This window comes from Pedobacter panaciterrae (assembly GCF_013204795.1).
In the GTDB taxonomy this organism is placed as follows: Bacteria; Bacteroidota; Bacteroidia; order Sphingobacteriales; family Sphingobacteriaceae; genus Pedobacter; species Pedobacter panaciterrae.
The window spans coordinates 1-57,671 of the sequence record NZ_JABMKW010000004.1 but is presented as its reverse complement, the minus strand read 5'-3'; the positions used below and the strand labels follow the sequence as shown (position 1 = coordinate 57,671).

54 protein-coding genes (1 of these 54 running past the window's edge) are annotated in these 57,671 nt (G+C 37.3%); 27 read left to right on the top strand and 27 right to left on the bottom strand.

What is annotated here, in order from left to right; translation table 11 throughout:
- The 3 genes from pyrH to HQN86_RS01175 all read left to right on the top strand — a co-directional run.
- Positions 1 to 415: the 3' portion of a UMP kinase gene (gene pyrH, locus HQN86_RS01185; RefSeq protein ID WP_172659226.1), read on the top strand. It extends 293 nt beyond the left edge of the window; the window shows 415 of its 708 coding nt (coding positions 294-708); its start codon lies beyond the left edge, outside the window; the stop codon is at positions 413 to 415.
- 40 nt (positions 416 to 455) lie between these two features.
- On the top strand, positions 456 to 1,019 hold the full coding sequence (gene frr / locus HQN86_RS01180; protein WP_048907907.1) for a ribosome recycling factor: 564 nt from the start codon (positions 456 to 458) through the stop codon (positions 1,017 to 1,019).
- An 83-nt stretch (positions 1,020 to 1,102) separates the two neighbouring features.
- Positions 1,103 to 2,854, top strand: coding sequence for an ABC transporter ATP-binding protein (locus HQN86_RS01175; RefSeq protein ID WP_172659225.1), 1,752 nt, complete (start codon positions 1,103 to 1,105; stop codon positions 2,852 to 2,854).
- A gap of 2 nt (positions 2,855 to 2,856) precedes the next feature.
- Here the strand turns inward: HQN86_RS01175 and HQN86_RS01170 are convergent, their stop codons facing one another.
- The 6 genes from HQN86_RS01170 to HQN86_RS01145 form a co-directional block, all read right to left on the bottom strand.
- The gene (locus HQN86_RS01170; RefSeq protein WP_246269374.1) at positions 2,857 to 4,134 is read right to left on the bottom strand and encodes an MFS transporter; all 1,278 of its coding nucleotides are present in this window, start codon (positions 4,132 to 4,134) and stop codon (positions 2,857 to 2,859) included.
- 66 nt (positions 4,135 to 4,200) lie between these two features.
- Complete coding sequence (locus tag HQN86_RS01165; RefSeq protein WP_172659224.1) at positions 4,201 to 4,833, bottom strand: thiamine phosphate synthase; 633 nt, start codon at positions 4,831 to 4,833, stop codon at positions 4,201 to 4,203.
- A 4-nt stretch (positions 4,834 to 4,837) separates the two neighbouring features.
- Positions 4,838 to 7,300, bottom strand: a complete 2,463-nt coding sequence (locus tag HQN86_RS01160) for a TonB-dependent receptor (RefSeq protein ID WP_172659280.1) — start codon at positions 7,298 to 7,300, stop codon at positions 4,838 to 4,840.
- A 218-nt stretch (positions 7,301 to 7,518) separates the two neighbouring features.
- Positions 7,519 to 8,046 carry an AAA family ATPase gene (locus HQN86_RS01155; protein ID WP_172659223.1) on the bottom strand — a complete coding sequence of 176 codons (528 nt, stop codon included), beginning with the start codon at positions 8,044 to 8,046 and terminating at the stop codon, positions 7,519 to 7,521.
- On the bottom strand, positions 8,030 to 8,644 hold the full coding sequence (pnuC, locus tag HQN86_RS01150; protein ID WP_172659222.1) for a nicotinamide riboside transporter PnuC: 615 nt from the start codon (positions 8,642 to 8,644) through the stop codon (positions 8,030 to 8,032). Before pnuC ends, HQN86_RS01155 begins: the two co-directional genes overlap by 17 nt.
- 73 nt (positions 8,645 to 8,717) lie before the next feature.
- Entirely contained in the window at positions 8,718 to 9,239 is a 522-nt protein-coding gene (locus tag HQN86_RS01145) for a hypothetical protein (protein ID WP_172659221.1), read from the bottom strand.
- A gap of 276 nt (positions 9,240 to 9,515) precedes the next feature.
- Between HQN86_RS01145 and HQN86_RS01140 the strand changes: the two genes are divergently transcribed.
- Both HQN86_RS01140 and carB read left to right on the top strand, forming a co-directional pair.
- Entirely contained in the window at positions 9,516 to 9,833 is a 318-nt protein-coding gene (locus tag HQN86_RS01140; protein ID WP_172659220.1) for a peptidase associated/transthyretin-like domain-containing protein, read from the top strand.
- A gap of 218 nt (positions 9,834 to 10,051) precedes the next feature.
- On the top strand, positions 10,052 to 12,868 hold the full coding sequence (carB, locus tag HQN86_RS01135; RefSeq protein ID WP_048907899.1) for a carbamoyl-phosphate synthase large subunit: 2,817 nt from the start codon (positions 10,052 to 10,054) through the stop codon (positions 12,866 to 12,868).
- A 40-nt stretch (positions 12,869 to 12,908) separates the two neighbouring features.
- On the opposite strand, the gene HQN86_RS01130 is transcribed toward carB, so the two are convergent.
- The 6 genes from HQN86_RS01130 to HQN86_RS01105 form a co-directional block, all read right to left on the bottom strand.
- The gene (locus tag HQN86_RS01130; RefSeq protein ID WP_172659219.1) at positions 12,909 to 13,874 is read right to left on the bottom strand and encodes a DUF3137 domain-containing protein; all 966 of its coding nucleotides are present in this window, start codon (positions 13,872 to 13,874) and stop codon (positions 12,909 to 12,911) included.
- Positions 13,874 to 14,431 carry a LemA family protein gene (locus tag HQN86_RS01125; protein ID WP_172659218.1) on the bottom strand — a complete coding sequence of 186 codons (558 nt, stop codon included), beginning with the start codon at positions 14,429 to 14,431 and terminating at the stop codon, positions 13,874 to 13,876. Before HQN86_RS01125 ends, HQN86_RS01130 begins: the two co-directional genes overlap by 1 nt.
- Before the next feature lie 443 nt (positions 14,432 to 14,874).
- Positions 14,875 to 16,251, bottom strand: coding sequence for a DNA repair protein RadA (gene radA / locus HQN86_RS01120; RefSeq protein ID WP_172659217.1), 1,377 nt, complete (start codon positions 16,249 to 16,251; stop codon positions 14,875 to 14,877).
- Positions 16,252 to 16,350: 99 nt separating this feature from the next.
- Positions 16,351 to 17,901, bottom strand: a complete 1,551-nt coding sequence (locus HQN86_RS01115) for an Rne/Rng family ribonuclease (RefSeq protein ID WP_172659216.1) — start codon at positions 17,899 to 17,901, stop codon at positions 16,351 to 16,353.
- Between the two features lie 251 nt (positions 17,902 to 18,152).
- On the bottom strand, positions 18,153 to 19,013 hold the full coding sequence (locus HQN86_RS01110; RefSeq protein WP_172659215.1) for a tetratricopeptide repeat protein: 861 nt from the start codon (positions 19,011 to 19,013) through the stop codon (positions 18,153 to 18,155).
- Between the two features lie 7 nt (positions 19,014 to 19,020).
- Positions 19,021 to 19,323 (bottom strand): HU family DNA-binding protein, encoded by a 303-nt coding sequence (locus HQN86_RS01105; RefSeq protein WP_008240139.1) that lies wholly within the window; start codon positions 19,321 to 19,323, stop codon positions 19,021 to 19,023.
- Between the two features lie 171 nt (positions 19,324 to 19,494).
- Between HQN86_RS01105 and mutY the strand changes: the two genes are divergently transcribed.
- Both mutY and HQN86_RS01095 read left to right on the top strand, forming a co-directional pair.
- On the top strand, positions 19,495 to 20,544 hold the full coding sequence (gene mutY / locus HQN86_RS01100; protein WP_172659214.1) for an A/G-specific adenine glycosylase: 1,050 nt from the start codon (positions 19,495 to 19,497) through the stop codon (positions 20,542 to 20,544).
- Positions 20,545 to 20,558: 14 nt separating this feature from the next.
- Positions 20,559 to 20,987, top strand: a complete 429-nt coding sequence (locus HQN86_RS01095; RefSeq protein WP_048907892.1) for a single-stranded DNA-binding protein — start codon at positions 20,559 to 20,561, stop codon at positions 20,985 to 20,987.
- A 23-nt stretch (positions 20,988 to 21,010) separates the two neighbouring features.
- Here the strand turns inward: HQN86_RS01095 and glmS are convergent, their stop codons facing one another.
- The 3 genes from glmS to HQN86_RS01080 form a co-directional block, all read right to left on the bottom strand.
- Positions 21,011 to 22,849 carry a glutamine--fructose-6-phosphate transaminase (isomerizing) gene (gene glmS / locus HQN86_RS01090; RefSeq protein ID WP_172659213.1) on the bottom strand — a complete coding sequence of 613 codons (1,839 nt, stop codon included), beginning with the start codon at positions 22,847 to 22,849 and terminating at the stop codon, positions 21,011 to 21,013.
- Between the two features lie 81 nt (positions 22,850 to 22,930).
- Positions 22,931 to 24,376 (bottom strand): DUF4270 domain-containing protein, encoded by a 1,446-nt coding sequence (locus HQN86_RS01085; protein WP_172659212.1) that lies wholly within the window; start codon positions 24,374 to 24,376, stop codon positions 22,931 to 22,933.
- Positions 24,377 to 24,394: 18 nt separating this feature from the next.
- Complete coding sequence (locus HQN86_RS01080; protein ID WP_048907930.1) at positions 24,395 to 25,219, bottom strand: glycogen/starch synthase; 825 nt, start codon at positions 25,217 to 25,219, stop codon at positions 24,395 to 24,397.
- A 153-nt stretch (positions 25,220 to 25,372) separates the two neighbouring features.
- Here HQN86_RS01080 and panC point away from each other — a divergent pair, with 153 nt between their 5' ends.
- From panC to HQN86_RS01060, 4 genes are all read left to right on the top strand, one after another.
- A complete protein-coding gene (gene panC, locus HQN86_RS01075) occupies positions 25,373 to 26,212 on the top strand; it encodes a pantoate--beta-alanine ligase (RefSeq protein ID WP_172659211.1) in 840 nt (279 codons plus the stop codon).
- Between the two features lie 45 nt (positions 26,213 to 26,257).
- Positions 26,258 to 26,608 carry an aspartate 1-decarboxylase gene (gene panD / locus HQN86_RS01070; protein ID WP_172659210.1) on the top strand — a complete coding sequence of 117 codons (351 nt, stop codon included), beginning with the start codon at positions 26,258 to 26,260 and terminating at the stop codon, positions 26,606 to 26,608.
- A gap of 98 nt (positions 26,609 to 26,706) precedes the next feature.
- Positions 26,707 to 27,846, top strand: a complete 1,140-nt coding sequence (locus HQN86_RS01065) for an acyl-CoA dehydrogenase (protein WP_172659209.1) — start codon at positions 26,707 to 26,709, stop codon at positions 27,844 to 27,846.
- Positions 27,847 to 28,138: 292 nt separating this feature from the next.
- A complete protein-coding gene (locus HQN86_RS01060; RefSeq protein WP_172659208.1) occupies positions 28,139 to 28,603 on the top strand; it encodes a nucleoside triphosphate pyrophosphohydrolase family protein in 465 nt (154 codons plus the stop codon).
- Positions 28,604 to 28,691: 88 nt separating this feature from the next.
- On the opposite strand, the gene HQN86_RS01055 is transcribed toward HQN86_RS01060, so the two are convergent.
- Positions 28,692 to 29,039 carry a phage holin family protein gene (locus tag HQN86_RS01055; protein ID WP_172659207.1) on the bottom strand — a complete coding sequence of 116 codons (348 nt, stop codon included), beginning with the start codon at positions 29,037 to 29,039 and terminating at the stop codon, positions 28,692 to 28,694.
- Between the two features lie 18 nt (positions 29,040 to 29,057).
- Between HQN86_RS01055 and HQN86_RS01050 the strand changes: the two genes are divergently transcribed.
- The 4 genes from HQN86_RS01050 (at position 29,058) to infB (ending at position 34,526) form a co-directional block, all read left to right on the top strand.
- Entirely contained in the window at positions 29,058 to 29,492 is a 435-nt protein-coding gene (locus HQN86_RS01050) for a hypothetical protein (RefSeq protein WP_172659206.1), read from the top strand.
- A gap of 197 nt (positions 29,493 to 29,689) precedes the next feature.
- Positions 29,690 to 30,154, top strand: a complete 465-nt coding sequence (gene rimP, locus HQN86_RS01045; RefSeq protein WP_048907882.1) for a ribosome assembly cofactor RimP — start codon at positions 29,690 to 29,692, stop codon at positions 30,152 to 30,154.
- Between the two features lie 2 nt (positions 30,155 to 30,156).
- Complete coding sequence (nusA, locus tag HQN86_RS01040; protein ID WP_048907881.1) at positions 30,157 to 31,392, top strand: transcription termination factor NusA; 1,236 nt, start codon at positions 30,157 to 30,159, stop codon at positions 31,390 to 31,392.
- 83 nt (positions 31,393 to 31,475) lie between these two features.
- Positions 31,476 to 34,526 (top strand): translation initiation factor IF-2, encoded by a 3,051-nt coding sequence (infB, locus tag HQN86_RS01035; RefSeq protein ID WP_172659205.1) that lies wholly within the window; start codon positions 31,476 to 31,478, stop codon positions 34,524 to 34,526.
- 79 nt (positions 34,527 to 34,605) lie between these two features.
- Here the strand turns inward: infB and HQN86_RS01030 are convergent, their stop codons facing one another.
- The 7 genes from HQN86_RS01030 to HQN86_RS01000 form a co-directional block, all read right to left on the bottom strand.
- Positions 34,606 to 35,247: a hypothetical protein gene (locus HQN86_RS01030; protein WP_172659204.1), complete on the bottom strand. Its 642-nt coding sequence runs from the start codon at positions 35,245 to 35,247 to the stop codon at positions 34,606 to 34,608.
- 43 nt (positions 35,248 to 35,290) lie between these two features.
- Positions 35,291 to 36,247, bottom strand: coding sequence for a glycosyltransferase family protein (locus tag HQN86_RS01025; protein WP_172659203.1), 957 nt, complete (start codon positions 36,245 to 36,247; stop codon positions 35,291 to 35,293).
- A 34-nt stretch (positions 36,248 to 36,281) separates the two neighbouring features.
- Complete coding sequence (locus tag HQN86_RS01020; protein WP_172659202.1) at positions 36,282 to 37,133, bottom strand: alpha-1,2-fucosyltransferase; 852 nt, start codon at positions 37,131 to 37,133, stop codon at positions 36,282 to 36,284.
- Between the two features lie 53 nt (positions 37,134 to 37,186).
- Positions 37,187 to 38,206, bottom strand: coding sequence for a glycosyltransferase family 2 protein (locus tag HQN86_RS01015; protein ID WP_172659201.1), 1,020 nt, complete (start codon positions 38,204 to 38,206; stop codon positions 37,187 to 37,189).
- Between the two features lie 69 nt (positions 38,207 to 38,275).
- Entirely contained in the window at positions 38,276 to 39,448 is a 1,173-nt protein-coding gene (locus tag HQN86_RS01010; protein ID WP_172659200.1) for a glycosyltransferase family 4 protein, read from the bottom strand.
- A gap of 51 nt (positions 39,449 to 39,499) precedes the next feature.
- Positions 39,500 to 40,465 carry a glycosyltransferase gene (locus HQN86_RS01005; protein WP_172659199.1) on the bottom strand — a complete coding sequence of 322 codons (966 nt, stop codon included), beginning with the start codon at positions 40,463 to 40,465 and terminating at the stop codon, positions 39,500 to 39,502.
- Between the two features lie 24 nt (positions 40,466 to 40,489).
- A complete protein-coding gene (locus HQN86_RS01000) occupies positions 40,490 to 42,316 on the bottom strand; it encodes an ABC transporter ATP-binding protein (protein ID WP_172659198.1) in 1,827 nt (608 codons plus the stop codon).
- A gap of 288 nt (positions 42,317 to 42,604) precedes the next feature.
- Between HQN86_RS01000 and HQN86_RS00995 the strand changes: the two genes are divergently transcribed.
- Positions 42,605 to 43,708 carry a glycosyltransferase family 2 protein gene (locus HQN86_RS00995; protein ID WP_172659197.1) on the top strand — a complete coding sequence of 368 codons (1,104 nt, stop codon included), beginning with the start codon at positions 42,605 to 42,607 and terminating at the stop codon, positions 43,706 to 43,708.
- Here the strand turns inward: HQN86_RS00995 and HQN86_RS00990 are convergent.
- The 3 genes from HQN86_RS00990 to HQN86_RS00980 form a co-directional block, all read right to left on the bottom strand.
- Complete coding sequence (locus HQN86_RS00990) at positions 43,692 to 44,489, bottom strand: glycosyltransferase family 2 protein (protein ID WP_172659196.1); 798 nt, start codon at positions 44,487 to 44,489, stop codon at positions 43,692 to 43,694. The genes HQN86_RS00995 and HQN86_RS00990 overlap by 17 nt on opposite strands.
- A gap of 2 nt (positions 44,490 to 44,491) precedes the next feature.
- Positions 44,492 to 45,301 (bottom strand): glycosyltransferase family 2 protein, encoded by an 810-nt coding sequence (locus HQN86_RS00985; protein ID WP_172659195.1) that lies wholly within the window; start codon positions 45,299 to 45,301, stop codon positions 44,492 to 44,494.
- 99 nt (positions 45,302 to 45,400) lie between these two features.
- On the bottom strand, positions 45,401 to 46,060 hold the full coding sequence (locus HQN86_RS00980) for a glycosyltransferase family 32 protein (protein ID WP_172659194.1): 660 nt from the start codon (positions 46,058 to 46,060) through the stop codon (positions 45,401 to 45,403).
- 80 nt (positions 46,061 to 46,140) lie between these two features.
- On the opposite strand from HQN86_RS00980, the gene meaB reads away from it, so the two are divergent.
- The 6 genes from meaB (at position 46,141) to recG (ending at position 52,472) form a co-directional block, all read left to right on the top strand.
- Complete coding sequence (gene meaB / locus HQN86_RS00975; RefSeq protein ID WP_172659193.1) at positions 46,141 to 47,025, top strand: methylmalonyl Co-A mutase-associated GTPase MeaB; 885 nt, start codon at positions 46,141 to 46,143, stop codon at positions 47,023 to 47,025.
- A 376-nt stretch (positions 47,026 to 47,401) separates the two neighbouring features.
- Positions 47,402 to 48,730: an OmpA family protein gene (locus HQN86_RS00970; RefSeq protein ID WP_172659192.1), complete on the top strand. Its 1,329-nt coding sequence runs from the start codon at positions 47,402 to 47,404 to the stop codon at positions 48,728 to 48,730.
- A 199-nt stretch (positions 48,731 to 48,929) separates the two neighbouring features.
- Positions 48,930 to 49,070, top strand: coding sequence for a DUF6728 family protein (locus HQN86_RS27025; RefSeq protein ID WP_317171623.1), 141 nt, complete (start codon positions 48,930 to 48,932; stop codon positions 49,068 to 49,070).
- A complete protein-coding gene (locus tag HQN86_RS00965) occupies positions 49,067 to 49,447 on the top strand; it encodes a RidA family protein (RefSeq protein ID WP_172659191.1) in 381 nt (126 codons plus the stop codon). Before HQN86_RS27025 ends, HQN86_RS00965 begins: the two co-directional genes overlap by 4 nt.
- A gap of 3 nt (positions 49,448 to 49,450) precedes the next feature.
- Positions 49,451 to 50,362 (top strand): EamA family transporter, encoded by a 912-nt coding sequence (locus tag HQN86_RS00960; RefSeq protein WP_172659190.1) that lies wholly within the window; start codon positions 49,451 to 49,453, stop codon positions 50,360 to 50,362.
- 4 nt (positions 50,363 to 50,366) lie between these two features.
- Entirely contained in the window at positions 50,367 to 52,472 is a 2,106-nt protein-coding gene (gene recG / locus HQN86_RS00955) for an ATP-dependent DNA helicase RecG (RefSeq protein ID WP_172659189.1), read from the top strand.
- Here the strand turns inward: recG and HQN86_RS00950 are convergent.
- Positions 52,469 to 53,698: a serine hydrolase domain-containing protein gene (locus tag HQN86_RS00950; RefSeq protein WP_172659188.1), complete on the bottom strand. Its 1,230-nt coding sequence runs from the start codon at positions 53,696 to 53,698 to the stop codon at positions 52,469 to 52,471. The two genes, recG and HQN86_RS00950, sit on opposite strands and share 4 nt — an antisense overlap.
- A 189-nt stretch (positions 53,699 to 53,887) precedes the next feature.
- Between HQN86_RS00950 and fumC the strand changes: the two genes are divergently transcribed.
- The 5 genes from fumC to HQN86_RS00925 are packed head-to-tail and all read left to right on the top strand — an operon-like array spanning position 53,888 to position 57,647.
- A complete protein-coding gene (gene fumC / locus HQN86_RS00945; RefSeq protein WP_172659187.1) occupies positions 53,888 to 55,285 on the top strand; it encodes a class II fumarate hydratase in 1,398 nt (465 codons plus the stop codon).
- A 3-nt stretch (positions 55,286 to 55,288) separates the two neighbouring features.
- The gene (locus HQN86_RS00940) at positions 55,289 to 55,801 is read left to right on the top strand and encodes a fumarate hydratase (RefSeq protein WP_172659186.1); all 513 of its coding nucleotides are present in this window, start codon (positions 55,289 to 55,291) and stop codon (positions 55,799 to 55,801) included.
- Positions 55,802 to 55,832: 31 nt separating this feature from the next.
- Complete coding sequence (locus HQN86_RS00935) at positions 55,833 to 56,633, top strand: S1/P1 nuclease (RefSeq protein ID WP_172659185.1); 801 nt, start codon at positions 55,833 to 55,835, stop codon at positions 56,631 to 56,633.
- Positions 56,633 to 57,079, top strand: coding sequence for a low molecular weight protein-tyrosine-phosphatase (locus HQN86_RS00930; protein ID WP_172659184.1), 447 nt, complete (start codon positions 56,633 to 56,635; stop codon positions 57,077 to 57,079). Before HQN86_RS00935 ends, HQN86_RS00930 begins: the two co-directional genes overlap by 1 nt.
- Positions 57,080 to 57,092: 13 nt before the next feature.
- On the top strand, positions 57,093 to 57,647 hold the full coding sequence (locus tag HQN86_RS00925; protein ID WP_172659183.1) for a DUF1543 domain-containing protein: 555 nt from the start codon (positions 57,093 to 57,095) through the stop codon (positions 57,645 to 57,647).
- The last annotated feature ends 24 nt before the right edge of the window (positions 57,648 to 57,671 follow it).

Sequence of the window (57,671 nt, the reverse complement as noted above, 5' to 3'; positions counted from 1 at the left end):
GCTTACTGCAATAAAAATGGAGCAGATTTGTGAGCCTTTTATTCGCAGAAGAGCTGTACGCCACCTTGAAAAAGGACGTGTGGTGATTTTTGGAGCAGGTACTGGTAATCCTTATTTTACTACTGATTCTGCAGCTGCTTTACGCGCAATTGAGATAAAAGCAGATGTTGTTTTAAAAGGAACCCGTGTTGATGGTATTTATACCGCTGATCCAGAGAAAGATCCTGCAGCTACTAAATATTCAGAAATTACTTTTAAAGAAGTTTATGCTAATGGGTTAAACGTAATGGATATGACAGCCTTTACGCTTTGCGAAGAAAATAAACTCCCAATTATTGTTTTTGATATGAACAAAGCAGGTAATTTCATGAAAATCGCAAATGGCGATGGCATTGGTACACTTGTTAAAAACTAATAGCAATATTTTATATAAGTTTGGTTAAATTTTACACATCATGAATGACCTCATAAAGAAACAATTACAAGATGCTCAGGCTACCATGGAAAAAGCCATTTTGCACTGCGAGTCGGAACTGACGAAAATTCGTGCAGGAAAGGCTTCTGCTGGTATGCTGGATGGTATTATGGTTGATTATTACGGAAATCCTACTCCTTTAAGCCAGGTTGCAAGTATCAATACACCTGATGCTCGTACGTTGCTTATACAGCCTTGGGAAAAGGCTTTGCTAGTTCCTATTGAACGTGCAATTATGGAAGCAAACATAGGTATTAACCCTCAAAACGATGGTATTATTATCCGTTTGGTAGTTCCTCCTTTAACTGAAGAGCGTAGAAAGGATTTAGTTAAAAAGGTTAAAGAGGAAGCCGAAAGAGGTCGTATTACCGTTCGTAACATCCGTAAAGATGCCAACGAAAAGGTTAAGAAATTGAAAGGTGAAAGTGTTTCTGATGATGAGATCAAAACAGGTGAGGCTGAAGTTCAAAAAATTACCGATGCTTACATTGTAAAAATAGATAAACATGCCGAAGCAAAAGAAAAGGATATCATGACTGTTTAGGTCAGGATTATAATTTATACGTAAATTAAAGGGAATGGAAGTAATGCTTCATTCCCTTTGTTTATTTTTAACAAATTTTATTTATGAAAATCTTATTCAGCTATTTAAAAAACTATAAAGGTCTGATATTTCTGGCCTTGTTTCTGGCTGCAGTTAATCAGATATTTTCTTTTCTTGATCCCTATGTTTTTCGCCTGATCATTGATAAGTATGTAACGAACTATAAGCATTATACTACTGATGAGTTTATAAAGGGTGCCGGGGTACTTATTTTATTGGCTATGGGAGCAGCAATGGTTTCCCGCATCGCCAAGAATTTTCAGGACTATTATGTAAATGTGATTACGCAAAGACTGGGAGCTAAAATATATTCCGATGGTCTTGCTCATTCTTTGGAACTGCCATATCAGGTTTTTGAAGATCAGCGCAGCGGAGAAACATTAGGTATTTTACAAAAAGTTAGGATTGATACTGAGAAACTGGTTCAGGCGGTAATAAATGTTTTGTTTACAAGTATTATCGGGATCATTTTTGTGACCGTTTATGCCATCTCTGTATATTGGGTTATTGCTGTGGTGTATTTTTCTTCTATTCCTTTACTTGGGTTTTTAAGTTCGTTTTTAAGTAAACGGATTAAAAAAGTTCAAAAGAATATTGTAGCAGAAACAACATCACTTGCAGGTTCTACCACAGAATCGCTGCGTAATATTGAGCTGGTAAAAAGTCTGGGACTTGCCAAACAGGAAATAAACAGGTTAAATACTACAACCACGAAGATTTTAGGACTAGAGCTTAAAAAGGTAAAATACATCCGAAGTTTAAGCTTTATCCAGGGAACGTTTGTGAACCTGTTGCGTAACGGGCTGCTCTTTTTGATGATGTACCTGATCTTTGCAGGAAGAATTACGGTGGGTGAGTTCTTCTCACTATTCATTTACTCGTTCTTTATTTTTGGTCCCTTGCAGGAATTGGGTAATATCATTAATGTTTACAGGGAAACGGAGGTATCGCTAAATAATTTTGAGCGGATCATGTCTATTCCAAAAGATAAGAAACCTGATAATCCGGCATCAATTGCTAAAATCAAAAAATTAGAATTTGATGAGGTTAGCTTTAAGCACCAATCGGCCTCTACTAACGCCTTAAATAGCATTAATTTCGAAACGAACCTTGGAGAAACGATTGCCTTTGTAGGGCCATCAGGCTCTGGTAAAACTACGCTTGTTAAACTTCTTGTAGGGTTATATGAGCCTAAGGAAGGAGCCATTAAGTATAACGGAGTTACGGCTACCAACATAGATCTTGATGAATTACGAGAAAAAATAGGCTTTGTAACGCAGGATACGCAATTGTTTTCTGGAACAATAAGAGAGAATTTGCAGTTTGTAAGGCCTGAGGCAACCGATGAGGAGTGTATGAAGGTATTACATCAGGCAGCTTGTCAGAACTTATTGGCCAGAGCGGATAAAGGCCTGGATACCATGATTGGTGAAGGTGGAGTGAAGGTTTCGGGAGGTGAAAAGCAACGTTTGTCTATTGCCAGAGCACTATTGCGCAAGCCGGATATCCTGGTTTTTGATGAGGCAACCTCATCGTTGGATTCTTTAACGGAAGAAGAAATTACAGCAACAATAAGAGAGGTTTCTGATATAGATAACCACATGACGATATTAATTGCCCACCGCTTATCGACAATTAAACACGCCGATAGGATCTATGTATTGGAAAAAGGGAATGTAATTGAGCAGGGAACTCACGATGAGCTTGTGCTTCAGAATGGTTTGTACTATGCGATGTGGAGACAACAGGTGGGTGAAAGGTTCTCTATCGTTTAAGGTTAAACATTCTGCTCGTTTATTTCCTGTAATGTTAGTTTGGTTAAGTTTTTTGTTTTGAGGTAGGTAATACCTGCAACGAGAATGGTCATGCTACCTCCAAATACTACGGCGGGCACTGTTCTCATCAGTTTTGCAGTTAAACCTGATTCAAAAGCACCTATTTCATTTGAAGAGCCAATAAACATACTGTTTACAGCAGATACACGGCCGCGCATGTCATCTGGAGTTAGCAACTGCATAATGGTAGACCTGATGATTACACTTACGCTATCAAATGCGCCTTCTGCAAAGAGAAGTGCAAGCGTTAAGTAGAAGTTTTTAGATAGACCGTAGCAGATGATACTGGTTCCAAAGCCGGTTACCGCAATCAAAAGGTTTCTCCATGGCTTGTTCATAGGAGAGTAAACGGTCATGATAAGCATTGTGAGTACAGCACCTGTAGATGCAGCTGCTCGCATGAGGCCTAATCCCTCTGGACCTACTTTGAGGATATCATTAGCAAACACTGGCAGCAATGCTACAGCTCCTCCAAAAAACACAGAAAACAGGTCGAGGCTCATTGCGCCAAGCATCATTTTGTTTTTAAATACAAATTGTACGCCTTCTGTTAGGCTTTTTACAATACTTTCTTTTGGAATAAAGGTTGGTGGGTGAGACTTTAAAAAGAAGATACAAACTAATGAGATGGATATGAAGGTGATAATTACATAGTAAGTAACCGTGATGCCATAGAAGCCATAAATTAGTCCTCCCGTCATGGGTCCAAGGATAGAAGCAAGTTGCCAGCTGGTACTATTCCAGGTACTCGACTTTGGATACAATCTTTTTGGGATAATCTGCGCCATTAAAGAGAATGTAGCCGGACTAAAAAAACCTCTTGCTATACCTATGCCGAATACCATCAAATACATAATTGGCACAATATAGCTTGTGGGGATGTAAGCATGCATTTGCTTTGTAGTAACGATAAGCATTACTAAAGAGCACAGAAATACGCCAAAAAATACTTTTAGTAAAAGGCCTCTTTTCTCTGATTTATCAGCAATGTAACCTCCATATAAGGCAATGCCAATGGCAGGAATTGCTTCGCAAAGACCTACAAGGCCTAAGGCAAGAGGGTCTTTTGTTAAGTGATAGACGTGGAAGCCAATAATAACGGCTTGCATTTGATATGCGAATGTAAAAAAGAAACGCATGCCCAGATAAGATCGGAATTCCCTGTATAGCAGGACTGCGTAAAAAGGATCTGGTTTTTCTATGATTTCGGTATTGTCCAAAAGGAAAAATATTTTGAACAAATGTAGTTGATAGACAAATAAATTTTAAGATTATTTTTCTTGCAATTACATAATCTTGTCATAAAATGTAAGATATGCTTCTCTCATATCTTCAGCCTGATTAATTGCGGCTGATGCTGCTATGCCAAAAACACCAGTTTCCATAAGTGCCTCTATATCATCGGCGGTAACACCCCCTACGGCTAAAACAGGTAAGATAATACCATTTTGATTTAAGGTGGCCATTGCTTTTTTATATCCCTCTATACCAATATGAGGAGCATTGTTTGGCTTGGTTGTCGTATCGCGGAAGGGGCCAAAGCCGGCATAGTCTGCTCCCTCTTTTGCAAGTCTGATTAAACCTTCAACTGTGTTTGACGAGCCTCCGATAGTTACTGCTTCCCCTAATTGTTCTCTTAGTTTTGTGAAATCAGCGTCCATATCTTCTATATGGAAACCTTGTATATCGGCTTTGCCATTAAGGTGAATGTGATCTGTAACGATTAAGGTAGCCCCCCAATCGTCACAGATTTCAGCAATCACATTGATATCTTCTAAAAGCTCATCGTCGTTTTTAATTAAACAGCGGTATTGAATCCACTTTGCCCCAGCCTCACAAGCTATTTGTGCCTGCTCGATATGGGTTAACTGCTCAATGTCGTGTGTAATAAAATGTAGTCTTTCGATGAACTTCTTCATAGGATTAAAATTTCAAATTTAGCGAAAGTAAGAAATTAGTTCCGGCCTGAGGGAAGTAAAAGTTCTCTGTTGTGGTTCCCCATGGGTAAATTGAACTGTAGGTATAACCATTGCTTTCGTACTTTTTGTTTAGAATATTATTGGCAAGCAGGCCTATGTTTATGTTTTTGATTCCTTTTAAACTGAAGTCGTAACCAAGCCTTGCATTGTTTACCCAATAAGCATCGAGTTTACGGCTTTCGTTTTGAGTATTGTCCATGTATTGCTTACTCACGTATTTGCTTTGTAAGGCAATAGCAAAGCCAGCCACTGGTTTGTAAACCAGCTCTCCAAATATTACCGAGTTTGGCGAGAAAGAAATATCCGGGTTTGCATAGTTTGTAGCCTGTACATTAATCAGGTTAAAATCGTTATCATATTCTGATACATAGTCTACATAATTCTTGATCTTATTTCTGCTGAACGCTGCGTTTGCATTAACAGCAAAGTGAGAACTGATAATATAAGAAGCGTCTAGCTCCAGGCCAATCCTATAGCTCTTGTCTACATTTTGACGGTAAGCATCAGAATATTCGTTGATTTCGCCGGTAAAGATCAGCTGATCTTTGTAAAACATACCGTACGCATTTACACCGACATTAAAATCTGTGTTTTTAAAGCGGTAGCCTGCCTCTACATTGTTTAGACGTTCTGGTTTAGGAACAGCCAGACCTTCTTTTAAATTGGTAAAATCATCGCGGTTTGGTTCTTTATTTGCAACACTAAATGAGGCGTAAAAGTTGCTTAACTCGTTTAGGAAATAGGTAGCTCCAACTTTAGGATTAAAGAAATTGTAGTTGTTATTGTAATCTAAACTTTTGCGATTCTTGTCAGTTCCTGAAATATCATATTTCACATTTCTGTACTGTAAGTCTGCAAACAAGCTTAACTGAGTTACCGGATTATAATTTACTTTGAAGTAGCTATTGAAGTCGTCCTTGTCTCCTTTGCCATCATAGTAATGATAATCGTTGGTTGATGTTGATGCATATTGAGCCCATATTACTTGTCCAAAATGCTTGCCTCTATATTGGTTATAAGCCCCACCCAGTGTGAAATTTAAATTAGATTCTGGTTGGTAGTTAAAGGCATAAGTAAGACCATAAAAGTTATTATCTAACCAACGACGACGAACAAGATCCGTTCTTTCAATAGTTGAACCGCCTGCTATAACATTTGGCAAACCATAGTTTTTAAGTTTCTGGTTGTTTTTATACTCTTCAAAATATCCTTCGCCCTGGGTTAGGTGTAATGCCCCGTTGAACGACAATTGTTCGTTGAACTGTTTTGCGTATAAAGCTTGATAATGGTTTTGTTTGTAGTTATCGTTCTGATCGTTATAAAGGAACTGATTGTATTTTCTGTTATCGGAATTGAAAAGGTTTAAAGAATCTGCCTGGGTGTTGTACAGATAGCCGAGGTTATTGTTGTAATGTTCTTTTAAGCCCTCAATGTGGCCTCTAAGTTTAGCTTCAGGAACACCGTTCCAGGCTTGGTAAGTTTCTTCAGTTCCTGAAAATACGTTTACACGTAGTATATCGGTTTTTCCATGATATGCACCTGATAAGAAGTATGATTTAAGATTAGAGGCCGCACGGTCGATAAATCCATCAGATTTGATTCTTGATAAACGACCGTCAAAGCTCCATTTTCCATCAATAAGACCGGTACCTACTTTGACAGTATTTTTAAGGGTGTTGTAGCTTCCATAAGTGTTGTTTATTTCTGCGTAAGGGACTTCTGAGCTTGATGAAGTTTGGATGTTTAAACTTCCGCCAAATGCCCCAGCTCCGTTTGTTGAAGTTCCAACCCCACGTTGGATTTGTACGTTGTCGACAGATGAAGCAAAATCAGGCATGTTTACCCAGAATGTACCTTGGCTTTCACTGTCATTATATGGGATCCCGTTTACAGTAACGTTTATCCTGCTCGCATCGCTGCCTCTTATTCTAATGCCTGTATATCCTACACCTGCACCGGCATCGGAGGTAACAACCACACCTGGTGTGTTGTTTAGGATGAAAGGAAGATCTTGTCCGAAGTTGTTTTGTTCAATGTCTGTTTTGCTAATGTTTTTATAAGTGGTTGCAGACTTTTCATTTGCACGGGTTGCGTTTACAATAACTTCGTCGGCAAGAAAAGCCGATTGAACTAATACAAAATCGAGCGTTTGATCGGCATTAATTGTGATGCTCTTTTCTATTGTTTGATAGCCAAGATAGCTTACTAATAACGTATAATTACCTGCTTTTAAATTGGTTAATTGATATTTTCCCTGTTTATCGGCAGTTGTTCCGGCAGATTTATTTTTTAGCTTAATAGTAGCGCCAGGTAATGTAGTATTTGATTTTTCGGATACGGTACCCGAAATGGAGAATTGCGCTTTTACCAACACCGGCAATAGCAACACAGCAAGCGCTGTGATCATTAATTTTTTCACTTTATTGTTTCTTTTAGTTAAACCACTGTAAGTAAGGGGTACTTACAGCCCAGTTAAACTCCATAACTCCAATCCCTCCGCCGGCATTATCCGGATCAGGTGCATATATCTGTAAACAGATATAATGGGTATGCTCTCAGCCTGTTTTCGTGTTTTTACAAAACAAGGCACCCCTTTTTGATGGTACAAAGGTATTGATTTTTTTATCAGTGTAAAAATGTTTGAACTGCTGTAATTGCGTTATTTAATCTATCCTCTCCCTGACCGCCAACTTTAATGTATATTGCGTTCAAGGCTTTAAGCTCCTGATGCCATACCTGCATAAAATGTTCTCGTTTATGCGGGAAATCGCGAAGAGGATCTTCTTGCCAGGGTAGGTCAATATCCATCAGCAAGTATAAATCGTAATTGTATTTAGGGAGTGCATCAAGAACAATCTGAGGGGTTTCTCCAAAAACTTCATCGCTCCATATTTTTACAGTGATAAAGGTTGTGTCACAGAAAACCAGGTCTTTTTCGGCTATGGCTAGTATGGAGTCTTCGAGTGCCAATTGCCCATGAAACATGTTTACCTCGTCCTGCAAATTGCATGGTTCGGTTAATGCCGCACAGTAATACCTTGCGTATTCAGGTACCCATAAGGTATCAAAGTGTTTTGCAAGCTGCTGGGTAATGGTTGATTTTCCAGTACTCTCCGGGCCAACAATGGCTATCTTTTTAATGGGTTTGTTCACGGTGGGTTTTCCTCCAATCTAAATAGCCTACAGAGGCAATATAAACATATAATGCATACATAACTGCTGTTGCATATAGGTCTTTTGAAACGTACATGCCAACATATATGATATCGACAAAAATCCAGATCAGCCAGTTCTGTAATACCTTTCTTGCAAGAAATATCTGGGCTATTAAACTACAGGCCGTACAAAAGCTGTCTAAAAAGGGGAACGAGGCATCTGTATTCTTTTTAAGTACAAAGCCCAGTATTAACGTAAAAAGAATTACACCTAAAATGGAAAGCATAATCTCCTTTTTGGTAATGACTGTAATTGGTCGCGATGCTTCGGGATTATTTCTGTTCTTGCTCCAGAAATACCAGCCGTAGACATTCATCGCGAAAAAGTAAAACTGCAGACCCATATCGGCATACAGTTTTGATTCGAAGAAGATGAAAATATAGATGACTACACTTACTATAGCAATGGGCCAATTGTATATGTTGTTTTTGGCGGCAAGCCATACACACAGTATACCAGTGAAAACACCTAGCCATTCCAGTAAACCCGTTTGTAAAAATAACTGAGTGAAACTATCCTTTACAACATCAAACATTTACCAAAAGTAAAAAAAAATCCGGCAGGAAGAATTCCATGCCGGATAGTAAACCAAACAAACTATTTATCTTTTATTGCGCTTTAGGTGATGAAGTAAAGCCTATTGATGTTCTTATGCTTACATCAGCGCTTGTGTTATTTCTTAAAACATATTCAACTCTTACACGGAGACTGGTTCCCTTTATGTAATCGTCCAAAAACTTTGAATTGTCTATATCTAACGCAAGTTCAGAGCCAATGTTCTCTTGTATATCACTTCTTGACGCAACCATGACCTCGCCACCGTTTTCATTTGATACAAAAAGCTTTACAGACTTAAACATGCCTAAGCTTTTGTTGCTAGGATTGCTGGCGATCATTTTTGCAGAGGCAATTCTAATTTCTTTTATATAATTGGTTCCGTTTTTATTTCCAAAAACATCATCAAAACTTGTTGCCGCAGATTTTGCAGAGATAGGCGTATCGCTTTTGCTTGAGGCAGGGATAACTATTGTTGCGGTGTAAGGAAATGTAGATTTAATAATAGATTGTACTGTTCCGCAACCAGCCAGAATTACAGTGATTGCAAATAAAAATGGTAATATCTTTTTCATAGTTGAGAATATGCAAATGTTATTCCATCACAAAAAAAGTGTTTTTATGCACCACGGCGGGTGATTTTGTAGTTAATTATATACAGATATTTGGAATAACTGTAGGTCTTTGTAGCTGTTTTTAAATTTTATAAAAACAATTTGTTTAATCTGTTTGTAGTTAACAAGCACTAGCTAAAATATGATATGGAACAATGATACTAACTAATTGATGGTTAAATAATATTGACTAACAGGAGTTGTGGAGGCTTCTTTAGTCAGCAAATTCAAATTCCTATGAAAAAGTTAAGTGTGAATTTTTTAGTAATTGCAGCGTTTTCGTTGTTGTTATTAGCTTTCGTTACCATTAAGGATGGCGGAATCAAAGGTAAAGTATCTCCTGATAGTGGTGCGGTGCAAGTGGTTGCCGTAGCAGGAACAGATACCATAAAAGGTGATCTTAGTAGTGGTAGTTTTACCATTAATAATGTAAAACCAGGTACCTACACCGTATGGGTTAAAGCTAAACCACCGTATAAAGACAAGTCAGTTGAGAACGTTGCTGTGGTTGATAGCACTGTAACCGACGTTGGGGAAATAAAACTTGAACAATAACTCTATAGATTAAACGCAGAGAAGGGGGCCATTTAGCCCCTTTTTCAGTTTATAAGGGTTTTTGAAAAAATACCTGATTTTTAACGTTCAAAAGCGTAACTTTGCATCCCGACAGAAGAGTCGGGGATCTTTAATGATATCAAAGAAATCTCTAAGACGATTCCAGTCTACAATAATTGCATTTTTTACCCTTATAACTTTAGACTTTTTAAAGCCTTATGCCTAAAGACACCTCGATACGCTCAGTACTAATTATCGGATCAGGACCAATTATTATTGGTCAAGCTTGTGAATTTGACTATTCAGGATCGCAAGCCGCCCTATCTTTGAAAGAAGAAGGGATTGAAGTTTCGATCATCAACTCCAATCCTGCAACCATTATGACCGATAAAGTAATCGGTGATCATGTTTACCTATGGCCATTGACAGTAGATTCTATTGAGCAGATCTTACAAGAACGTAAAATAGATGCTGTACTGCCTACCATGGGTGGTCAAACGGCTTTGAATCTTTGTATTGAGGCCTCTGAACGTGGAATTTGGGAGAAATATGGCGTGCGGGTGATTGGTGTTGATGTTGCTGCAATCGAAAAAACGGAAAACCGTGAAGCCTTCCGCCAGTTAATGGTTGATATAGGCGTAGGGGTTGCAACTTCAAAAATTGCCAACTCTTTCTTAGAAGGTAAAGAAGCTGCTCAGGAGATTGGTTATCCTTTGGTAATTCGCCCTTCTTATACCCTAGGTGGTTTTGGTGGTGGTTTTGTACACAAGAAAGAAGAATTTGACCAGGCTTTAAAACGCGGACTTGAGGCTTCTCCAACACATGAGGTATTGGTAGAACAAGCTGTTTTAGGCTGGAAAGAATACGAATTGGAGTTGTTGAGGGACAGTAATGACAATGTAATCATCATCTGTTCTATTGAAAATTTCGATCCAATGGGTATTCACACAGGCGATTCGATCACTGTGGCACCTGCCATGACATTGTCTGATCGTTGCTACCAGGATATGCGTAATCAGGCGATCAAAATGATGCGCGCGATCGGAAACTTCGCAGGTGGTTGTAATGTACAGTTCTCTGTAAATCCGGATAACGACGAGATCATTGCAATCGAGATTAACCCAAGGGTTTCGCGTTCATCGGCATTGGCCAGTAAGGCTACAGGTTATCCGATTGCTAAAATAGCTGCTAAACTTGCTATAGGTTATAACCTGGATGAGCTGGAAAACCAAATTACAAAAACTACATCTGCATATTTCGAACCAACACTTGATTATGTGATTGTGAAAGTTCCCCGTTGGAACTTCGATAAATTCAAAGGAGCGAACATGGAGTTGGGCTTGCAGATGAAATCTGTAGGTGAAGTAATGGCCATCGGACGTACTTTTATTGAAGCGGTACAAAAAGCTTGTCAGAGTTTGGAAATTGGCAGAGCTGGTTTAGGTGCTGACGGTAAACATAGCCGCAGTATTGAAGAGATTATGCATGGTCTTGAGCATCCAAGCTGGAATCGTTTGTTCCTGATTAAAGATGCCATGAGTATGGGTGTACCATTAGAGTCAATCCGTAAAGTTACACGTATTGATAAATGGTTCTTGTCACAAATACATGAATTGGTTCAGCTGGAAACAGAATTGAAACGTTATTCGCTAAATAATATTCCTAAAGATTTCTTCTTTACTTTAAAGCAGAAAGGTTTCTCTGATATTCAGATTGCTTATCTGCTAGGAAATGTAACTGAAGACGAAGTTTATGAGCGCAGGAAGTCATTAGGCATCAAACGTGTTTATAAAATGGTGGATACTTGTGCTGCTGAGTTTGCTGCACAAACACCTTATTACTACTCTACTTTTGAAGAAGAGAATGAATCCCTTCGTTCAGATAAAAAGAAAGTAATTGTATTGGGATCTGGTCCTAACCGTATTGGTCAGGGTATAGAATTCGATTACTCTTGTGTGCATGGTTTGCTCGCCGCGAAAGAGAGTGGCTTTGAAGCAATCATGATCAATTGTAACCCTGAGACGGTGTCTACAGACTTTAATATGGCGGATAAGCTATACTTTGAGCCGGTATTCTGGGAGCATGTACGTGAAATCATCGAGTTGGAGGATCCAGTAGGTGTTATTGTTCAATTGGGTGGTCAGACAGCCTTAAAAATGGCTGAGAAGCTCCAGGAAAACGGCATAAAGATCATTGGCACTTCTTATAACGATATGGATGTTGCTGAAGACAGGGGACGTTTCTCTGACTTGCTCAAAGAATTAGACATTCCGTATCCAAAATATGGTGTTGCAGAAAATGCTGAAGAAGCAATAGTTGTAGCAAATGAAGTGGGGTATCCGGTATTGGTTAGACCAAGTTATGTATTGGGTGGACAGGGGATGAGCATCGTGATCAACGATGAAGATCTTGAAAAGGCCGTTGTTAAATTATTAGGTGACCTTCCGGGTAACCGCGTACTGATTGACCACTTCCTGGACAGAGCGGAAGAAACCGAATCGGATTCGATCAGTGATGGCGAAGATGTTCATATTGTTGGATTGATGGAGCATATCGAGCCGGCTGGTATTCACTCTGGAGACTCTAGTGCTGTATTGCCACCTTTCAGTTTGTCTGAAAAGGTAATGAACGACATGGAGACTTACTCTAAAAAGATTGCGAGAGCCTTAAATGTAATCGGTTTGTTAAACATTCAGTTTGCAGTTAAAGACGAAAAAGTATATGTAATTGAAGCCAATCCAAGAGCGTCGAGAACTGTTCCTTTCATTGCTAAGGCTTATGATGTTCCTTACATCAACATTGCCGCTAAAGTGATGCTAGGTGTGAATAAACTGAAAGATTTTACCATCGAGCGTAAATTGGAAGGTTATGCGATTAAAGAGCCTGTTTTCTCTTTCTACAAATTCCCTGAGGTAACTAAAGAATTGGGGCCGGAAATGAAGTCGACAGGGGAGTCCATCAGATTTATCAAAGACACTGAAGATCCTTACTTCAGACAGCTTGTTAAAGAAAAATCAATGTATTTATCTAAATAATATAAAGTCCCGAAAGGGACTTTTTTTATTAACTCCTTTTTTATTCTTTCCCCCAAATTCTAGTGTTAAGATCCAGTTCGCTAATAATTGCATACATAAAGCGAACGATGCTTAGGTCTTCATCTAATGATTTGGTGGTAAGCAGGCTTTTAAATACCGGAGGTTCAAAGTAATCCTTTTCTAAAGGGAAAGCTATGTAAACGTAAGAACCAATAAAAGATACAGAGATTGTAGCAGCGCTTTTGTCGTTTAGCTCGCATAATCTTTCCATCATTGCAGGAGTAAGAATATATCTGGCTTCTACCTGATCAGTTGAATAGGTAACAAAGGCCTTGTTAAATTCAATATTTTCCAGCTTTACAAGCTGTTTACTTGATGAGGAGAAGATCGGCATTTTATCGGATATCCAGGCGCCCAGCGCGCTTCCCATATCCTTTGGCTTAACTACTGTTAGGCCATTAAAATGTTTGTTGAAATCGGCACAAAATACGATTCCCTTTAAGATGGTGTGCCAATGCTCTTGTCGTCCGTTTTTTGTTTGTGTCTCGGTTTTGTATTCTGCATGAACTTCAGAAAAAGAAAACCTTGTTTTTCCTGCATTGCCATAAATTTGATCCTGACTCCTATATCTATCCGGGCGTTGAGTGAATAGCTGAGAATTAATGAAATCGCTTTCCAGTAACCCATACTTATATTCGATCTCTAAACTTGGATCTATGGACTTTAATACCGTAGCTACCACTCTTTGCTTAAATTCATGCCTATAGTCATTAAACTTTTGGCTGGAATTACTGAAAAGAACAATAGAAGTAATTATGGATGCGCCGCCACTTATGGCTCCCGCAATCATGAGGCTCCCAAGTAAAACGCCGATTGCTATAAGTATTACTCCACCTGCAAGAAACAGGTAGGCCTTTGTTTTTATATCGGAAACCTTTTTTCTCTGTATTTCGAGTTCATTAAGTATGATTTGTAAAGAGGCCCCTGTTGCAGTTTCTTCTGCCATTAGTTATTAAAAAGATCTTTTGCACTTATATTTTTTCGTTCTTCCTCTGTGTTTGCCAGTACAGCAATTGGCTGATAGTTCATCATTCCGGCAAAAATGCTTCCCGGGAACATCATAATTGCATTGTTGTAATCGGTAACTGAGGAATTGTAAGCTCTTCTTGCGGCTGCAATTTGTTCTTCGCTCTCTGTCCAGGTGCTTTGTAGGTTCAGGAAATTCTGGTTTGCTTTCAGATCCGGATAATTCTCTACGTTTACCATTAAGCCTTTAACGCTTGAGCCAAGTTGCTTATCCAGGTCTAATCTTTCCTCGTTACTTAAGTTTGGGCTCGCGGCTTTGGCACGCAATTCTACCACTTTGGTTAACAGATCTCCTTCATACTGCATATACTGTTTTACAGTCTCAATTAAGTTTGGAAGTAAATCAAATCGTTTTTTAAGCATGGCGTCAATTGCAGAAAAAGCATTGGCTACCTGGTTCTTTTTGCCGATCAGCGAATTGTATATGCCGATTCCAAAAATTAGTAGCACAGCGATGATAATAGCGGCAATAATCATTATGATAAGGGTTAAGAGGTTAATTAATATTTAAATATATTAAAATTTAACATGCTCAAGCTAAAATTATTTACGAAAAAAATGGAATAAATAACCCTGTCTCGGAGAAGACAGGGTTTAATCAATCAATATTAAAAAGGAGAACCTTTTTAATTATTCTAAAAGTACAATTCCTTTGGCTTAAAATGAAAAAATCCTCGCTATCTTACGATAACGAGGATAATCATCCCTATTGTTTATTACCATTCATAAATGACTGATAACATGTAGGTAATTGCAATTAGTAGGCCAATCTGTTATATGTCTTCTTTTTTAAGTGTAACTGCCTTATATATAGCGGTATGTGTGATTTTACTGAAAATGTGCCAAATTTTTTAGAGGGAAAGAATATCCCCAATGTGTAGAAACTAAATGGCAAATATACACGGTAGTTCCACGCTTGGTTAACCAAATAGCAATGAAAATACGTCTTCAATCTTCCTTACAGGGGTCAATTCAATTTTAAATCGATCAAGAATAAGACCCTTTAAATTATAGTTAGAAATAAAGATCCGTTCAAACCCAAGCTTCTCTGCCTCAAGGATGCGTTGTTCAATTCGGTTAACTGCTCTGATCTCTCCTGATAGACCAACTTCTGCTGCGAAACAGATTTTAGAAGATATAGCTATATCTTCATGCGAGGAGATTATTGCAACCATAATGGCCAGGTCAATTGCCGGATCTTCAACTTTAATTCCACCGGCTATGTTTAAGAAAACATCACGGGTACTTAATCTAAAACCACACCTTTTTTCGAGTACGGCAAGAAGCATGTTCATTCTTTTAGTATCAAAGCCATTTGCAGATCGCTGAGGAGTTCCATAGGCTGCGGCACTAACCAATGCCTGTGTTTCGATTAACATTGGTCTTGCGCCTTCTAAGGTGGCCGAAATTGCGATTCCGCTCATTTCTTCATCACGTTGTGATAACAGAATTTCGGAAGGATTGGAAACTTGCCGCAAACCCGTACTGTGCATTGCGTAAATTCCTAGTTCGGCAGCGGCCCCGAAACGATTCTTGATAGAGCGCAAAATTCTATATACATGATGCCTGTCGCCCTCAAACTGCAAAACGGTATCAACCATATGTTCCAGAATTTTTGGTCCGGCAATGGTGCCGTCTTTGGTAATATGGCCAATTAAAAATACAGGGGTGTCAGTTTCCTTTGCAAACCGGAGTAATTCTGCAGTGCACTCTCTTACCTGAGATACACTTCCAGGGGTTGAATCAATATTGGCCGAGTGAAGTGTTTGTATAGAATCAACAATGATAATATTTGGTTCAAGCGTTTCAATCTGTTTAAAAATATTTTGAGTAGAGGTTTCAGTTAGAATGTAGCAATCAGCTTTAGGTGTGGTAGTAATGCGCTCAGCCCTCATTTTAATTTGCTGTTCGCTTTCTTCTCCGGAAACATATAGAATCTTTTTGCCAGAAATATTTAAGGCCAGCTGCAGCATCAGGGTAGATTTACCGATTCCTGGTTCACCTCCAATCAGTATTACAGAGCCGGCAACTAAACCTCCACCCAAAACCCTGTCGAGCTCAAGATCACCTGTTAAAGTTCTTTCTTCGCTTATCGATTGGATGTCATCAACTTTGGATGGTTTATTTAAGCGTTGGGTGCCGGTGGATGTTTTCCAGGAAGGTACCTTAGTGCTTGTTTTCTCTATGATTTCTTCGACGAAGGTATTCCATTCATTGCATGAAGGACATCTCCCTAGCCATTTCGCTGATTCATACCCACAACTTTGGCAGAAATATGCTGATTTAGTTTTAGCCAATTGATTACAATTTAATTCTACTAATTTATGCTTAATTCTATTAAAACAAACAGGCCCGATCTCTAAGAAATCGGGCCTGTTTAGTTAATAAGTTAATTTTTACAATTTAATTTCTTCGTCTTTTGAAGAAAGAAAGTGAAACTCAGTCAAATTATAAGACGAGACTGATCTGATTTTAATTCGTTGTCCGAATTTAAAAAACCATTTCCACTGTAAAGAGATAAAGCCCTTTTTAATGAAAGCTTCAATATACGGGTGTACACAAAGCGTAATATTTTTTTCGTTTTGCTCCTGCAAAATATAGGTCAGGTTATTTTCAATGTCATCCATTAAAACAATACTGGCCTTAATTTCCCCCGTACCGTCACAGGTAGGGCATTTCTCACTGGTTACAATGTTCATTTCGGGCCTTACACGCTGACGTGTGATCTGAACAAGGCCAAACTTACTTGGCGGCAATATGGTGTGCTTAGCACGATCCAGTAACATCAGATCCTTAAGATAGTCGAACAACATTTTACGGTTAACAGGCTTGTGCATATCGATAAAATCGATTACTACAATACCACCCATATCCCTTAAACGAAGTTGGCGGGCAATCTCCTTGGCGGCTTCTTTATTCACCTGCAAGGCATTGTCTTCCTGATTCTCTTTGCTGGCTGTTCTGTTTCCGCTGTTTACATCAATAACATGAAGCGCTTCAGTATGTTCAACAACAAGGTAGGCTCCTCCAGCTAAGTTTACTGTTTTACCAAAAGAGTTCTTGATTTGTTTCTCAATGCCGAAATGCTCAAAAATAGGTTCTTTATGTTTGTACAGTTTCACGATCTTTTCCATTTCCGGAGAGATTTCGTGAACATAGGAACGAATATCTTCAAACAGGCTATTGTCGCTTACATAAACATTTGTAAAGTCAGTGCTTAAAATATCACGGATCAATGTTGATGTCCGATCCATTTCTCCCCAAACGCGTTTAGAAGGTTCTGCATCAGGAAGCTTTTTAATAAAGCTTTCCCATTTAGCTACAGAATCCAAAAGGTCTTTTTGAAGTTCTGCAACTCCTTTTCCTTCAGAAACGGTTCTGATAATTACTCCAAAATTTTTAGGTTTAATACTTTCAATAATCTTTTTTAAACGATTACGTTCGGTATTGCTTTTAATCTTTTTGGAAATAGAGATTACATTAGAGAAAGGAACTAATACAATATATCTGCCGGCTATTGAAAGGTCTGAACTTAAACGAGGACCTTTAGTTGAAATTGGCTCTTTTGCTATCTGAACAGGTAAAACAAGATTCTTGCTTACTACTTCCGATATTTTGCCTGCTTTGTTAATGTCTCCCTCTAGCTTGAAATTATCCAGTAAAGTGCCATTAACAGAGCCGTTACGCTTGATTTTAGTTAGCTTAATTAAAGATTGGACTTGAGGACCAAGATCAAAATAATGCAGAAATGCATCTTTTTCATAACCAACATCTACGAACGCAGCATTTAGACCCGGCATGATTTTTTTGATGCGGCCTAAATAAATGTCGCCAACGGCGTAATTGTTGTTGATCTGTTCTTTATGAAGTTCTACAAGTTGTTTGTCTTCAACTAAAGCTATGGTTACTCCCAGTGGAGAGGAATCTATAATTAATTCTTTTACCAAAAGCTACAGATTTTAAGGCATTAAATGCCTTATTAACACATGGACAAATAAAAAAAACATTGCAACGAAAAATAAGGCTAAGATCTTGTCGTAGCCTTATTTTCTATGCAAAACAATAAGAAAAATTATTTTTTCTTATGTCTGTTTTTTCTTAAACGTTTTTTGCGTTTGTGGGTAGCCATTTTATGTCTTTTTCTTTTTTTACCGCTTGGCATAATCTTGAATTTTAAATATTTTTTTTAATCTGTTTATTAATTTTTACTCTTTAGCTCCAATACTTTATCATCAATGAATTTAGATAATTTGGGATTGGCGGCTAGCTTTTTACTCTTAAGATAAGCATCAATAGCATCTGCATTTTTACCAAGGCTTTCGTAAGCTGTGGCTAAATAGAAGTACGCATCGGGAGTAGGCTTAATGGCGATAATGTTGTTAAATCTGGTTATGGCTTTATCAAACTGGCCAGATTTAATTGCGAATGTACCTAAACTCATATTCGCTTTCAAATTCTTTGGGTCTTTTTTTACCACATCCATCAATAACGCAATACCTTTCATTGGCATTCCCATTCCATTAACAATGGTAATTCCCAGGCCTGTCTTAGCATCAGCACTTGTTGAGTCAATACTTACGGCATTAGTATAAGCAGCATTTGCTCTTTGTAATAATGCAGGTTGTAATATACTGTCTCTTGAGTTGTCAAATGCCTTTAAAAAACGGTCTCCGGTAATTAACCAGCTGGCTAATGTTTTCTCTTGATTGGCTATAATCTCAAGGTATAAAGCGCTTGGTGCACTTTGATCAACATCATCCCACTTTTGAGCAAGCACTTTAGCGGCCGTAACCTTATCGGTAGAAGCTTTATATGTGCTCTCAAGTGAAGTAATTTCAGCGGCAAAGTTTGGACTGATCAGGGTTTTACCAGAAGCCGAAACTTCTTCCAAACTAATTGGCTGAGGGGTTTCCGATGTCATCTGCCCTGCGGCTGGAACATTCGTTGTCTGCTCTTTTGGCTTAACTAAACCTTTAATATCCCTTGTAAACAAAAAAGCTCCAAGCAATACTATTGCTCCAATTATGATAATTTGTCTTGAACGGATATTGTTTAGCATAAGTTGATTAAGCTTCTACGCTTACTTTTTTAGAGTTGTTTTTTACTTTGTCAACAAACACTTTTGCCGGTTTGAAACTTGGTACAAAATGCTCTGGGATAATAATTGCAGTGTTTTTAGAAATATTTCTCGCAGTTTTTTGCGCTCTCTTTTTTACAACAAAACTACCAAAACCTCTAACATATACATTCTCTCCTCCGATCATACTGTTCTTGATCACTTTGAAAAATGCCTCAACGGTTTCTTGTACATCTACCTTTTCAATTCCTGTTTTTGTTGATATTTCTGAAATAATATCTGCCTTAGTCATATTCTATTATTTATTTATAGTGTATTATATACTTTATAAGTGTTTTGGGGTTGCAAAAGTATTGCTTTTTAATGAGATAGGAAAATAAAAGATGATTTATTTGTTTCATATTGTATCAGAGAATTGCAAGTTTTGCCGAAAACAAATTAATAACGCCGTATTTTTGCGTCTATGGCTTTTCAAACAGAAATAGTAAAATGGTATTTAAATCATAAAAGAGACTTACCATGGCGGGGTACAACGGATGCTTATGTGATCTGGCTTTCAGAAATTATATTGCAACAAACCAGGGTAGAACAAGGATTGCCTTATTTTAATAGATTTTTAGAAAATTACCCAACAGTTACTGCGTTTGCTGCAGCTACAGAAACACAGATACTTAAGCTATGGCAGGGGTTGGGTTATTATTCAAGAGGAAGAAACATGCTTTATACTGCCAAGCAGATCCAGGAAGTTTATGATGGGAAATTCCCTACAAAGTATGATGACCTAATTCGCTTGAAAGGAATAGGGGATTATACCGCTGCAGCCATTTCATCGTTTTCTTCGAATGAGATGAAAGCAGTTCTGGATGGCAACGTGTTTAGAGTATTGTCGAGATATTTTGGAATTGAAACCCCAATAAACAGTCCTGCCGGGAAAAAGCAATTCATAGAGTTGGCACAAAATCTAATAGCCGGACAAGAACCTTCTGTATACAACCAGGCCATTATGGAGTTTGGAGCGTTGCATTGCAAGCCTAAATCTCCTGCCTGCGAATCCTGCCCTGTTCAATCTGATTGTTTTGCCAGGAAAAATGATCTTGTAAATACGCTTCCTGTTAAAGAGAAAAAACTTAAAAAACGCACTCGTTATTTTAACTATCTGGTATGTTTTAATGGAGATGAAATCCTGGTAAACAAAAGGAATCCTGGAGACATCTGGCAGGAGCTGTATGATTTTCCTTTAATAGAAACTGACGACAATTACCTGGAAGCACAAGAACAATTCCTGACCATATTGAAGAATAATTTTGGCGACACCTGTACAATTACGCCATTAGAGCAGAAAAAACATTTATTGACCCACCAAACTATATATGTTCAATTTTTTGCTTTAGATAATTATATCATTAACTTTAATCAGAATGCAGAAATAAAATGGGTTTCATTAAGCGAGCTGGACGAATTGCCACAACCTAAAGTGATAACAAATTTTATAAGCTCTTATTCCGTAAATTAGATAAATCAGAATTCATGTCAGGTATTAACAAAGTTATTTTAGTAGGACATTTAGGAAAAGATCCTGAAGTCAGACATTTAGATGGAGGTGTAACCGTAGCAAGTTTCCCATTGGCAACATCAGAGACGTATAACAAAGATGGCAAAAGAATAGAGCAAACAGAGTGGCATAATATTGTTTTGTGGAGAGGTTTAGCAGAAGTAGCCTCAAAGTATTTGCAAAAGGGCAAACTGGTGTATATTGAAGGTAAGCTTCGTACCCGCTCTTTTGAAGACAAAGAGCGAGTAAAGAAGTATGTTACAGAAGTAGTTGCAGAGAATTTTACAATTCTGGGCAGAAAGAGTGATTTTGAACAAACCCCATCTACGGGCGAGAATAGTACGCCAAAAAGCGAAACGGATTACATTGATCCAAGCGACGCTTCAGGTGATTTGCCTTTCTAACTAAATATAAAGAACTAAATCTGTTACTCCACAGTAACAGATTTAGCCAGATTTCTCGGTTGGTCTACATTGCAGCCTCTTAATACTGCGATATGATAAGATAGCAATTGAAGCGGTATTGTGGCCAGTAATGGTAAGAATGCCTCACTGGCATCAGGTATCTCTATACAATAATCTACCATTTTTCTAACCTCAACATCTCCCTCGGTGACTATCGCCAAGACAATTCCTTTTCTGGCCTTCACTTCCTGGATATTGCTGATTACTTTCTCGTAAGATGAATTTTTAGTGGCGATAACAACTACTGGCATTTCCTCGTCTATAAGCGCTATGGGGCCGTGTTTCATCTCGGCAGCCGGATATCCCTCGGCATGGATGTAAGAGATCTCCTTGAGCTTTAAAGCTCCTTCCAGCGCTACAGGGAAACCACTTCCCCTGCCAAGGAATAGGCAATTTCTTGAATCCTTAAATTTCTCGGCAATTTCTTTTATAAGATCATTAGATTCAAGCGCCACTTGTATTTTATCTGGGATGCAATCTAACTCGGTAAGTAGTTCAACCAATTTTGAATTGGTAAGCGTACCTTTTTGCTGAGCCATATAAAAAGCCATTAAAGTAAGCACCGTAACCTGAGCAGTAAAGGCTTTGGTTGAAGCAACTCCAATTTCAGGTCCGGCATGTGTATAAACACCGGCATGTGTTAATCGTGGTATGGAGGCGCCCACAACGTTACATACACCAAAAATCGTCGCACCCCTCTCTTTGGCCATTTCAATTGCGGCCATTGTATCTGCTGTTTCTCCAGATTGAGAAATGGCAATCACGATGTCTTTTTCAGTAATTATTGGATTTCTGTATCTAAATTCTGATGCATATTCCACTTCTACAGGGATTCTTGCATATTCTTCAATCAAATACTCACCTACAAGACCAGCATGCCATGAAGTGCCACAGGCAACAATAATTATACGATCAATATTTTTTAGCTTGTCGGCATATTCTTTTATTCCGCCCAGTTGTACTTTACCTTCGTTTGGATAGATACGGCCTCTCATACAATCTCTGATTGAGCGCGACTGCTCAAAGATCTCTTTTAGCATGAAATGTTCATACCCACCTTTTTCGAGCATCTCAAGTTTTAACTCGAGCTCTTGAACATAAGGTGTTTGTACTACATTATCCAGGCGTTTTATCAATAACTCATCGCGTTTAATAAATGCAATTTCATTATCGTTCAGGTAGATCACATTTTTGGTGTACTCAACAATAGGCGTGGCATCCGAAGCAATAAAGTATTCTCCATCGCCAACTCCTATAACCATTGGACTTCCTTTTCTTGCAGCGATCAGTTGATCTGGATGCTCTTCGTCCATCAAAACAATTGCGTAAGCTCCACTAACCTCACGTAAGGCCAGTCGAACAGCTTCCAGCAGATCTATCTTTTCGTTTTTATAAATTTCTTCAATTAAGTGTACCAGAACTTCGGTATCGGTATCACTTTTAAAGTCGTGGCCCCTGGTTATTAGCTCTTCTTTGAGTGTAGCATAGTTCTCAATAATCCCGTTGTGAATTATAGTAAGCTTGCCATTGTTGGATGTATGGGGGTGCGAGTTTCTATCGGAAGGGGCTCCATGGGTAGCCCATCTGGTATGGCCAATTCCCGCTGTGCCAGATAAATTCTTACCTGCAGCAAAGTTCTCCAGTTCTGTAACCTTTCCTGCCTTTTTATAGATGTTTAATCCATCATCAGAAATAAGCGCAATACCAGCACTGTCGTATCCGCGGTATTCTAATCTTTTTAGTCCTTTAATAACTATTGGCCACGCTTCTCTGTGACCGATATAACCAACTATTCCACACATACATACTGGGTTTAAAAAATATATCCTCCGAAATTAATGATCTCGGAGGATATAAACACAATAGTGTATAAATAAATTTAGCTAGTCAATTCTGGTATAATAGATGTTTAACTTAATGCCTTTTTCGCCCGTAGCCGGGGTTGCAGTGTTTATGATTGACCTTGCACCGGAAGTTAAAGAAGGGAAAACATTGTACTCAGTAAGTGAGCTAGGTGCCAGGTAAGTACCATAATCGACAGTCTTGTTGTCAATCAGAGCTTGCAGGTAACTAGTTACTGTAAATATATATCTTTTGTTAACCGTGTCATAGAATCCACCAAATGCTGCTTCAGAGCCTGCATAGGTAGCGGGTGGTGTCGGATTGGCTTGTGTAGGGCCTTCGTTGTCAGGAATATTTGCTCTCTGACCGGCTATATCAAGTCTGTAAAGAGATAGCCGCTGAGCAGCATTCCATGGCGATACATCTGTTCCGCTTTTAAGATTAACAACCAATTCTGCCCTGTTAATTACTACACGTGCATCTGCATTTCCAGCCTTTACCTTGTCTACAAAAGCTTTTAGATCAGGGAAAGAAATTTTATTCCTTACGCCAGAAAGTGCTTGCAAATATGTAACGTCAAAAGATGCCGTTGGCGCATCTAATTGTGCTTTAACAGGTGTTCCGGTGTAATCATGCTTAACCGTTGCCGCAATAGGGCCTGAACTTGATGAAATAGGGAAATTAACGGCTACAGTATCTTTCTCTACAACACTTGTTCCTACCTGTTTTTTGTAATAAATTTGAAGATTAGCATCAGTTCCGCCAAAATTAATAAACATTACACCTCCAGGGCCACTTGATGAGGTCTTGTTAACACTTACCTGCAGACCTTTAAATACTGCTGAGAATTTAGTGTTTGTTGCTCTTAGTGCTGAATCTACATTTAAAATGTGTTCCTGAATAAATGAATTACTAAGCTTTATCCTTAATTGAGGAACAACAGCCTTAAGCGTATCAGGTTTTCCTGTTACGATATCAGTAATTTTAAAAGGTGTTTTTGGCTTTATCTTAGTGGTAAGAGAGCCTACCACCTCAGTTTCTACAGGCCATACTTTGTTGCTTAAAAAGACCTTTTGCAAAGAGAGGTCATCTTTAAGCTGGTGCACATTAAGGCTATAAACCGAAGTTGTTGTATCACCATAAAATTGAGTTGAGTAAGGCAAAACGAGTACTGCCGAATCTACAGTTGGTATTCCTCCAAAGCTATAACTAGTTGAAGGAAGGCTTACCGTCATAGAAAGGCTTGCTTCGGTAGTTCCAAAAGTAGCATCTCCGGTAATGTAACCCAAAGGATGTCTTGCCAATCCAATTGATGCAGTAGCTGAATCAAGAACAGTTTTGGAATCAACCAGAACGGTATTGTCTAAAATACCTTTAATAGGAGAGTCGCCATCAGGTGTAAGGCCGATAGTATTGGCATCTTTACAAGATGCAAAAAGAAAAAGACCTATCAACAGGGTCAATAAGTCTAGTTTTATAAATTTCATATTTTAGAATACCTGAGTTTAAGCTATTGAAACCAATTCTTCATCCGAAATTTCTTCATATAATGAGTAGAAGTTTTCGAAATTTTCGGTTAAATTAAAAGCTAAAGTTGGCTTATTAGAATCTTTAACAAATTTTAACACATCAGCATTGATGTTTTCATCAGCTAAAACTACTGCATCAGAATACGTTACTGCTCCAATATGCAAGGCACTACAATCTGCTTTTTCAAATACTTTAGTATCCTCAACAGTCATAGAGTTCATTACTGCTTTTTTGTACAGATCAGTATTCATTGTTTCAGAGAAACAGTCCTCATAAATTGAATACACCACTTTTGAATTTTTAAAAGTAGGATCGTTTTTGTAAGTAGTTTTAATGTACGCAGGTACTAAGGATGTCATCCAGCCATGGCAATGAACGATATCTGGCGACCAGCCTAATTTTTTAACAGTTTCAAGTGCACCTTTACAGAAGAAAATTGTTCTTTCATCGTTATCAGCGTAGAACTTGTCTTCCTTATCCCTAAAGACATACTTGCGTTGGAAATAATCTTCATTATCCAGAAAGTAAACTTGCATCCTTGCTGCCGGAATTGAGGCAACTTTAATGATTAACGGGTTATCATTGTCATCAATAATGATGTTCATGCCCGAAAGACGAATAACCTCGTGTAATCTGTTCCTTCTTTCATTAATGTTTCCAAACCTTGGCATTAAAATACGGATTTCAAATCCTTTATCCTGCATTGCCTGAGGTAACTGACGGGTAATTTCTGAAATCTTTGTGAGTTCAAGGAAAGGCGACATCTCGTGTGTAACAATCAGTAGCTTCGTTTTGGCCATCTCCATATTCGTAAATAAAAATTTATGTTAAAGAAAAGATTATCAAGGGGCAAAGGTAAGCAAAATAATAACATTTATCAATATAATACGCAAGATGTTTTGTTGGGAATAGATAAATAACCAACTTTGCCCCCTGAAATTTTATAAGCTGGTTTGGAAGTACTAAATACTATTGCGGCGTTAAAGTCGTTGCTTGGCCCAATTAAATTGGCCCAGCAGAAAATTGCTTTAGTGCCAACTATGGGTGCGCTGCACAAAGGTCATGTATCATTAATAAAGATGGCCCAAAAGCAGGCTGATATAGTGGTTTGCAGTATTTTTGTGAACCCTACCCAATTTACGGACCCTAAAGATTTAGAGAGATATCCGCGCCCGCTAGAGCATGATATGGCTATGCTTAAAGACGCCGGATGTGATGTGGTATTCATGCCTTCGGTAAAGGAGATGTATCCGACTGAAGAGAAATGGCATATTGATCTGGGCCCTGCCGAATTTCTTTTAGAGGGTGAATTTAGAAAAGGTCATTATCAAGGGGTTACCCAAATTGTAAAAAAACTGTTTGATGCTGTAAGCCCGGATGTCGCGTTTTTTGGACAAAAGGACTACCAGCAGGTGCTAATGATCCAAAACATGGTTGCCTACTTCAACCTTCCTGTTCAAATCATTTCTTGTCCGATTATAAGAGAAGACGATGGGCTTGCCATGAGTTCAAGAAATATACATCTTAGTGCTGCCGACAGAAAAAATGCGTTGGTATTAAGCAAGGCGCTTACCTACGTAAGTGATAATTTCAAGAATAAAAGCATTCCCGAGCTTTTAGAAAAGGCTAAACAGTTAATTGAAGAAACGCCCGGAGTTGAGCTCGACTATTTTACAATTGCCGATGGAAAAACATTACTTCCTGAGACAAACAAAAATGATCAGAATATTATAGCTCTTGTAGCTGCCAAAGTAGGGCAAACAAGGCTTATCGATAATATGATACTTAGCTGAAAAACGGGAAATCATTCATTCAGAAACTTTATCTAACTTTGCATTATGATTATCGAGATATTAAAATCGAAGATCCACCGTGTTAAAGTAACACAGGCAGAACTGAATTATGTTGGAAGTATTACCATTGATGAAGATCTAATGGATGCTGCCCAAATTATTGCAAACGAGAAAGTGCAGATCGTAAACAACAATAACGGTGAGCGTTTTGAAACCTATGTAATAAAAGGAGAAAGAGGAACAGGAACCATTTGTTTAAATGGAGCTACAGCCCGTAAAGTTCAGGTGGGTGATATTCTTATCATCATGTCTTACGGATCTTTACCAATAGAAGAAGCGAAAAAATATCACCCGATATTGGTTTTTCCTGATGATAATAACCATTTGCTAAAATAGGGTGTAATTACACTATAAAAAATAATACTATGCTACCATAGTAATTTGGTTGAGAAATACTAAATTTGGCTGTACGTATTTTTTTATTATATATAATTATGCTATTTCAACTAAGTGAAGAACAATTGATGATTCAGCAGGCGGCAAGGGATTTTGCACAAAATGAACTTAAGCCTGGAGTTATTGAAAGAGATGAACAACAGAAATTTCCGGCAGAACAAGTGAAAAAGCTTGGCGAGCTGGGGTTTTTAGGGATGATGGTTTCAGAAAAATACAACGGTAGCGGTATGGATGCAGTTTCATACGTGCTGGTAATGGAAGAACTGTCTAAAGTAGATGCATCGGCATCTGTAGTTGTTTCTGTAAATAATTCTTTGGTATGTTACGGTTTAGAAGCGTTCGGTTCTGAGGCACAAAAAGAAAAATATTTAAAGCCTTTGGCATCCGGCGAAAAGATCGGAGCCTTTTGTTTATCGGAGCCAGAAGCAGGTTCTGATGCAACATCGCAACAAACAACCGCAGAAGATAAAGGCGATTATTACCTGCTAAATGGCACCAAGAATTGGATTACCAATGGTAGTACGGCCTCAACATACCTCGTAATTGCGCAAACAAATAAGGCATTAAAACATAAAGGGATAAATGCATTTATAGTAGAAAAGGGTATGGAAGGTTTTACGGTTGGCCCAAAAGAAAACAAATTGGGCATCCGTGGTTCTGATACACATTCTCTAATGTTTAACGACGTTAAAGTGCCAAAAGAGAATAGAATTGGTGAAGATGGGTTTGGATTTAAGTTTGCCATGAAAACGCTGGAGGGAGGCCGAATTGGCATTGCAGCACAGGCGCTTGGCATTGCAGCCGGAGCATATGAGCTGGCGTTAAGCTACGCTAAACAACGTAAATCGTTTGGTAAGCCCATTGCAGAACATCAGGCAATAGCTTTTAAGCTTGCAGATATGGCCACCAGCATAGAAGCAGCAAGAATGTTGGTTTATAAAGCGGCATGGTTAAAAGATCAGGGGCAACCCTACACGCTTGCTGGCTCAATGGCTAAGCTGTATGCTTCAAAAGTAGCCATGGATGTAACGGTAGAGGCTGTTCAGATACACGGCGGTTATGGATTCGTAAAAGAGTATCATGTTGAGCGATTGATGCGTGACGCTAAGATCACCCAGATTTACGAAGGAACTTCTGAAATTCAAAAAATGGTAATCTCCAGAGAGATTATCCGTTAAATAATCGTAATCATTATCTTTGTTTTTATAAGCTTATTGAGTTTATAAAAATAAAGAAATATGCCCGAAATTCTCCTTTTATGCGTTATGTTAATCCCGCAAATTGTGGCTGGGATACTTGCGAAAAGTATGGGCAGGAAGTTTTGGTTCTGGTTTCTTATCTCCTTCCTTATTCCTATCATTTCATTAATAGTACTGTTGTTTTTAGAAGATAAAAGTGAGCAAAGCGGATATGAACTAGCCGACCACGTAAAAGAAAAAAATTAAAAAAAATATAAATCAATATTAAAGCATGAAAGAGTCAAACTCATTGAATCAGGTAGCCGAATTTCACAGAACATTTAAGCACCCTATAGAGAATTCGCCAATTATTCCATCAAAACAAAGAAGTGACTTAAGGGTTTCGTTGCTGGTTGAAGAGGTGAAGGAATTGCAACAAGCAATTGAAGACAATAACCTGGTTGAGGTGGCAGATGCTTTATGCGATATACAGTATGTTTTAGCCGGTGCTATTTTAGAATTCGGACTTGCAGATAAGTTTAAAGATCTCTTTGATGAAGTGCACCGTTCAAATATGAGCAAGGCATGTAAGTCTGAAGAAGAAGCTAACCAAACAATAGCCCATTATAAGGCTAAAGATGATAGTGATTCCTATTTTAAAAAGGAAGATTCGTTGTTTTTAGTGTACAGAACTAAAGATAACAAGACATTGAAATCTATAAATTACTCTCCTGCTGATCTTCAAAGCATTCTTTAGAGAATTTAAAAAGAGTGTCTAAAAAGGTTTGATCCTGAAATGAATTCAGGATGACGATCTTACCTTTTTGGACACTCTTTTTTTGAATTTAATCCTTGTCAGAACCTGCAATAGCTCCAAATATTGCTTTAATCAACGCAATTACTATAGCTAAAATTGCTGCTGCCCAAAATCCGGTAGTATTAAAACCAGCCATCAGGTAATCAACTAATAATATCATTAAAACAGTGATGATGAATGACATCAATCCTAATGTAAGGAAGTTGATTGGGAATGTGAAAAGGCGCAAAATAAAACCAATTGTGGCATTTGCCAGCGCAATTAATATGGCCGCAATAATTGCAGCTCCATAACCATCTACCTGTACCCCTGGTACAATTTTGGCCCCCAGAAATACTGCAAGACCCATTAATAAAATTTCCACAATTAGTTTCATAAAGCTTAATTTAGTGTTATGGTTAAAATTTTTGTTAGGATATTGATGGCATTTTGTGCCATTTCATCTGTTTGTTCGTGTACATCAACAAATAGTAAGCCACTTTTGATAGGTTTTTCGGCCGACAGTTCATCTATTGTGTTTGGTAATATAGACCAACCAGGGCTTTTGCAGCTTAAAAATGCACCAGTTGCCGACTCTGTTTTTTATGATGTGGTTTCGGTTTTGCAAACACCATCTGACAAAGATACAGCTATAAAAGAAATGCCCGTTAAGGGCCAAATAAGCCTTAATGGCGAGGAAGTGGTGTTTGTTCCTGAAGAGCCATTTGTTAAAGGCAGAGACTATTTAGTTATTACGTATTTGAATGCGCGCTTTGGCAATGCCGAAGATATTATGAAGGGCAAGGTGAATTACAGTATAAAACCTTTGCAGAAATTATTAACCAGATAATAACTTCCGTGAACAAGGTGTGAAGAAACGCTAATCCTGTGAAGAAGTTGAACAGAAGTAAAAAAGGGCTTTCTTTTACAAGCAGAAGTGATTGTGTTATAGCATTTTTAATTTGCAAAAATATTTCTTACATTTGCACGGTAATAGAGGTAAGAGGGGGCAAAAGTCCCCTCTTTTCTATTACTGGTGAATTGGTTATGCAGATAGAAAAAAGAGTAACAGAATTAGTAGAAGAAAAAATTTCGGACAGACCGGAGTTGTTTCTTGTTGAGGTGAAAATGCTGCCAAATAATAAACTGATTATTCATGTTGACGGCGATGAAGGAATCACCATACAGGATTGCGCAGCCATTAGCAGACATGTTGGTTTTCATTTGGAAGAGGAAAACACCATTGATAAAGCTTATAATTTAGAGGTTTCGTCTCCCGGAGTTGGTGAGCCATTGAAACTGAAAAGACAATACGATAAAAACATTGGCCGCGATTTAAGTGTAAAGCTTGCCGGTGGCGAAATAAAAGAAGGCAAATTGCTTTTTGTAGATGACAATGGCATCACTATAGAAGCAAAAGTGAAAGAAAAAGGAAAAAAGGCGGTACTGGTAGAAACAGGAATCGACTTTAATAGTATAACAGAAACAAAGGTTTTAATTTCATTTAAATAAGAATGAGCAATATTAATTTAATCGATTCATTTCAGGAGTTCAAGGACTTTAAGAACATCGACCGCCCTACAGTGATTAGTGTGCTGGAAGAGGTATTTCGCAGTATGTTGCGTAAAAAATATGGTACTGATGAGAATTGTGACGTAATTGTTAACCCGGATAACGGAGATTTAGAGATCTGGCGTACCAGAAAAGTGATGGAAGATGGCTTTTCTGAGGACGATGATTTAGAAATTGAACTTGCCGAGGTTAAACAGTTAGATCCGGATATGGAAGTTGGCGACGATTACATTGAACAGATCACTTTAGAGAGTTTCGGAAGAAGAGCTATTTTAGCAGCCCGTCAGACACTTGTTTCAAAAGTATTAGAACTTGAAAAAGACGAAATCTTTAAAAAATATAAAGACAGGGTTGGAGAGATTGTAACCGGAGAGGTTTATCAGGTTTGGAAAAAAGAAACACTGGTTCTTGATGATGAAGGCAACGAATTAATGATGCCTAAAACTGAACAGATCCCGGCTGATTATTTCAAAAAAGGTGATACCGTTCGTGCCGTAATCCTTAAAGTGGATATGGTGAACAGCACTCCAAAAATTATTATCTCGAGAATTGCCCCTGAGTTTTTACAGCGCTTATTCGAAATCGAAGTTCCTGAGATTTTTGATGGTTTAATTACCATTAAGAAAATTGTTCGTGAACCTGGAGAAAGAGCAAAAGTTGCTGTAGAATCTTACGACGATAGAATTGATCCGGTAGGAGCTTGTGTGGGTATGAAGGGTTCTCGTATACATGGTATTGTTAGAGAGCTTAAAAATGAAAACATTGATGTAATTAACTTTACCAATAACATTTCATTATATATCACCAGAGCACTAAGCCCTGCAAAAATCACCTCTATTAAATTAGATGATGAAACAAAACATGCTTCAGTTTATTTAAAACCTGATCAGGTTTCATTGGCAATTGGTCGCGGTGGTCATAACATTAAACTTGCTGGTAAATTAACCGGTTATGAAATAGATGTATATCGTGAAGCTGGTGAAGAAGATGAGGATGTGGATATAGAAGAATTCTCGGATGAGATCGATAGCTGGATCATCGATGAGCTAAAAGCTATCGGATGTGATACTGCTAAAAGTGTGTTAGCACTTTCCGTTGATGAATTGGTTAAACGTACCGATTTGGAGGAAGAAACCATCAAGGAAGTGATGAGTATTTTGAAATCAGAATTTGAATAATACAAAAACTCACGACCTACAGATGAAATAAATAAGAATAAACGTTACTTTTGTATAAGAATTAAAGAAAAAATAGGATATCAATGTCAGACGACAAACCAATAATTTTATTTAAAGCAGTTAAGGAACTTAACGTAGGGATAGCTACGGCCGTTGAGTTCCTGGAAAAGAAAGGCTTTTCTGTTGAGAATAAACCCACTACTAAGCTCTCTCGCGACATGTATAATGCGCTGTTAAAAGAGTTTCAGGGCGATAAAATCGTAAAAGAAGAAGCCAATCAAATTGTTATTGGTAAAATTCGTCGTGATGAACCTGAAGTAACTGAGAAAGTTGCTGAGGCACCTAGAAAAAATGTTGAATTCGAAAACGAAGGCGTTTTAATTAAGAATCTTCATTCGTATACTCCTCCAGCTGAGAAGCCTAAGGAAGAAGCTCCGGCTAAACCGGCAGCGCCAGAAACTCCTGCAGATAAAGCAGAAGAAGGCTCTTTACCTGGTGTTAAAATAGTTGGAAAGATAAATCTTGATGATTTAAATTCTAAAACACGTCCGGTTAAAGCGGAGGAAGCTCCTGCTCCGGCACCAGAGCCAAAAGCTCCTGTTGCTGAAGAAGCGCCTAAGGAAGTTGTAAAAGAAGAAAAACCTGTTGAGAAAGTTGAGCAGCCGGTTGAAGAGGTAAAACAAGAAATTGTAAAACCTGTAGAAGAAGTTAAGCCAGTAGTGGTTGAACAACCTAAAGCTGTAGAGCCACCTGTAGTGAAAGCTCCAGAGCCAGTGGCGCCTAAGGTGGTACCTGTTACTCCTCCTGCACCTAAGGTTGAGAAACCTGAGGAAACAGAAGTAATTAAAGCTCGCTCTGTAAAACTTTCAGGTCCGAATATCATTGGTAAAATTGTTTTACCAACTACACCTGATCGTAAATCTCAGCCAGTAGCATCTTCGGCCGATAGCGCTGATGCGAAAAGAAAACGTAAACGTAAAAAAACTCCGGGTGGACATCCTGGACAGGGCGGCCATGGCCAACCTGCCAGTGGTGGCGGTAACCAACAAGCTGGCGGACAGTCAGGACAACAAGGACAACCGGGTCAGCAAAGACCTGCGCCTCCAGTTGGCAACAGACCGGATTTTAGAAATAACACAAACAATACAGCCAACAGGCCTAACTTTAGGAACAGCAAACCAGGAGGCCCAGGAGGTCATAGCGGTCCGAAAGAAGAACCTACGGAAAAAGAAATACAAGATCAGATTAAAGCAACACTTGCTCGTTTAAGTGGAGCAGGTAAATCTGGTAAGTTTGCTCAGCGTGCTAAATTACGTCGTCAAAAACGTGATGATGTTGCCCTTTCAGCAGATGAAGCTGCAATGGAACAAGAGTTGCAGTCAAGAGTTTTAAAGGTTACTGAGTTTGTTACGGCAAATGAATTGGCCACAATGATGGATGAGCCGGTTACAAAGATTATCGCAACTTGTATGAGTTTGGGAATGTTTGTATCGATTAACCAACGTTTGGATGCTGAAACCTTAACAATCGTTGCTGATGAGTTTGGTTACGAAATTCAATTCGTTAAACCAGATGATGAAAGTGATATTGTTATTGAAGAAGAAGATTCTGAAGAGGATTTATTGCCAAGAGCGCCTGTTGTAACCATAATGGGACACGTGGATCATGGTAAAACATCACTACTAGATTATATCCGTAAAGCGAATGTGGTAGCTGGTGAGGCGGGTGGTATTACCCAACACATTGGTGCTTACATGGTAACTACACCAACAGGTAAACAAGTTACTTTCTTAGATACACCGGGTCACGAAGCCTTTACAGCGATGCGTGCACGTGGTGCTAAGGTAGCCGATATTGCAATTATTGTTGTAGCGGCGGATGATGCTGTGATGCCTCAAACAAAAGAGGCCATCAACCATGCGCAAGCTGCCGGAGTTCCATTAGTGTTTGCCTTTACAAAAATTGACAAACCGGGTGCAAACTCAGATAAGATACGTGAGCAATTATCTATAATGAATATTCTTGTTGAGGATTGGGGTGGAAACTTCCAGTCGCAAGAGATATCTGGTAAAAGCGGTTTAAATGTAGACTTACTATTAGAGAAAGTTTTATTAGAGGCTGAGTTGTTAGACTTAAAAGCGAATCCGAATAAGCGTGCAACAGGTAGTGTAATTGAGGCGACTCTGGACAAAGGGCGTGGTATCGTTACAACGGTTCTTGTACAGGCTGGTACATTGAAAATAGGCGATCCGATTTTGGCAGGTAGTTACAGTGGACGTGTAAAAGCGTTATTTAACGAACGTGGACAAAAAGTAGATAAAGCTGGCCCATCAGTACCAGTTCAGGTATTGGGTATGCAAGGTGCACCAACTGCAGGTGATAAATTCAATGCACTTGAAAGTGAAGTTGAAGCAAGAGAAATTGCAAACAAACGTTTACAATTGATGCGTGAACAGGGTCTTCGTACTCAGAAACACATTACTCTTGATGAGATTGGCCGTCGTTTAGCGATCGGTAACTTTAAAGAGCTTAACCTGATTGTTAAAGGTGATGTGGATGGTTCAATTGAAGCACTATCTGATTCATTACTGAAACTTTCTACTGAAGAGATTCAAATTAATATCATAAGTAAAGCGGTAGGTCAGATCTCTGAATCTGATGTGTTGTTAGCTTCTGCTTCTGATGCGATCATTATAGGTTTCCAGGTTCGTCCATCATCAGGTGCGCGTAAATTGGCAGAGGCTGAGCAGATAGATATCCGCTTGTATTCTATCATCTACGATGCGATCAATGAGATCAAAGCGGCGATGGAAGGTATGTTGGCTCCAGAATTTGAAGAGAAGATCACTGCTAACGTTGAGATCAGAGATACCTTTAAAATTACTAAGGTGGGTACAATTGCCGGATGTATGGTGTTAGACGGTACAATTACACGTAACAGCAAAATCCGTATCGTTAGAGATGGTGTGGTAATTTACACAGGTGAATTGGCTTCATTGAAACGTTATAAAGATGATGTTAAAGAGGTATCTAGAGGTTACGAATGCGGATTGAATATCCAAAACTTCAACAATATTGAAGTAGGCGACATTGTTGAAGCTTACGAACAAGTAGAAGTTAAAAGGAAATTGTAAAAAATAGATAATATATAAAAGGCGCTTTAAAATTTTTTAAAGCGCCTTTTTACGTTTTACATTAGCTTAAGTTGCTCGTTTATCTGAAAATTTTAATAATGTCATCAGAAACAGTTACTATTCTACTTGGATCTTTACTTTTAACAAAAGTACAAAGCTCGTCAATACTAGGATAATCATCTTTACCTATGAACAGGCGGGCATCATCGATAAGTATTCCATGGTAAATCGTTGCGGCCAAAATAATTTCCAGTTCATTCAAGATAGGCGTATTCTTATCCGCTTTAGCGGTTATTCCGGATGAGTAGTGCCCATCAAGCCAGAACAGTGCCGGTTCATCAATCTCATTTAAAAGGGTTTTTAGCATAACACCGCTGTCTCCCTGAATAATTTTAACATTGGGATAAGCTTTAAATCGCTCGACTGCCTTGATGTGCAGGTCTTTCCCAAGTTCTATGGAATACACCTTCTTGAAATGTTTTCTTTGCGATTCTACCATATCACCCAGGTATGTACCTGTTTCCACAAATATGTTGAAGTTGTTTGCCTCTCTGTATTTATGAATATTGTTCTGCTTAATGATGTGTAAGGTTGGCAGGTCCGTATCAAGATCTAAATAGTCGATAAATTGATCAAAACGGTTTCTATATTTTTTAAATAATAAAGATAACTTCCTGTCGTCTGAACTTTTAAATATTGTATCTTTAATTCGTTTTAACATTTTTTAATTTTGTTTTAATCAAATATATTAATTTATCGATGTATTATAAAGCAGCCAATATGTCGTCAATCCTATTAAAATAAGTGTGGTTTTTTAAAATATTAACCTGCATTTTTTTGATCATTTCAATTCTCTCTTCTGGGTGCGAAATGTAATGATACGTTTTTTCAATAAAGTCGCCGCTGTCAGTAGCAATTACCAATTCATCATCATTAAAATATTTCCTGGCGAGCAAGTTATCGCAAATTTGGAATCCACCAAGCATAGTTGAAGTGAAAACACGTTCATTAAGTAATATTTTGTTTTTAATTTGGGCTTCCGTATGAACGTTCGGAGTGATAAATGAGCGGCTATACAATTGTCTGCTTTCAATCGTTTCAGGATTGATCATGTTATGTTCTGTATATTCCAAGTAGTTGTCGAATTCCTTTTTTAAAGGCTCTATAAATGACTTGTATGTTGTGAGGCGGTGACCAATATTGCCAACCCATAAAAAGTCATACTCTGGGGCTAATAAGGGTTCTGTGTATTTTGTTTTGTCTGCGCAATGAAGCAGTTGAATAACCTTTAAACCCAATTCTTTTTGATAGCCTGAAAAAAATCTTTCATTAATCAATTCGTCATGCTGAGACCAAATCAATATGTTGTGTTTTGAACTGTATTTACTTAAGACCTGTTTGGTTTTTTTAAGTATTGTGTCAATTTGTGGCTCATAATCACAAGGTGAATAGAAAGATCCCCAAAGGACAAGAGCTGTAGATTTGAGTCGATTTAAGGGTAAATAAGGAATATTATCTACTGAAGTGAATATAATATCAGGATTAAAAGAGATGAGCTTGAGCTTTTCTGCTGGCCAAAATGAATTTTGGAGCTTACTTATGTCAAAAAAGCTAAAGGAATCGCCACGATCTATAAAAGCATTTCTAAAACCATTAGCCACAGTTTTAGCCGCGTAACTCCATTTGTTGTTTGTTTGATAGATGTAAGCAATTTTTTTCATTAAATATATTCGGTTGAGATTTGGAAAAATACAGCTATAGGCTGATCCAGTTTTGTGGAAATGACATATGGATATCCGGATCGCTATGATTTACCCATTTTTTAGGACCTATGACAATCTTATCCGGGTTTGAATTAAGCCAGGCTGCCCACCAGCTAAAACTGCTATTGGCAATAATATTGTGCTTGCAGGCACTCATTAATTGCATATCAATGTAGCTAGACATTCCTTTATTCCATGAGATAAAGGTACAATTATCAAGATTTAGATTTTCTTTACACCAATAGATGTCATCGGAGAAAATAAAGAAACTTGGAGAAGTTAAATTGGATTGGATGTAACTGATCGCTTGTTTATAATACTCAGGGCCGCATAATCCACCAAGAAGTGGGTCTTTAAGATAGTCTCCTCGTCTGATGTGAATGGAAACGCTATTCTTGAGTTTAACCTGATCTAAGATCTGTTGGTTTTCCTTAGAAAGAGAGGATGTAAATTGGAAATCGTTTTTTATTTCACTGGCAATATCCTCGAAATATTTAAAATTTTGCCAGTATCCCCAGTAATACGCTGTTTTTGGATTATTCAGAATGGATTGATCAAATGAAAAGAGATTTTTTTCTTCTGTATAAGTATTTTTGAGACCCAGTATTCTCCTAAGTTTCTTATAAATCCATTTTTTATTGAAATATAAATTACTCGTAAATGATGAGATCTTGTTTATTTTTAAACCAAAGATATTCTCCAATTCAAACCCGTTATGGAGTGGGTAGTCATTATAACCTTGCAAATCTGCTTTAACATTTGGGAACTTACTTTCCAAAGACTTATACAGGGTATATTGAAACATTTGATTGCCCAAACCGCCTAGAAATCTGATAATTTTCATTGAATTGATTAATGTTTAGTAAACAGGGAATGTTTGGTACAAGTACTGCATATTTATGTAGACAATTGGCCTATTCCTTTAATTGAAAGTTTAAATGCTTTTCTAAGTTGACGGAAACTCACGTAAGACCATTTAAAAATATTCTTATTTAATAGTAACGGAAGCGCATTCATTTTAGCTTTTTTTATATAGATTATTTCAAACCAATAGTTAAACAACATCTTTTCAAAGGGTATTTCAGGATATTTATTTAAAGACCTGTTTGCTGCTTTTAATTTAGTGAATAAAGAAAGATAATCTGTGAAATTAGGAGCATTGTAATCCCATTCCAATATACTGAAAAATGCATCGGTTAATTTTTTGTCGGGATTTATTTGGAGCTTAGTTAGCTGTTTCTCTTTGATTGAACGTACTTTTATTCGACCAAGTTCCGATTGTATTATGGAAGTATTGCTGCCATGAATTCTGTATTTTACCAGAATTGAATCTAAGTTGCCTACAGGGTATTTGTCTGAAATTCGTATAAAAAGTTCATAATCCTCAGCCGGGGCATAGTCATTGTATCCGTTTAATTCTTTTAATACTGCAGTTTTATACATTACTGTTGAATTGATAAACGTATTTTGAAAGAGCAGTGTTATTTTTATTTTGTCGGGGTCTATAGGAACAGTAAATCGGTTATCAACCACTGGGGTGCCAACCTCGTCGATGACAGAACCATGTCCGCCGCATAGTGCGAAATCCGGATGTTCCAGAAAAAAGTTATATTGAAGTTCTAAGCGGTTATGTATCGCAACATCGTCACTATCTAATATAGCTATATACTCACCTCTCGCTTCATTTAGAGCTACATTCCTGGTATATGTTAAGCCTCGGTTTTTATCATTATGAATTAGCCTAATCCGGGGGTCTTTGAAATTGCCTATGATGTTTACCGTTTCATCAGTAGAACCATCATTCACGATCAATAATTCAAAGTTTTTAAAAGTTTGGTTCAAAATACTTTGAATTGACTCACTTATATAATTTGCTGCGTTGTAGGCAGCCATAAAAACTGTTATTCTTGGGTTCATGCTGAACAAATATAATGTTGATGAGCGAGAGAGATTAGGATTATGAGTGATAATTATATAAAAAGGATATTATTTAGGCACTACAGACAATTCCCTTCTGTAAGCTTCATCAAAATCACATTCATCAGAAAGTTGCTTTATAGTATTAAAAGCATTGTTACTAAAACTCTTCAAGAGCGGTCTGTTTTTGACAAAGACCTCAAGTTCTTTAACAAATAACATTGCAAGATCCTCTACATTATCGAGATTTTCCACCAAGATTCCATTTTCTTTTGTGATAGAAATATAATTTGAAAGTTCGCCAACGTTGGTTGATATTGGGACAACGCCCATATTCATCCCTTCAAAAATAACAAGCCCCCAGCTTTCTCTGTGTGAGGTAAGCAGTAATAAATGCGCTTCCTTATAATAGTTATTCAATATGTTTTTATCATGAACCTCTCCAATGACGTGTGAATTAGGAGGAACAACTGTTTCTCCTGCTTTAAAGTCACCTATAATTTTAAATTCAACAGGAAGATTTAACTGGTGGCAGATTTCTGCAATCCTGATCAGCACATTTGGCCTTTTCTCGGGACTGTTTCGGGCAACAAAAAGAACCTGCAATATGCCTTCATAATCTTTCACAGGAAAAAAACCATTAAAAGCAATTTTATTCTGAATGACCGTTAATCTTTCTAAATATTTATCTGGGATATTATTTAGTCGGTACAATTCTTTAAACTGTTGAATAAGTACCTTTCCTACCACTATCCTTTTGTTTATTCTAGGTACATGAGGGATGCTGTACCATTCTATTCCTTTGTCGTCATCTGTAAAATTATGCATAATATCTATTACCTGAACGTGAGGCTCCAAAAGAGGGATCAGGTCATACATAAATCTACTGCACCACCCAGAAACTACAGGGCTTTTTTGTGCATTTATAGTTCTAGCTAATTTTTTAAATAAGTGCTGTTTAAGTTCTTTTTTCTCAGCCCATCTGCCTAGTTCAATGACATCGGCTGCAGCCTCAAATTCTTCTTGGAACCCGTTAGTTATAGACCTGTCGGTAATAAAACAAAGTGGTTTAGGGCCATTAAAAAGATTCATTATATCCACATGGACACGTTCAGCACCTCCAAAAGACCAAGAGGGAAAGAAAAAGTAAATATTTCTCTTTTTTGAAAGTTGTGTTTTTATGTTAGAATATTTGGATAAAGCAGTAATGTTTTCTGCAAATCTTTTAATCTTTTTAAGCATAATAAATTCTTTTGGACTCTTGTTTTTATAGTAGTAGATGCTAAGATTCGTTTACCCATCCATGAGCTTTTTTATTTTGGAGGTAATGGAATCTGGAGTAATAATAGATGGTAGCAAATAGCTCAGAATCTTCCTTTGTTTTGATTTCCCTTTCTGCGAATAAAAAATGTACTTAATTGGAGTGATTAAAATTAACCGTATTCTATTAAATAGACCTAGCTTCCTTTTAGGGCCAAATTTTAATGCCAGGTAGTAGTCGTCCATAATTGCATTGGCATTACTAAAATTTTCATATAGTCTGCTTTTATAATTCAACGTCAGTCTTCCGGATGTGATGTAGTGTTTTAAAGATAAATTAGAATCGTAATAGAGTTGATATCCTTTAAGAACGATTCTTAAGCAATATTCCGTATCCTCTGCAGACAATATACTTTGGTCATTTTTATTTATTAAAACAGAAGGGAATGTCTTGTATGTATCCATGTAGAGTTGTGTTCTTGATGCTAATCCTGCACCCCAAAGTCTTGCTTTATCAGTGACATCTCCGGTTTTTTTAGCTTGTTTTCCTACGGCATAACCTTCTTTAACTTCATCAAACCATTCAGGAAAGGCAATTCCATCCTGAGATACGGCAATGGCCTGACCGCCAACAGCCCCAACTTTAGGATTCTTGTCTAAAATATTAAACGCGATATTCAGATAATCCTGGCTTAACCAATTGTCATCATCGCAAATTATAAAATATTCATATTTGGCATAGGTTATTCCTTTTTGAAAAGCGAATAGTTTGCCTGGCTTACTTTCGTGAATAACTTTTAAGGGAACATTTTGAATGTGGCATTGTCGCCATATTTCTGTTGCATGAGCAGATGTACCGTCTGTTGACGCATTGTCTACGAGGATGATTTCCCAGTTTAAGCTTTCTTGAACAGACTGAGCGGCAAGATGATTTAGTGTTTCTGAAAGCCTTGGTGCTCCATTATATGTGCAAATAATAACGGTAATGCCTTTTTTCATTGAATTTTATTCCTTCTTTTTGAATTAGCTAAATGTTTGTAATTCAATTAGCTTTTTATAGAGGCCATTATAGTTAATTAACTCCTGATGTGTTCCTGTCTCAATAATCTCTCCCTTATCAATAACAATTATAAGATCCGCACCATGTATTGTACTTAATCTGTGAGCAATTACAACTGAAGTACGATTTTCCATCAATTTGTTTAGTGCATCCTGAACAAGTTTTTCTGATTCTGTATCTAGAGCAGAGGTTGCTTCGTCAAGAAGCATAATAGGTGGGTTCGCTAAAACGGCCCTTGCTATGCATAAGCGCTGTTTTTGTCCGCCGGACAATTTGTTTCCCCTGTCACCAGTAAAAGTTTGATAACCATTTTCGGTTTGTAGAATGAACTCATGTGCGTTAGCAATTTTTGCTGCAGCGATTACTTCCTCTTCAGTTGCGTTTGGTTTGGCAAAGGCTATATTGTTAAATATGGAATCATTAAATAGGACAGATTCCTGGTTAACCATACCTAATTGGGAACGAATACTCTCGACAGTTAAATCTGCATAGTCAAGCCCATCAATTTTAATATGCCCTGATTTTGGATCATGAAACCTTGGTATTAGGTCCATAAGGGTACTTTTTCCACCACCTGAAGGTCCAACTAGTGCTATAGTTTTACCTTTTTCAATAGTAAGATTAATGTTCTTCAATACCTCTTTTGATTCATATGAAAATGAGACATTTTCAAAAACAAGAGAATTGTTGAACGAAGATATTTCTTTTGCATTCGGCTTATTGACCTGTTCTGGCTTAGTGTCAATTAAATCGAGAACACGTTCTCCGGCAGCTATTCCAGTATGGATTCCACTAAAGGAATCGGTAAGGGCTTTAGCCGGGCGCATTACTTGGGAAAATATAGCTATATACGCTATAAACTGACTTGTTGATAATGCCCCTGGCTGATGGCTTATAATTAGGCGGCCACCATACCAAACAATGAACGAGACCATTACTATACTTAAAAATTCAGACAAAGGGGAGCCAAGTTGTTGGCGTCTTACCATCTTACGGTTTATGTTGGAATAGAAAACATTTTCACTGTGGAACTTTTGTTTTATTCTCTCTGAGGCGTTAAATGCTTTGATGATCTTTATCCCGCCAAGGGCTTCGTCTAAAAAACCAATCATTTTTGCAAATGATTCATGAGCTTCTTTAGCCTGATGTTTTATTCTTTTTACAATTTTACTTATTACAAAAGCTGAAATTGGAATCACCAATAATGAAAATAAGGTCAGTTTTACAGAAATGGACAGGAGCACCAGAATATAAAAAATAAGGGTAAGAGGTTCTTTAAATACTACCTGTAGGGTGTTTGTGACTGTAAATTGTACGACTTGGACATCGGCAGAAACCTTTGATATTATGTCTCCTTTACGTTCATTGTTGAAATAACCAACATGTAAATTCATTACATTTTCAAACACCGTTTTCCGCAGGTTAAGCAGGGTGTGCACCCTTAAATCTTCCATGGTTCGTTGAGAGAAATATCTGAATACATTGGAAAGTAAAACAGAGATGACAATTATAACGCAGATATAGGTTAACGTTTTCTCCTGTCCGTTTGTGATTATTGAAGAATTTACAAACTCCTTAAATTGAGCTGTAATGTTAAACGCAGATGCAGCGTTATCGGCCAGGCCAGCACTTTTGGTAGGATTGTCAGATATTAAGGTTTCAAATAATGGGGCCAGCAGGGTGAGGTTCAGTACACTAAATATAACGGAAAGAACTGTAGTGATAACATAGGGTATAGCAAATTTTTCTATCGGTTTTGCAAAGGAAAGTAATCTGAAATAGATTTTCATCGAAATGTATTTATGTTTTATCTGTTAGGATAATTTCGTTATGTAAGACAAGTAATTAAAAAGCAAAGGTACACACTATTTAGTTTTATTAGTGAGCATTCATTATCTAGTCCGGATTTCTAATCTTCCGCTGGTATTGATAATAGCTGTAATTATTTGTGTTGCTATAATTGGTTTTAAAGGTGGATTTGTATTTTTCCTTTCAATATCAGCGGAGGCTGCATCTTTTATCATGTTCAAATATATTAAAATGACAGTGTAATATAAAACGGTGTATATTTGTATTTCATGTACCAAAGCACTTCAATTGACATAGTAATACCTTCTTTCAGGTTAGATGAGAATGTACTCTTAAATATTTTCAATGTTGAAAGGCCCGATGGGTTTTTAGTGAATTTTTACATTGTTGCCGATAATCCTTTGTTGGTTATACCGGAGGAAATTTTAAAATTAGCTGCTGAGAATAAAATCAACCTGATTAAAAATGAAATCAATCTGGGGTTTTCAAAAACCCGGAACAACGGGATTAGATTAGGCAACGGCAAATGGATTTTGTTGTTGGATGATGACATTTTGCCCTCAAAAAAGCTGTTGATAGCGTATGCAGAGGCGATTAAAAAGAATCGGGATTCAATTGGTTTTGCCGGAGTAACTAACTTCCCTCTACCCTTTAATGCTGCTACCCGTGCTATGGATATTAATGGGACAACTGGACATTTTAAAGCAGCTTTAGATAACAAACCTTTGGTGTGGGTGCCAACCGCAAATGTTATGTTAAATAGAGAAAAAATGGACATGACTTTGTTTAATGAAAAGCTGGATAAAGGGGGAGAGGATATAGAGTTTTTACTTAGGAATAGTTTATTGCATAAGGAAAAGTATACTCCTGTTCCCAATGCAGTTGTGGAGCACCCATGGTGGAATAATGGAGCTATTCAAACTGAAAGGATTTTTAGATATGGGCGTGGCGCAGCTGATATTGCTGCACTTGATACGATTAAACCTTATACCTATCATGATTTCCTGAATACCTCAGAACTCCTTGTTCTTTTATTGTTTTTTTTGCCTTTAATAATGTTTTTTTATTCCGTTAATGGAATGATTTTGTTGATATTCCTTATTCTTTTAGCGGAAATTTTAACCAACATCATCAAGGTCCTTTATCAATCAAAAACATTTTCACTTCCTGTGGCAATGAATCTTTTTTGGATTAAGAACTGTTACGAGGCGGGGTATATGTTTGAAAGTTTAGCAAAGGGCAGGCTCTCTGGTTTTGCCGAGCGGATTGAAATGGGATTTACTAAGGAAAACCCGAAATGGTTCAGATTAAATAAATGGAAGATTGTAAAAATGATCCTTCTGTTGGTACTGTTTTCTATAACTCGGTTATAATTCCATTTTTACAACGAATAATCTTTTTTCTGACAGCATTGAGGTATTTTTTGAAATTAACGTCCTCGTTATGCCTGGAATTTATTCGATGATAAAGGTGAAAGCAAACTGCTTTTAATTTTAATTGTCTTTGTCTGATTCCAAGGTTTGTTAACCTTGCAGCTAGTTCAATGTCTTCATGGCCCCAGCCTTCCAGGTCATTATTGTAACCATTTACTGCAATAAAATCGTGCTTCCAAAACGAGAAATTGCAGCCCCTTAGATTGTTAGATCGAAAATGATTGCCTTTAAAGAAGCCTGAAAAAATAGGCAAATAACTAGCATTTATTTTACTGCCTACCCCTTTGGTTAGAGAACTGATGCGAATGTTCTTGGTACTTATGATGGTGTTGGTTAAGTCTGCTGAAAGCATTGATCTGCTTCCCTTTATATAGTAACCATGCTGAGCTTCTTCTATATGATCGGCAATAAATTTTGGATGTAAAATAATATCGCCATCTATTTGTATTATGTAATTGCCAGATGCAGAAGAGATGGCTCTATTCATAATAATGGTTTTTCTGAAACCAAGATCTTCTTGCCACAGATGTTTAACGGGTACCTTTATTTGTTGCTTAAATTCTTCTATTGTTGCTTTTGTTCTGTCATCTGAACCATCATCAGCAATAATTATTTCATTTGGGAACACCCTTAAATTTAAAATGCTCTTAAAAACGAGCTCGAGTGCCTTTGGCCAATTATATGTTGATATAACAAGAGTTACAGAAATTTTGTTATTCATGCCTATAAATATTTGTCTATACCGGATTCACAATAAACTTTTTTAAGCGCTATAGTCTCCTTAAATAATATCTCGTTTTCTGCTAAAGAAGCTCTGGAATTTTCCTTATGATAGATATGAAATGCAACTGCGCCAAGCTTAAGGAACCGTTTTTGCAATCCTATATTTAACAATCGGGCAATAAACTCCTTGTCCTCCGGACCCCATCCAATAAAACTTTCATTATACCCATTTACCTTTATTGCATCAGAACGCCAGAACGCCATGTTGCATCCATGAATTTCATATAATTCGGCACCTTTGATTTTGTATTTTTTTTCGAAAAGAGGCCACAAAAAGGGAATACGAACGACACTGAAAAAATTAGCAATGTTTTTACTGAAGATGTTGATTTTGGAAATCTCCTTGCTGATTAGCTTAGCGGACAGTTCTTTATTAAGGTAACCGCGGCTTGCCCTTACAAAGGTGCCCGGCATCGCGAAGTTTATATGGTCTTCAATAAATTTTCTGTGAATAATGATATCTCCATCTATTTCGATAATATAATCGCTTTTTGCACCTGCAATAGCTTTATTTAAGATAAGGGTCTTCCTAAATCCGTGATCCTCCTGCCAAAAATGTAATACAGGAATCTTAAATAGCTTTTTGTATTTTTCAATTATTGTTTTAGTCTCCTCGGTTGATCCGTCATCAGCAATGAGGATTTCATCAGGCATTTTGGACTGCAGTAAAACACTGGACAGGACCAGATCCAATGCTGCAGGCCAATTGTAGGTAGAAATTAATAAAGCAGCCGTAATTTGTTTTTGCATTAGGTAGATTGGGATAAAGGCTCAAATTTACAACTTATGTGCCCTAATTTATAATTCAATGAAATTTGCTCCTTTCTTGTATAATATTGATGTGTGAATTTATTCGGGCTTTAATACGGTTGATGAGACCTGGAGTTTTTTCCAGTGATTGGATTTTTTTTCATACAAGAAAAACTTTGCCAGTTTGTACTTGTCTTTAAGATAGGGTGCATATTCAACTCCGAATGTTCTATGCGGGATATCCGGATCCTTTGACAAACAATCATTGATTGCAGCTGTGTATACGGTAGGTCCAGTCATCTTATGTACATCGTGTGGGAATTCGTTTTTTCTGATGTTCTCAAGCATCAGTTCCATCGTCCTTTGAAGGAAAGGGTGACCAGGTTCAAAAAACAATGCCCATTGTACATAACAAATAGGATTCTTTTCAGGAGATAATACTGCTACGTCATCTGGTCTGATAAATTGATCGAAATTCTGTTTAACATTGCAGTCAATATCTAAATATATTCCACCTTTTTTTAACAGGATTGCATACCTGAAAAAGTCTGCTTTTGCCGCACCGATATTAAGTTTTTGATATAGTTTAAATGTTTCATTATCAAATTCTTCTGAGAGGAATTTCTCGATCCTTTCATCGTCATAAAATTCATACTGGTAGTCGGGATTTCTTTTTAAGAATTTATAGATATGCCAACGCGTAATTAGAGGCAGGTTCTTTGATTTGAAAGTTTGATGTATGATTTTTGGTATTGACATTTTAGAATAAAAAAGATGTTAGGAATAAGACGTTAAATAATGAATAAATTCTATTTCTTTGTATCAAAGATAGTTTATTAATGGATACCAATTATCCCCTTTTAAAAGGAATTGAGCAGGGAAACTTTTTGGCTTTGGCAAGAGCCTTAACATTGGTTGAAAATGATATTGCTCCCTCTGCAGATATCTTGCGAATGCTTAATGTTAAATCAGCAGTTCCGATAATTGGAATTACTGGTCCCCCGGGTGCAGGAAAAAGTACCCTTGTAAACGCAATAACTGAACAGTTTGCTAAGCAGAATAAAAAAATAGCCATTCTGGCAGTTGACCCCACTTCTCCGTTTAATTTTGGTTCATTACTCGGGGATCGTATAAGAATGTCACAGCAGTTTAACAATCCTAATGTATATATCAGATCTGTTGCAACAAGGGGCGCATTGGGGGGAATCTCCGCAAAAACCATTGAAATGATTGATGTGATGCGGGCGGCTGATTTCGATATGATTATTGTAGAAACTGTTGGAGTTGGACAGTCTGAAATTGAAATTGCCGGACTTGCAGATAAAACAGTAGTTGTTTTAGTGCCGGAATCAGGAGATGAAATCCAGAGTATAAAGTCGGGAATAATGGAAATAGCTCAGGGGTTTGTTGTAAACAAAGCAGATCGGGAGGGAGCTGATGTGTTTACTAACACCTTGAAGAAGTTAGTTTTGCATCAAGAGATTCCAGTTTTTAAAACTGTTGCAGATAAAAAGGAGGGCATAGAGGAACTCTGCGAATGGTTGACAATTCCTGTTGAATCTGATGGAAAACAGAAGGCATGGTTACTAGCTGAAAAGGCATTTAAGATAATAGCGCACTATCGAATGAAAAATGTTGATAAAGTTAAACTTCATTCAGAACTTGTAAAAGCATTGAAAAGACCTGATTTTAACATTTATAAGTTTACCGATCAATGGATTTAGCTGATTTTGTCTTAAAAACAGGACTTTTCTGTATACAGGAATAGGACAATGTTTAAAAAATGTTAATTGTTTTTGACAACATATAACTTTTGTTTTACATACTGACGTTAGAATCTCTGATTATAAAAGCTATCGTAATGGCTGTTAACGCTGTTTTTGCGCTTTTTATGCAGTAATGAATTGAGGATTCATTTTTATTGATATTTTTTTAATGCAAAACATAAATACTATTCGTATTATGTTTGCATAATTGTCGGTATTTAATAAATTTGGAACAGAGTTTGTACAAGTGTTTTGAGAAATTAAAAATTTGTTTAATTTTGCTACACAAAAAAAACATACAATTAAAATTTGTTTAACCTTAAAAAAGAAAATTATGAATTATTCTACTTTAAAAAAGAGTCTAGCAGTTTCTTTTGTTGCGTTGATGGGAGTAACCTCTCTAGCTAACGCTCAAGATTCTACTGGAACTTCTTCTTCGGCCAAGGTATTTGGTGGAAGGGGTCAGTACAGATCTTGGTCTTTCGGAATCAACGGTGGTGTTTTATCTCCATTTGTTGCTATCGGTGGTACTAATGATTTCAATAAGATGGACGTTAACTTAGGTTACGGTATCTCACTAAGAAAACAATTAGGTCATGCATTTGGTATTGAAGGTAACATTTTCCGTGGAAAAGTATCTGGATCAAGCAAAAACGCTTCAGCTTCTCCTAAAGAATTTGAAACTGAAATTGGCTATTCTGCTGACATCAGAGGTGTTGTTAACGTTGCTACTGTTGACTTCTTACGTCGTGAGAACTCAGTTAACTTCTTCGTTACTGCTGGTTACGGTTTAATCGCTTATGCTCCTAAAGTTGATGGTATCGACTGGAAAGATAAAGCTATAGGTGATGTTAATGACAGACACGATGCTAAAACTTATGTTAAAGAAGCTTATATCCCAGTAGGTGCTGGTGTTAAATTCAAAGTTTCTGAGCGTGTATCATTTAACTTAGGTTATACTATGCACTTTATTGATGGAGATAACTTTGACGGAACTTATGCAAACGGTGCTTCTAACAAAGATAAATTCTCTTACGGATATGCTGGATTAGAATTCTCTCTAGGTTCTAAATCTAAACCGAACTTGGATTGGGTTAACCCACTTGCTTTAATGTATGATGAATTGAAAGATCCTTCATTACGTCAAGAAGTTGAAGCTTTAAAAGCTCGTGTTGCTAATGTTGAGCAAGCTGTTGAAGGCTTGAAAAAAGATTCTGATGGTGACGGTGTTTCTGATCAGTTTGACAAATGCCCAGGAACTCCTGCAGGTACTGCTGTTGATGGTTCAGGATGTCCTCTACCTAAAGTAACTGAAACTGCTCCTGCTAGCAACGTTACTGGTTTCGAAACTATCCAATTTGAATTTAACTCATCAGTTTTAAAAACTGAAGCTTACCCTACTTTAGATAAATTATCTTCAGTATTGCGTGAAAACGGTGGTAAAGTAGCTGTAAACGGTTACGCTTCAAGCGAAGGTACTGCTGCATACAATTTGAAATTATCTAAAGACAGAGCTAATTCTGTTAAAACTTACTTAGTTAACTCTGGTGTTAACGCTAGTCAAGTTGTAACTAAAGGTTTTGGCGAAGCTAATCCAATTGCTTCTAACGATACTGAAGAAGGTCGTATCCAAAATCGTCGTGTTGAAACAGCTAGAAACTAATACTTTCTAACAACAATACTTAAAAAAGGGTCCCAAATTTTGGGACCCTTTTTTTATTTGTAGGCCGATGCTATTTTAATAAATGCATCTATTCAAAATATTTTCAATTGCTTCCCAATTAAATTAATTCTGGTTTTATAATTGAGGGATAAAAGGTTGGTAAATTATTTAAGACTATTTTATCTAAGTTTGTAGTAAGATGTATTTTTTTAGAAAAAGAGACCCTAACAGGCCCACTAACATTAACATTAAAATAATGCATATTATTAATGCAACTGCTATTATTGTATTTGTTGCAGGCATTTTATGGAAATTAATTGATTGGATTTTATTGAAATGAATAGAATAATAAACACAAAAAATGCTCCGGCCCCTATTGGCCCTTATAGTCAGGCAGTAATAGCTAATGGCTTTTTATTTTTATCTGGGCAAATTGCAATAAACCCCGAGTCAGGAGAGGTTATACAATCTTCAATTGCAGAAGAAACACATCAGGTTATGAGAAACATTAAGGCTGTTTTACTAGAAGCTTCTTATAGTTTTGAGGATGTTGTTAAGACAACTATTTTTTTGTCAGATATGGCACTATTTGCCGAGGTAAATGAAATATATGGGTCGTTCTTTCATAAGAACTTTCCTGCCCGGGAAACAGTAGCAGTAAAAGGATTGCCAAAGGGAGTGAATGTGGAGATATCTATGACAGCTTATAAAGGATAGGTTTTGCCAAAATCTAATCTCAGGTATTTTTTTGCTGGTATTTTATCTTTTGCGATCTGGGGATTCTTTTCGATTCCACTAAGAAATCTTAAAGAATTTCCTTCTGAAGAGATTCTATATTATCGAATTTTTACTTCCCTGGTTTTTATTTGGATTGCCATTTTTATTTTCAGACGTAAGTATCTGAAGAGTGATATTGCTTACTTATCATCGGTAACTCCTAAGGAAAGGAAAATAGTGGTTGTGCAGATAGTGGCATCCACTATACTTTTAACCTCGAACTGGTATACCTACATTTATGCGGTAAATAATGTCAGTTTACAGTCTGCAGCATTTGCTTATATGGTTTGTCCGTTAATTACGGCATTTGGCGGCTTTATTCTTTTAAAAGAAGAGTTATCAAGATTAAAGCTCTTATCATTGGCAATAGCCTTATTTAGCATTATTCTGCTCGCTACCGGATCTTTTATTGAAGTGGCGTGGTCTGTTGTTATTGCAACTTTATATGCTTTCTATTTGATTATACAGCGCAAAATGAAAAATCTGGATAAGCTAAACGTTCTGGCAATCCAAATTGCACTGGCCGTACTATTGATGATGCCATTATATATAAGTAAACACGAATCTTTTCCAACTGATTTATGGTTTTGGGGAAACATTACGATAGTTGCAGTGGTATTTACTATTATTCCTTTATTTATGAGCCTATATGCTTTGATAGGAATCCCTTCATCAACTCTTGGAATAATTATTTATGTTAATCCGCTTATTGCGTTTGCCGTGGCTATTTTTTATTTTAATGAACATATTGATTCCCATAAGCTTTCGGCCTATTTGTTATTATTAGTTTCGGTTATTGTGTTTAATTGGAGCATAATAAAAGATATATTTACATTTAATAGAAAAAATATTTAAAGCCTTGTTTGTTTCTACATTAGATACGACTATAGAATTTCTTAAAGGCGTAGGGCCTAAACGTGCTGAACTTTTTCAAAAAGAGTTAGGTATTTTTACTTATGAAGATCTCTTGAATTTTTTTCCCTTCAGATATATTGACAGGACTAGGTTTTATAAGATTAATGAATTAGATCCTGAATTGCCGTATGTGCAAATACTTGGCAGGATAACCAGTAAGGAACAAATAGGCGAAAAACATAAGAAACGCCTTGTTGCCCGACTTACTGATGATACCGGCTCAATTGAACTGGTATGGTTTCAGAGTTTGAAGTGGGTTGATGAAAACGTTACTAAGGGCAAAGTTTATATTGTATTTGGGAAACCCACTGTGTTTAATGGTTCATTTAGTATTTCGCATCCCGACTTGGAGAACTACCCTAGACCAGCAACTATAACAGGTAATTTAAGGTTACAACCCGTATATCATTCTACTGAGAAACTAAAGAAGTTTTTTCTGGATAGTAAGGGGATCCAAAAACTACAGACCTTATTAATTGAACAAAACCTTAAGGAAATAGTAGAAACCATTCCTTCCCATATTCTGGAAAAATATCAAATGGCTGGCAGGAAAGAAGCATTGCTAAATATTCATTTTCCTAAAGACGTTAAGTCGCTGAAATCTGCTGAGCGGAGATTAAAATTTGAAGAGCTGTTTTTTATTCAACTTCAATTATTGCATAATAAGCAGCTACGGGAAATGAGATTTAAAGGTCATTCATTTGATATAGTGGGAGAAAGAATAAATACTTTTTATAAAGAGATTCTGCCATTTGAATTAACAAATGCACAGAAACGGGTGATAAAGGAGATTAGGCTTGATACGCAGAGAGGAATTCAGATGAATCGACTCGTACAGGGAGATGTAGGCAGTGGAAAAACAGTTGTTGCGCTTATGAGTATGCTGCTTGCAAGTGATAATGGTTATCAGGCCTGTATGATGGCTCCTACAGAGATATTAGCACGTCAGCATTATCAATCTATTGTAGATCTGTTAAAGGATCGGTTAGTGAAAGTTGCTATTCTTACAGGCAGCAGCACAAAGAAGCAAAGAACACAACTTCATAGTGAGCTTGAAGCTGGTGAGATTGATATTCTGGTTGGTACCCACGCATTGATTGAGGATAAGGTTGTGTTTAAGAATTTGGGACTTGTGGTAATTGATGAACAACACCGGTTTGGTGTTGAACAACGAGCAAAGCTTTGGAGAAAAAACCTTACCCCTCCTCATATCCTGGTAATGACGGCAACGCCAATTCCCCGTACGTTGGCTATGACATTGTATGGGGATCTCGATGTGTCTATTATTGACGAATTACCTGTTGGAAGAAAGCCAATTGAAACAAGACATCTTTATGAAGGGCAGCGCCTAAGGATGTTTGGGTTTATGAAGGAAGAGATTAAGAAGGGTCGCCAGGTTTATATTGTATATCCTTTGATAAAGGAGAGTGAGAAGTTAGATCTTTTACATCTTGAGGCAGGGATTGAGCAACTTAGCTATCACTTTCCTTTACCCGATTATCAAATTAGCATAGTGCATGGAAAGATGAGTAACGCAGACAAGCAATTTGAAATGCAGCGCTTCATTGATCACAAAACACAAATCATGGTAGCCACAACAGTTATAGAGGTTGGTGTAAATGTGCCTAATGCTTCGGTAATGGTTATTGAAAATGCGGAACGATTTGGGCTTTCACAGTTACATCAGTTGCGTGGAAGAGTAGGTAGAGGGGCAGAGCAGTCCTTTTGTATTCTAATGTCGGGGAATAAGTTAAGTCCGGATGGTAAGCTGCGTTTAGAAACCATGGTAAAAACAAATAACGGATTTGAGATTTCGGAAATAGATTTACAGCTAAGAGGGCCGGGAGATATTTCCGGAACACAGCAAAGTGGTGTACTGGAGCTCAAGCTTGCTGATCTTGCTAAAGATCAGCAGATACTACAAGAAGCACGTAATACTGTAATTGAAACCCTTTCTACGGATCCTAATCTGGAAAATCCTCAAAATAGTCTCCTAAGAACTTACCTCTCTAAAAGAAGCAGAGGGATAGCATTTGATAAAATATCTTAATCCTCATCACTTCCAGGTAGTGATCCTGAACCTGAATAAGCACCTTTACGTATAATAGGTGTTTTAAGATATTTGTAAAGTTCATCAAGATGCAGTAAGCTCCCGTTTGTAAGATTACCCAGAAATATAATAACAATGTTTTTCTGAACATCACGCACATAAATATGTCTGAATCCATGCCACCATCCTGTGTGATATACTACTTTACGGCCGTTATCTCCGTCAAATATTCGCCATCCATACCCGTAATTAAAGTGCCCGTTGATAGCTTTGTTGTGACCTGTATAGGCGGAATCAAGACTTGCTTTTTTTAGTAGCCTGCCATTTTTTAAAGCTTTGTCATATAGGACCAAATCATGCAGTGTACTATAGATCCCTTTATCACCTACGGGGCCATCCAGAAAATTTTGCGCTACAGAGTATCTCCAAGAACGGTCATGTCCCACAACATCTACTGGTATTTTCGGATAAACAGTGGTTGAATAAACATGAGTATGCTTCATTCCAGCCGGTTTAAAAATGTTCTCCATCATGTAGTCGGAATATGGCTTACCTGTTACTTTCTCTATAATTGCTGCCAGAACCATATAGTTGGAGTTGTTATAGTGAAATCGATTATCCGGTTTGGTATACGGATTTGGTTTTTTCTCTGCAATAACCTGCATCACTTCCTGGTTGGACACTCCTTTTTTCATGTCGCGTTTTTCTTTGCGCCATATGTCATCGATGAAATACACATAGTTCATCATTCCACTACGGTGTGAAAGGAGGAGCTTTACTTTGATTCCATCGTATGGAAAGTTAGGGTAAAACTTTTTTACATCATCATTTAAAGAAAGTTTGCCTTGTTCGACCAATTGCATGATAGCTGTACCGGTAAAAGTTTTAGTTACCGAAGCTAGTTCGAATTCAGAGCTTATCTTTAAGCTATCACGATGAAGATAATCGGCCCAACCAATTGCTTTTTCATAAAGGATTTTCCCATCCTTTGCAACGAGCATATTTCCATTAAAACCATATTTTTTATGAAGGTTCTGTACAAAATCAGCTATCCATTTATCACCTTTTGCAGGGTCATATGCTAAAAGTACACTATCGGCCTTATCATCTTCAACAGTACGCTCTTTACTGGGCTCTTGTAATGTTGTGCTTTTTCTCGAATTTGAACAGGCAATAAATAAAAAGGCGGCCATTGAGGCCACTGCTAGAATATTACGATAACTCATGAATTGTGTGTACAGTTTAAAAGCCCGAAAATTAAGGAATAATAATGCTTTTAACGTAAAAGAGTTTTAAACATTGCAGGTTTTATTTTATTTGCGATTTTTTTTGAAGTTGTATTAAACATCTGACACTAAAGGGCTCTTTAAAAATTTTAAAAACCTTAAATTTGTAAACATAAAACTTAGAATACTATGAATTTTAGAATCGAACACGATACGATGGGTGAAGTACAAGTGCCTGCTGATAAATATTGGGGTGCTCAAACTGAACGTTCAAGAAATAACTTTAAGATTGGTCCTGAGGCCTCCATGCCAAAGGAAGTCATACATGCATTTGGTTATTTGAAAAAAGCTGCTGCCTTAGCCAATACTGAACTTGGTGTTTTAACAAAGGAGAAGGCTGAATTAATTGCAAAAGCGTGCGATGAAGTTGTAGCAGGTGGTTTAGATGATCAGTTTCCGTTAGTAATATGGCAAACGGGTTCAGGTACTCAAAGTAATATGAATGCCAATGAGGTAATCGCAAATCGTGCTCACGTTTTAAATGGCGGATTATTGGGTGATGATAAAAAGGTGCTTCATCCGAATGATGATGTAAATAAATCTCAGTCATCAAACGATACTTATCCTACAGCTATGCACATTGCCGCTTATAAACAAGCAGTAGAAATTACCATACCTGGATTAGAGAAATTGCGTAACACTTTACATAAAAAGACAATTGAATTTAATGATATCGTTAAAACAGGACGTACTCATTTTATGGATGCCACTCCTTTAACATTGGGTCAGGAGTTTTCCGGTTATGTTCAGCAAATAGACAACAGTGTCAGAGCGATAAAAAATGCTTTGGTAATGATTAGTGAACTAGCTTTAGGTGGAACGGCTGTTGGGACTGGTTTAAATACACCTAAGGGATATGACGTTCTTGTTGCTAAGAAAATTGCAGAATTAACAGGACTTCCTTTTGTAACTGCACCCAATAAATTTGAGGCATTAGCGGCTCACGATGCCATGGTTGAACTTTCTGCTGCTTACAAACGCACTGCTGTTTCTTTAATGAAGATTGCAAATGACGTAAGGATGCTAAGTTCTGGCCCCCGTTGTGGAATAGGTGAAATCATCATTCCAGATAACGAACCGGGATCATCTATTATGCCGGGTAAAGTTAATCCGACACAACCCGAAGCTATGACTATGGTGTGTGCTCAGGTAATGGGTAATGATGTTACAGTAGGTATCGGTGGAAGTAATGGCCATTTTGAGTTGAATGTTTTTAAACCTGTTATTGCTGCTAACGTTTTGCAATCAGGAAGGCTAATTGGTGATGCCTGTGTTTCATTTAATGATAAATGTGCGGAAGGAATTTTACCCAATTTACCGGAAATTAAGAAACATTTGCAAAATTCTTTGATGCTGGTTACTGCTTTGAATCCTCATGTTGGATATGAAAATGCTGCCAAGATTGCAAAAAAAGCACATAAAGAGAATAAAACCTTACGCGAAGCTTCCATAGAACTGGGCTTGCTTACCGGAGAGCAATTTGATGAGTGGGTTCGTCCGGAGGATATGGTAGGTAGCTTAAAATAGGGCATGACTAAATACCTATATACGTGGAGATTATTGTTTTCTGTGTTATTGTATTTATGCTTACTCTTCTCTTGTAGGAGAATGCCCAATGTACAAGGAGAAGGATCGCCAATTTTACAGGGGATTTGGAATCAAGATAGTATCCTAAACGCAGATCAATTACTGAATTATACACAATATAAATTCAAATTCACCTGTGATTCATTTTATGTAGACTTGGTTACCAATTCTAAAGTGAATTACTATGCTGATTCCTGTTTCAATAATGGAGTGTGGAAAGAATACGCTAAGGGAGTTTATCAGGTTAGAGCTGACAGTGTTTTTTTGACAGGTACTTTCACGAAGTCTAATTATAAACAGAAGATTTCGGGATGTTACCAGATAGGACAATATATCAAAACCTTCAAAATTAAATTGGCAGACACAAGTAGGTTATTGCTTGAGGGTACTGATAATCAAAGAGAGGTTGATTTAAAGCTAGTAGAAAAAATAATTTGTACTCCGCAGAGCTTATAGAATAAATGCTGAGGAATTAAATTAGATAAAGATGAAAAGAGTAGGTAAGGTTTTTAGGATAATTATAGTTTTTGCTATAACTGCTTATATGCCATTAAGCGCAGGAGCCTGGGGAATGCTTGGCCATAGAATAGTAGGGCAGATAGCAGAAAGCCATTTAAGTAAGAGAGCAAAAAAAGGGATTAAAGGAGTGTTAGGTTATGAAAGCTTAGCTATGGCAAGTAACTGGGGCGATTTTATTAAATCGGATCCTTCCTATAATTATCTCTATAACTGGCATTTTGTAAACCTGCCTGGAGGATTGGATAAGCAAGGTGTATTTGACTTTTTAGATAAAGATACTGCTGCCAACGTATACAATAAAGTTCCAGAAATGATTTCTGTTTTGAAAAACAAACAGAGCACACCAGATCAGAAAAAACTTGCCATGCGCTTGTTAGTACATCTTGTTGGTGATTTAAATCAACCGATGCATACCGCCCGTAAAGAAGATTTAGGGGGTAACAGAGTTTTTGTTACCTGGTTTGGCGAGAAGTCCAATTTACATAGAGTATGGGACGAATCATTAATAGCGTATCAGGAGTTGAGTTACACAGAATATGCGAATGCTATTAATTATCCTAATGATGAACAATTGAGAGTTTGGAGAGACAGCTCTCTTAAAGATTTTGTATATGGATCTTACATGGCATGCAATAAAATTTACGAGAACACAAAACCTGAAGATAAGCTGAGTTATAAATACAACTTTGACTTTGTTAATCTGTTGAATGAGCAACTGCTAAAAGGAGGGGTTTGTTTGGCAAATATTCTTAATGATATTTATAAATAATGAAGATTCTAATGGTTTGCCTTGGTAACATTTGTCGCTCGCCATTGGCAGAGGGAGTTATGAGGCATTTGATTAATGAAGAAGGATTAGACTGGGAGGTTGCTTCGGCAGGAACAGGTGACTGGCATGTAAATCAGCCTGCTGATAAAAGGAGTATCGCTATTGCGAAAAACTTTGGGTATGATATTTCTACACAAAGGGCAAAACATTTCAATAAAAGCATGTTTAACGAATTCGACAGCATCCTTGTTATGGATAGAAATAACTTAAAGGACGTTCAGCGATTGGCAACAAGTGAAGAACAACGTAAAAAAGTAAAGTTGTTTTTAACTGACGAAAACGAAGTAACAGATCCATATTTCGACAATAATCTTTTTGAACCGGTGTTTTTAGAGATAGAGGCAAGATGTAAGGAATTGATTGAGGAGCTTAAGCGACGTATGTAAACCGATGCGTATTATGGAATCACCAAAATTATTTATGTTACTACTGGGCTGTACCCCTCCGGGCAGATATACGGAACAACATGATGTTTTCTTTACAGTAGGTAATTCATTAAAAGATATTAAAGAAGAAATTATTGCTTTTTGGCCGGAGGCAAATGGTAAAATACATATTGATGCCTGGCGAGAGGTAACAGAAGTTGATGGGTATCAGGTAAAAGTTGTAAGCAAAAAAGATGAACCTACTGCTGATAAACTTTTCTTTTTAAATTTAGGTGGTTATAAAAAAGGGGATTTCGACGAGCTTCACTATAAAATGCTAACTGTTTCTGATGAGAAGGCCACAGCTATTAAAAAGGCAAAAGAAACAGCTTTTTATAAACACGCTGGATTTGAAGGGGCTACATCACATATTGATGATAAGTATGGTGTAGATGTTGATGATGTGTTTGAAATTGAAGATATACTTCCAGCTAGCATTAAAAAAGATTATAAGTTAAAAATCAGTTTGGCAGTGGATACCCCAAAAGATGAAATACATTTAGGTTATCTTATACTAAGTAAGTTATAAGGAAATAAAAAAGGCCAGGAGATT

Bases quoted from the DNA above. Each gene is read 5' to 3' on its own strand.
- frr (WP_048907907.1), top strand. From the start codon at position 456: ATGAATGACCTCATAAAGAAACAATTACAAGATGCTCAGGCTACCATG.
- HQN86_RS01175 (WP_172659225.1), top strand. From the start codon at position 1,103: ATGAAAATCTTATTCAGCTATTTAAAAAACTATAAAGGTCTGATATTT.
- HQN86_RS01165 (WP_172659224.1), bottom strand. From the start codon at position 4,833: ATGAAGAAGTTCATCGAAAGACTACATTTTATTACACACGACATTGAG.
- HQN86_RS01160 (WP_172659280.1), bottom strand. From the start codon at position 7,300: ATGATCACAGCGCTTGCTGTGTTGCTATTGCCGGTGTTGGTAAAAGCG.
- pnuC (WP_172659222.1), bottom strand. From the start codon at position 8,644: ATGTTTGATGTTGTAAAGGATAGTTTCACTCAGTTATTTTTACAAACG.
- HQN86_RS01145 (WP_172659221.1), bottom strand. From the start codon at position 9,239: ATGAAAAAGATATTACCATTTTTATTTGCAATCACTGTAATTCTGGCT.
- HQN86_RS01140 (WP_172659220.1), top strand. From the start codon at position 9,516: ATGAAAAAGTTAAGTGTGAATTTTTTAGTAATTGCAGCGTTTTCGTTG.
- carB (WP_048907899.1), top strand. From the start codon at position 10,052: ATGCCTAAAGACACCTCGATACGCTCAGTACTAATTATCGGATCAGGA.
- HQN86_RS01130 (WP_172659219.1), bottom strand. From the start codon at position 13,874: ATGGCAGAAGAAACTGCAACAGGGGCCTCTTTACAAATCATACTTAAT.
- HQN86_RS01125 (WP_172659218.1), bottom strand. From the start codon at position 14,431: ATGATTATTGCCGCTATTATCATCGCTGTGCTACTAATTTTTGGAATC.
- HQN86_RS01110 (WP_172659215.1), bottom strand. From the start codon at position 19,013: ATGCTAAACAATATCCGTTCAAGACAAATTATCATAATTGGAGCAATA.
- HQN86_RS01105 (WP_008240139.1), bottom strand. From the start codon at position 19,323: ATGACTAAGGCAGATATTATTTCAGAAATATCAACAAAAACAGGAATT.
- mutY (WP_172659214.1), top strand. From the start codon at position 19,495: ATGGCTTTTCAAACAGAAATAGTAAAATGGTATTTAAATCATAAAAGA.
- HQN86_RS01095 (WP_048907892.1), top strand. From the start codon at position 20,559: ATGTCAGGTATTAACAAAGTTATTTTAGTAGGACATTTAGGAAAAGAT.
- glmS (WP_172659213.1), bottom strand. From the start codon at position 22,849: ATGTGTGGAATAGTTGGTTATATCGGTCACAGAGAAGCGTGGCCAATA.
- HQN86_RS01085 (WP_172659212.1), bottom strand. From the start codon at position 24,376: ATGAAATTTATAAAACTAGACTTATTGACCCTGTTGATAGGTCTTTTT.
- HQN86_RS01080 (WP_048907930.1), bottom strand. From the start codon at position 25,219: ATGGCCAAAACGAAGCTACTGATTGTTACACACGAGATGTCGCCTTTC.
- panD (WP_172659210.1), top strand. From the start codon at position 26,258: ATGATTATCGAGATATTAAAATCGAAGATCCACCGTGTTAAAGTAACA.
- HQN86_RS01065 (WP_172659209.1), top strand. From the start codon at position 26,707: ATGCTATTTCAACTAAGTGAAGAACAATTGATGATTCAGCAGGCGGCA.
- HQN86_RS01060 (WP_172659208.1), top strand. From the start codon at position 28,139: ATGAAAGAGTCAAACTCATTGAATCAGGTAGCCGAATTTCACAGAACA.
- HQN86_RS01055 (WP_172659207.1), bottom strand. From the start codon at position 29,039: ATGAAACTAATTGTGGAAATTTTATTAATGGGTCTTGCAGTATTTCTG.
- HQN86_RS01050 (WP_172659206.1), top strand. From the start codon at position 29,058: ATGGTTAAAATTTTTGTTAGGATATTGATGGCATTTTGTGCCATTTCA.
- rimP (WP_048907882.1), top strand. From the start codon at position 29,690: ATGCAGATAGAAAAAAGAGTAACAGAATTAGTAGAAGAAAAAATTTCG.
- nusA (WP_048907881.1), top strand. From the start codon at position 30,157: ATGAGCAATATTAATTTAATCGATTCATTTCAGGAGTTCAAGGACTTT.
- infB (WP_172659205.1), top strand. From the start codon at position 31,476: ATGTCAGACGACAAACCAATAATTTTATTTAAAGCAGTTAAGGAACTT.
- HQN86_RS01030 (WP_172659204.1), bottom strand. From the start codon at position 35,247: ATGTTAAAACGAATTAAAGATACAATATTTAAAAGTTCAGACGACAGG.
- HQN86_RS01025 (WP_172659203.1), bottom strand. From the start codon at position 36,247: ATGAAAAAAATTGCTTACATCTATCAAACAAACAACAAATGGAGTTAC.
- HQN86_RS01020 (WP_172659202.1), bottom strand. From the start codon at position 37,133: ATGAAAATTATCAGATTTCTAGGCGGTTTGGGCAATCAAATGTTTCAA.
- HQN86_RS01015 (WP_172659201.1), bottom strand. From the start codon at position 38,206: ATGAACCCAAGAATAACAGTTTTTATGGCTGCCTACAACGCAGCAAAT.
- HQN86_RS01010 (WP_172659200.1), bottom strand. From the start codon at position 39,448: ATGCTTAAAAAGATTAAAAGATTTGCAGAAAACATTACTGCTTTATCC.
- HQN86_RS01005 (WP_172659199.1), bottom strand. From the start codon at position 40,465: ATGAAAAAAGGCATTACCGTTATTATTTGCACATATAATGGAGCACCA.
- HQN86_RS01000 (WP_172659198.1), bottom strand. From the start codon at position 42,316: ATGAAAATCTATTTCAGATTACTTTCCTTTGCAAAACCGATAGAAAAA.
- HQN86_RS00995 (WP_172659197.1), top strand. From the start codon at position 42,605: ATGTACCAAAGCACTTCAATTGACATAGTAATACCTTCTTTCAGGTTA.
- HQN86_RS00990 (WP_172659196.1), bottom strand. From the start codon at position 44,489: ATGAATAACAAAATTTCTGTAACTCTTGTTATATCAACATATAATTGG.
- HQN86_RS00985 (WP_172659195.1), bottom strand. From the start codon at position 45,301: ATGCAAAAACAAATTACGGCTGCTTTATTAATTTCTACCTACAATTGG.
- HQN86_RS00980 (WP_172659194.1), bottom strand. From the start codon at position 46,060: ATGTCAATACCAAAAATCATACATCAAACTTTCAAATCAAAGAACCTG.
- meaB (WP_172659193.1), top strand. From the start codon at position 46,141: ATGGATACCAATTATCCCCTTTTAAAAGGAATTGAGCAGGGAAACTTT.
- HQN86_RS00970 (WP_172659192.1), top strand. From the start codon at position 47,402: ATGAATTATTCTACTTTAAAAAAGAGTCTAGCAGTTTCTTTTGTTGCG.
- HQN86_RS27025 (WP_317171623.1), top strand. From the start codon at position 48,930: ATGTATTTTTTTAGAAAAAGAGACCCTAACAGGCCCACTAACATTAAC.
- HQN86_RS00965 (WP_172659191.1), top strand. From the start codon at position 49,067: ATGAATAGAATAATAAACACAAAAAATGCTCCGGCCCCTATTGGCCCT.
- HQN86_RS00950 (WP_172659188.1), bottom strand. From the start codon at position 53,698: ATGAGTTATCGTAATATTCTAGCAGTGGCCTCAATGGCCGCCTTTTTA.
- fumC (WP_172659187.1), top strand. From the start codon at position 53,888: ATGAATTTTAGAATCGAACACGATACGATGGGTGAAGTACAAGTGCCT.
- HQN86_RS00940 (WP_172659186.1), top strand. From the start codon at position 55,289: ATGACTAAATACCTATATACGTGGAGATTATTGTTTTCTGTGTTATTG.
- HQN86_RS00935 (WP_172659185.1), top strand. From the start codon at position 55,833: ATGAAAAGAGTAGGTAAGGTTTTTAGGATAATTATAGTTTTTGCTATA.
- HQN86_RS00930 (WP_172659184.1), top strand. From the start codon at position 56,633: ATGAAGATTCTAATGGTTTGCCTTGGTAACATTTGTCGCTCGCCATTG.
- HQN86_RS00925 (WP_172659183.1), top strand. From the start codon at position 57,093: ATGGAATCACCAAAATTATTTATGTTACTACTGGGCTGTACCCCTCCG.